The 55,432-nt window shown below is 73.3% G+C and carries 53 protein-coding genes (1 of these 53 only partly in view); 36 read left to right on the top strand and 17 right to left on the bottom strand.

Annotated elements, in window-relative coordinates:
• Nucleotides 1-174 precede the first annotated feature (174 nt).
• A complete protein-coding gene (locus IF20_RS14080; RefSeq protein ID WP_052865466.1) occupies nt 175-735 on the top strand; it encodes a C40 family peptidase in 561 nt (186 codons plus the stop codon).
• Nucleotides 736-1,389: 654 nt separating this feature from the next.
• On the opposite strand, the gene IF20_RS14075 is transcribed toward IF20_RS14080, so the two are convergent.
• Nucleotides 1,390-1,854, bottom strand: a complete 465-nt coding sequence (locus IF20_RS14075; RefSeq protein ID WP_052865465.1) for an ATP-binding protein — start codon at nt 1,852-1,854, stop codon at nt 1,390-1,392.
• 256 nt (nt 1,855-2,110) lie between these two features.
• Here IF20_RS14075 and IF20_RS14070 point away from each other — a divergent pair, with 256 nt between their 5' ends.
• Entirely contained in the window at nt 2,111-2,983 is an 873-nt protein-coding gene (locus tag IF20_RS14070) for a helix-turn-helix domain-containing protein (protein ID WP_052865464.1), read from the top strand.
• Between the two features lie 35 nt (nt 2,984-3,018).
• Nucleotides 3,019-3,255 (top strand): DUF397 domain-containing protein, encoded by a 237-nt coding sequence (locus tag IF20_RS14065; RefSeq protein WP_052865463.1) that lies wholly within the window; start codon nt 3,019-3,021, stop codon nt 3,253-3,255.
• 63 nt (nt 3,256-3,318) lie between these two features.
• Here IF20_RS14065 and IF20_RS14060 read toward each other — a convergent pair whose 3' ends face one another.
• On the bottom strand, nt 3,319-4,506 hold the full coding sequence (locus tag IF20_RS14060) for an 8-amino-7-oxononanoate synthase (protein ID WP_052865462.1): 1,188 nt from the start codon (nt 4,504-4,506) through the stop codon (nt 3,319-3,321).
• 144 nt (nt 4,507-4,650) lie between these two features.
• On the opposite strand from IF20_RS14060, the gene bioB reads away from it, so the two are divergent.
• The 3 genes from bioB to bioD are packed head-to-tail and all read left to right on the top strand — an operon-like array spanning nt 4,651 to nt 7,931.
• Entirely contained in the window at nt 4,651-5,919 is a 1,269-nt protein-coding gene (bioB, locus tag IF20_RS14055; protein WP_052865461.1) for a biotin synthase BioB, read from the top strand.
• Nucleotides 5,912-7,222: an adenosylmethionine--8-amino-7-oxononanoate transaminase gene (locus IF20_RS14050; RefSeq protein ID WP_052865460.1), complete on the top strand. Its 1,311-nt coding sequence runs from the start codon at nt 5,912-5,914 to the stop codon at nt 7,220-7,222. The genes bioB and IF20_RS14050 overlap by 8 nt, the downstream gene beginning before the upstream one ends.
• 16 nt (nt 7,223-7,238) lie before the next feature.
• On the top strand, nt 7,239-7,931 hold the full coding sequence (gene bioD, locus IF20_RS14045; protein WP_052865459.1) for a dethiobiotin synthase: 693 nt from the start codon (nt 7,239-7,241) through the stop codon (nt 7,929-7,931).
• Nucleotides 7,932-8,015: 84 nt separating this feature from the next.
• Here the strand turns inward: bioD and IF20_RS14040 are convergent, their stop codons facing one another.
• Nucleotides 8,016-9,254: an MFS transporter gene (locus tag IF20_RS14040; RefSeq protein ID WP_052865458.1), complete on the bottom strand. Its 1,239-nt coding sequence runs from the start codon at nt 9,252-9,254 to the stop codon at nt 8,016-8,018.
• Nucleotides 9,255-10,434: 1,180 nt separating this feature from the next.
• Complete coding sequence (locus IF20_RS14035) at nt 10,435-10,896, bottom strand: LysR substrate-binding domain-containing protein (protein WP_052865457.1); 462 nt, start codon at nt 10,894-10,896, stop codon at nt 10,435-10,437.
• A 132-nt stretch (nt 10,897-11,028) separates the two neighbouring features.
• On the opposite strand from IF20_RS14035, the gene IF20_RS14030 reads away from it, so the two are divergent.
• Nucleotides 11,029-11,937: a LysR family transcriptional regulator gene (locus tag IF20_RS14030; RefSeq protein WP_052865456.1), complete on the top strand. Its 909-nt coding sequence runs from the start codon at nt 11,029-11,031 to the stop codon at nt 11,935-11,937.
• A 226-nt stretch (nt 11,938-12,163) separates the two neighbouring features.
• Entirely contained in the window at nt 12,164-12,790 is a 627-nt protein-coding gene (locus tag IF20_RS39165) for a flavin reductase family protein (protein ID WP_052865455.1), read from the top strand.
• On the opposite strand, the gene IF20_RS14020 is transcribed toward IF20_RS39165, so the two are convergent.
• Nucleotides 12,787-14,010, bottom strand: a complete 1,224-nt coding sequence (locus tag IF20_RS14020) for a patatin-like phospholipase family protein (RefSeq protein ID WP_199896594.1) — start codon at nt 14,008-14,010, stop codon at nt 12,787-12,789. The two genes, IF20_RS39165 and IF20_RS14020, sit on opposite strands and share 4 nt — an antisense overlap.
• 202 nt (nt 14,011-14,212) lie before the next feature.
• Here IF20_RS14020 and IF20_RS37715 point away from each other — a divergent pair, with 202 nt between their 5' ends.
• The 4 genes from IF20_RS37715 (at nt 14,213) to IF20_RS14005 (ending at nt 17,260) form a co-directional block, all read left to right on the top strand.
• Nucleotides 14,213-14,632: an alkaline phosphatase family protein gene (locus tag IF20_RS37715; RefSeq protein WP_234426648.1), complete on the top strand. Its 420-nt coding sequence runs from the start codon at nt 14,213-14,215 to the stop codon at nt 14,630-14,632.
• Entirely contained in the window at nt 14,610-15,020 is a 411-nt protein-coding gene (locus IF20_RS14015) for an FAD-dependent oxidoreductase (RefSeq protein ID WP_234426647.1), read from the top strand. The genes IF20_RS37715 and IF20_RS14015 overlap by 23 nt, the downstream gene beginning before the upstream one ends.
• 333 nt (nt 15,021-15,353) lie before the next feature.
• A complete protein-coding gene (locus IF20_RS14010; RefSeq protein WP_052865453.1) occupies nt 15,354-16,115 on the top strand; it encodes a GNAT family N-acetyltransferase in 762 nt (253 codons plus the stop codon).
• A gap of 254 nt (nt 16,116-16,369) precedes the next feature.
• A complete protein-coding gene (locus IF20_RS14005; protein ID WP_052865452.1) occupies nt 16,370-17,260 on the top strand; it encodes an LLM class F420-dependent oxidoreductase in 891 nt (296 codons plus the stop codon).
• 6 nt (nt 17,261-17,266) lie between these two features.
• Here IF20_RS14005 and IF20_RS39160 read toward each other — a convergent pair whose 3' ends face one another.
• On the bottom strand, nt 17,267-17,443 hold the full coding sequence (locus tag IF20_RS39160; RefSeq protein WP_199896598.1) for a hypothetical protein: 177 nt from the start codon (nt 17,441-17,443) through the stop codon (nt 17,267-17,269).
• 116 nt (nt 17,444-17,559) lie between these two features.
• Between IF20_RS39160 and IF20_RS14000 the strand changes: the two genes are divergently transcribed.
• The 9 genes from IF20_RS14000 (at nt 17,560) to mug (ending at nt 26,520) form a co-directional block, all read left to right on the top strand.
• Nucleotides 17,560-18,039, top strand: a complete 480-nt coding sequence (locus IF20_RS14000) for a GNAT family N-acetyltransferase (protein ID WP_052865451.1) — start codon at nt 17,560-17,562, stop codon at nt 18,037-18,039.
• A gap of 69 nt (nt 18,040-18,108) precedes the next feature.
• On the top strand, nt 18,109-19,017 hold the full coding sequence (locus tag IF20_RS13995) for a phenylalanine 4-monooxygenase (RefSeq protein ID WP_052865540.1): 909 nt from the start codon (nt 18,109-18,111) through the stop codon (nt 19,015-19,017).
• Nucleotides 19,018-19,243: 226 nt separating this feature from the next.
• The gene (locus IF20_RS13990) at nt 19,244-20,593 is read left to right on the top strand and encodes a hemolysin family protein (RefSeq protein ID WP_052865450.1); all 1,350 of its coding nucleotides are present in this window, start codon (nt 19,244-19,246) and stop codon (nt 20,591-20,593) included.
• Entirely contained in the window at nt 20,590-21,612 is a 1,023-nt protein-coding gene (locus tag IF20_RS13985) for a hemolysin family protein (protein ID WP_052865449.1), read from the top strand. Before IF20_RS13990 ends, IF20_RS13985 begins: the two co-directional genes overlap by 4 nt.
• A gap of 73 nt (nt 21,613-21,685) precedes the next feature.
• The gene (locus IF20_RS13980) at nt 21,686-22,474 is read left to right on the top strand and encodes an SGNH/GDSL hydrolase family protein (protein WP_052865448.1); all 789 of its coding nucleotides are present in this window, start codon (nt 21,686-21,688) and stop codon (nt 22,472-22,474) included.
• Nucleotides 22,475-22,549: 75 nt separating this feature from the next.
• Complete coding sequence (locus IF20_RS13975) at nt 22,550-23,623, top strand: NAD(P)-dependent alcohol dehydrogenase (RefSeq protein ID WP_052865447.1); 1,074 nt, start codon at nt 22,550-22,552, stop codon at nt 23,621-23,623.
• Nucleotides 23,624-23,655: 32 nt separating this feature from the next.
• On the top strand, nt 23,656-24,453 hold the full coding sequence (locus tag IF20_RS13970) for a DeoR/GlpR family DNA-binding transcription regulator (protein ID WP_052865446.1): 798 nt from the start codon (nt 23,656-23,658) through the stop codon (nt 24,451-24,453).
• A 59-nt stretch (nt 24,454-24,512) separates the two neighbouring features.
• Entirely contained in the window at nt 24,513-25,946 is a 1,434-nt protein-coding gene (purB, locus tag IF20_RS13965; RefSeq protein ID WP_052865445.1) for an adenylosuccinate lyase, read from the top strand.
• A gap of 22 nt (nt 25,947-25,968) precedes the next feature.
• The gene (gene mug / locus IF20_RS13960; protein WP_052865444.1) at nt 25,969-26,520 is read left to right on the top strand and encodes a G/U mismatch-specific DNA glycosylase; all 552 of its coding nucleotides are present in this window, start codon (nt 25,969-25,971) and stop codon (nt 26,518-26,520) included.
• Here mug and IF20_RS13955 read toward each other — a convergent pair.
• The gene (locus IF20_RS13955; RefSeq protein WP_052865443.1) at nt 26,451-26,963 is read right to left on the bottom strand and encodes a hypothetical protein; all 513 of its coding nucleotides are present in this window, start codon (nt 26,961-26,963) and stop codon (nt 26,451-26,453) included. The genes mug and IF20_RS13955 overlap by 70 nt on opposite strands.
• A 127-nt stretch (nt 26,964-27,090) precedes the next feature.
• On the opposite strand from IF20_RS13955, the gene IF20_RS13950 reads away from it, so the two are divergent.
• A complete protein-coding gene (locus IF20_RS13950) occupies nt 27,091-28,248 on the top strand; it encodes an ROK family transcriptional regulator (protein WP_052865442.1) in 1,158 nt (385 codons plus the stop codon).
• Nucleotides 28,249-28,317: 69 nt separating this feature from the next.
• Here IF20_RS13950 and IF20_RS13945 read toward each other — a convergent pair whose 3' ends face one another.
• Complete coding sequence (locus tag IF20_RS13945) at nt 28,318-29,073, bottom strand: GntR family transcriptional regulator (protein ID WP_052865441.1); 756 nt, start codon at nt 29,071-29,073, stop codon at nt 28,318-28,320.
• Between the two features lie 249 nt (nt 29,074-29,322).
• Between IF20_RS13945 and IF20_RS13940 the strand changes: the two genes are divergently transcribed.
• Nucleotides 29,323-30,033, top strand: a complete 711-nt coding sequence (locus IF20_RS13940; protein WP_052865440.1) for a hypothetical protein — start codon at nt 29,323-29,325, stop codon at nt 30,031-30,033.
• Between the two features lie 12 nt (nt 30,034-30,045).
• On the opposite strand, the gene sigJ is transcribed toward IF20_RS13940, so the two are convergent.
• Nucleotides 30,046-30,942: an RNA polymerase sigma factor SigJ gene (sigJ, locus tag IF20_RS13935; RefSeq protein ID WP_052865439.1), complete on the bottom strand. Its 897-nt coding sequence runs from the start codon at nt 30,940-30,942 to the stop codon at nt 30,046-30,048.
• Nucleotides 30,943-31,146: 204 nt separating this feature from the next.
• Between sigJ and IF20_RS13930 the strand changes: the two genes are divergently transcribed.
• The 3 genes from IF20_RS13930 to IF20_RS13920 all read left to right on the top strand — a co-directional run bounded on the left by IF20_RS13930 (nt 31,147) and on the right by IF20_RS13920 (nt 35,132).
• Nucleotides 31,147-31,998, top strand: coding sequence for an alpha/beta fold hydrolase (locus tag IF20_RS13930; protein WP_110944147.1), 852 nt, complete (start codon nt 31,147-31,149; stop codon nt 31,996-31,998).
• A 169-nt stretch (nt 31,999-32,167) separates the two neighbouring features.
• Complete coding sequence (locus IF20_RS13925; protein WP_052865438.1) at nt 32,168-33,748, top strand: alkaline phosphatase D family protein; 1,581 nt, start codon at nt 32,168-32,170, stop codon at nt 33,746-33,748.
• 142 nt (nt 33,749-33,890) lie between these two features.
• Nucleotides 33,891-35,132, top strand: coding sequence for a GNAT family N-acetyltransferase (locus IF20_RS13920; RefSeq protein WP_407702493.1), 1,242 nt, complete (start codon nt 33,891-33,893; stop codon nt 35,130-35,132).
• On the opposite strand, the gene IF20_RS13915 is transcribed toward IF20_RS13920, so the two are convergent.
• Nucleotides 35,059-36,300, bottom strand: coding sequence for a trans-sulfuration enzyme family protein (locus tag IF20_RS13915; RefSeq protein ID WP_052865436.1), 1,242 nt, complete (start codon nt 36,298-36,300; stop codon nt 35,059-35,061). The two genes, IF20_RS13920 and IF20_RS13915, sit on opposite strands and share 74 nt — an antisense overlap.
• A gap of 59 nt (nt 36,301-36,359) precedes the next feature.
• Here IF20_RS13915 and IF20_RS13910 point away from each other — a divergent pair, with 59 nt between their 5' ends.
• Nucleotides 36,360-36,857, top strand: a complete 498-nt coding sequence (locus tag IF20_RS13910) for an Lrp/AsnC family transcriptional regulator (RefSeq protein ID WP_052865435.1) — start codon at nt 36,360-36,362, stop codon at nt 36,855-36,857.
• Nucleotides 36,858-36,880: 23 nt separating this feature from the next.
• Here the strand turns inward: IF20_RS13910 and IF20_RS13905 are convergent, their stop codons facing one another.
• On the bottom strand, nt 36,881-37,243 hold the full coding sequence (locus tag IF20_RS13905) for an STAS domain-containing protein (RefSeq protein WP_052865434.1): 363 nt from the start codon (nt 37,241-37,243) through the stop codon (nt 36,881-36,883).
• Between the two features lie 200 nt (nt 37,244-37,443).
• The gene (locus IF20_RS13900) at nt 37,444-37,824 is read right to left on the bottom strand and encodes a hypothetical protein (protein WP_052865433.1); all 381 of its coding nucleotides are present in this window, start codon (nt 37,822-37,824) and stop codon (nt 37,444-37,446) included.
• 210 nt (nt 37,825-38,034) lie between these two features.
• Between IF20_RS13900 and IF20_RS13895 the strand changes: the two genes are divergently transcribed.
• Nucleotides 38,035-38,883, top strand: coding sequence for a DeoR/GlpR family DNA-binding transcription regulator (locus IF20_RS13895; protein ID WP_052865432.1), 849 nt, complete (start codon nt 38,035-38,037; stop codon nt 38,881-38,883).
• Nucleotides 38,884-38,923: 40 nt separating this feature from the next.
• Nucleotides 38,924-39,922 carry a zinc-dependent alcohol dehydrogenase family protein gene (locus IF20_RS13890; protein ID WP_052865431.1) on the top strand — a complete coding sequence of 333 codons (999 nt, stop codon included), beginning with the start codon at nt 38,924-38,926 and terminating at the stop codon, nt 39,920-39,922.
• A gap of 23 nt (nt 39,923-39,945) precedes the next feature.
• Here the strand turns inward: IF20_RS13890 and otr(A) are convergent, their stop codons facing one another.
• Nucleotides 39,946-41,895: a tetracycline resistance ribosomal protection protein Otr(A) gene (gene otr(A), locus IF20_RS13885; protein WP_052865430.1), complete on the bottom strand. Its 1,950-nt coding sequence runs from the start codon at nt 41,893-41,895 to the stop codon at nt 39,946-39,948.
• A gap of 277 nt (nt 41,896-42,172) precedes the next feature.
• Here otr(A) and IF20_RS13880 point away from each other — a divergent pair, with 277 nt between their 5' ends.
• Together IF20_RS13880 and IF20_RS13875 are read left to right on the top strand one after the other, a co-directional pair.
• Nucleotides 42,173-44,194, top strand: a complete 2,022-nt coding sequence (locus IF20_RS13880; protein WP_052865429.1) for an NADPH-dependent 2,4-dienoyl-CoA reductase — start codon at nt 42,173-42,175, stop codon at nt 44,192-44,194.
• An 87-nt stretch (nt 44,195-44,281) separates the two neighbouring features.
• Nucleotides 44,282-44,836 carry a PadR family transcriptional regulator gene (locus IF20_RS13875; RefSeq protein WP_052865538.1) on the top strand — a complete coding sequence of 185 codons (555 nt, stop codon included), beginning with the start codon at nt 44,282-44,284 and terminating at the stop codon, nt 44,834-44,836.
• Here the strand turns inward: IF20_RS13875 and IF20_RS13870 are convergent, their stop codons facing one another.
• From IF20_RS13870 to IF20_RS13860, 3 genes are read right to left on the bottom strand one after another with little or no spacing between them, the layout of a single operon-like run.
• Entirely contained in the window at nt 44,837-46,000 is a 1,164-nt protein-coding gene (locus tag IF20_RS13870) for an acyl-CoA dehydrogenase family protein (protein WP_052865428.1), read from the bottom strand.
• A 31-nt stretch (nt 46,001-46,031) separates the two neighbouring features.
• Entirely contained in the window at nt 46,032-47,219 is a 1,188-nt protein-coding gene (locus tag IF20_RS13865; protein ID WP_052865427.1) for a CaiB/BaiF CoA transferase family protein, read from the bottom strand.
• Nucleotides 47,219-48,436 (bottom strand): MmgE/PrpD family protein, encoded by a 1,218-nt coding sequence (locus IF20_RS13860; protein ID WP_052865426.1) that lies wholly within the window; start codon nt 48,434-48,436, stop codon nt 47,219-47,221. Before IF20_RS13860 ends, IF20_RS13865 begins: the two co-directional genes overlap by 1 nt.
• A gap of 256 nt (nt 48,437-48,692) precedes the next feature.
• Between IF20_RS13860 and IF20_RS13855 the strand changes: the two genes are divergently transcribed.
• The 4 genes from IF20_RS13855 (at nt 48,693) to IF20_RS13840 (ending at nt 52,789) form a co-directional block, all read left to right on the top strand.
• Nucleotides 48,693-50,087, top strand: a complete 1,395-nt coding sequence (locus tag IF20_RS13855) for an MFS transporter (RefSeq protein WP_052865425.1) — start codon at nt 48,693-48,695, stop codon at nt 50,085-50,087.
• Nucleotides 50,088-50,140: 53 nt separating this feature from the next.
• Nucleotides 50,141-51,064, top strand: coding sequence for an FAS1-like dehydratase domain-containing protein (locus IF20_RS13850; RefSeq protein ID WP_052865424.1), 924 nt, complete (start codon nt 50,141-50,143; stop codon nt 51,062-51,064).
• Nucleotides 51,061-51,891: an HpcH/HpaI aldolase/citrate lyase family protein gene (locus tag IF20_RS13845; protein ID WP_052865423.1), complete on the top strand. Its 831-nt coding sequence runs from the start codon at nt 51,061-51,063 to the stop codon at nt 51,889-51,891. Before IF20_RS13850 ends, IF20_RS13845 begins: the two co-directional genes overlap by 4 nt.
• A 157-nt stretch (nt 51,892-52,048) precedes the next feature.
• Nucleotides 52,049-52,789: a GntR family transcriptional regulator gene (locus IF20_RS13840; protein WP_052865422.1), complete on the top strand. Its 741-nt coding sequence runs from the start codon at nt 52,049-52,051 to the stop codon at nt 52,787-52,789.
• Here IF20_RS13840 and IF20_RS13835 read toward each other — a convergent pair.
• On the bottom strand, nt 52,737-54,341 hold the full coding sequence (locus IF20_RS13835) for a serine hydrolase domain-containing protein (protein ID WP_110944145.1): 1,605 nt from the start codon (nt 54,339-54,341) through the stop codon (nt 52,737-52,739). The two genes, IF20_RS13840 and IF20_RS13835, sit on opposite strands and share 53 nt — an antisense overlap.
• A gap of 111 nt (nt 54,342-54,452) precedes the next feature.
• On the opposite strand from IF20_RS13835, the gene IF20_RS13830 reads away from it, so the two are divergent.
• A protein-coding gene (locus IF20_RS13830) for a sensor histidine kinase (protein ID WP_052865421.1) crosses the window boundary here: on the top strand, nt 54,453-55,432 show its 5' portion. 229 nt of this gene lie beyond the right edge of the window; the window shows 980 of its 1,209 coding nt (coding positions 1-980); it begins with the start codon at nt 54,453-54,455; its stop codon lies off the right edge, out of view.

The raw sequence follows: 55,432 nt of genomic DNA, 5'->3' as shown, positions 1-55,432 counted from the left end.
CGGCAGGAGCGGAGGACCCGAGCACGACGGGGCCACCGGCCGGCTGCGGAAGCGGCCGGCGGTCCCTTGGGGTGAAGCCGGTGCCACCTTGCGGTGGCGTACGTCCGGCCGGGCATCTTCGCCTGCCCGAACCCGACAGGTCTTCCTTCGCAGGCGGCTGACGAAGGAGTGCGCATGTCTGCGCGCGATCATCATCCTGCTTCTGGTGTGCCCGCCCTGGTGTCCCGTGCCGCGGCGGTTTCGGTGCTCACGCTGGCACTGGTGGGAGGTGGGGGCCTGATCCCCGGCAGCACGGAGGGCGCCACGGCGGCAGCCGCCCCGGTCTCCGTGACGGCGTCCACGACGACCACGACGACCGCCATGACAGCGGTGTCGGCGGTCTCGTCGGGCTCCGGCCACAGGGCGCTGCGCATCGCGGCGTCGAAGAAGGGCTCCCCGTACCGTTGGGGAGCCACGGGCCCACGCAGCTTCGACTGCTCGGGGCTGACGCAGTACGCGTTCAAGCGCGCCGGCAAGCGGCTGCCGCGTACCGCGGATTCCCAGTACCGCCACGTCCGGCACATCAGCGCCTCCGCACGGAAGCGGGGTGACCTGGTCTTCTTCCACGCCGGCGGCACGGTGTACCACGTCGGCATCTACGCCGGGAAGGGCCGCATCTGGCACGCCCCCAAGCCCGGCGCCTCGGTCCGCAAGGAACGCATCTGGACCCGAAGCGTCTGGTACGGCCGCGCGTAACCGCTCCTGAGGAGCCCCGGGGAGCCGACCGCGACGCCTCCTCGGGGCTTCCACCCTGAGGCTTCCACCCTGAGGCGAGTACGAACTCACCGCTCCGGGCCGGACCTTGCCGGCCCCCCTCAGCACGCACGTCGGTCGCCTGATGCGCATTTTCCGGGGGCAGGGTCACGGAAGGCGGCGGAAGGGCCGGGGCGCTTGTTTCGCCGGTCCGTCGGGCGGCGGCTGCGACGGTGTCGGACGAGAATTATGCGTTTTACCGCAGCCTCTCCGTTCAGGTACTGCCGGTGGCCGCGGTGGTGTTCATCGTCTGGTTCCACCGCACCAGGATCAACGGGGACATCTGGAAAGCCAGCAGTGCGCCCGGGAGTCGGGTTTCGAGTGCTGTGGTGAATGGACCGCGGCGACCGCGTCCAGTACATCGGAAAGGAACAGGGGCCGCACCGCCGTCCGCAGTTCTCCGAACTCCTCGGCCCGGCGGCCCGCACGACGGTCCCGCAAGGCGTATGAGCCCGCCGCCTGCCTGCGCGTGGGCACGAGGGTGCGGACCTCCGCGATCAGGGGCGCCCACGCCGGCCCACCATACGGAGCGTCGGCCGGTCCGCCGGCCCACGGCGGGCCGCGGCGAATGATCTCGGCCGCATTGGCGGTGGTCACTCAGGCCTTCGCTTCGCGGGGAGCGGCCCGAGGGGCGGGGGTCGGCCAGGGGAGGGCGACCCAGACCGTCTTGCCGCCGACGTCGGACGGTTCGACGGTGATCTTCCCGCCGGATTCCGCGACGAGGGTGCGGATGATGACCAGGCCGCGGCCGTTGTCCTGCTGGACGGCGGCCGGGAGCCGGCGCGGCATACGGGGATGGCTGTCCGTGACGCCGATGTGCAGGGATTCGTGCCGGTCCAGGTGGAGGACGACGGTGAAGGCCGGGGACCGGCCGAGGGTGTGGACCACGGCGTTCGTGGTCAGCTCGGAGACGATGAGCAGTACGGCGTCCAGGAGACCGGCGCGCTCCGCGCCACCCGCTTCGTCCCACTCGTTGAGGACTTCAGTAACGTATCTGCGCGCCGTTGGTACGGACTCCGGCGCGCTCGGCAGGGTCAGTGATGCTTCCTGGTGATCTGCCATCGCCGCGCCCGTCCCTTTCCCACCCGTGGCCGTCTTACCGCTGGGCAGCGGCATGATCAGGTCCGAAAATCGGCCCCGCGTCGCTGCTTTGCGCCAGACTGCCACTCATGCTGCCCCTGTCGTGAGCCATCCACCAAGATATGCATATATCTGTCGCTCGAAGCGGTGAACTCTGCTACGCGAGACCGTATTTGGGCGGCACACTGACGCATCGGTGTCAGTTATGACGAGTCGCGGTTATCCGTGAGGAGGGTTCATGCACCACGGTCCCGCAGTGCGCCGTCGCAAGCTCGGTGCTGAGTTGAGGCGCCGTCGGAATCTGGCCGGGCTCACCAGTGGCGAGGCCGCCCGTCTTGTGGGGTGGCATCAGTCGAAGGTGAGCCGGATAGAGACCGGCCGGAGCGGAGTGCGTCCGGCCGACGTGGAACGGCTGCTGGACGCGTACGACGTGCGCGACGAGGAGTCCCGTACGTTGCTGGCCGCGCTGTGCGGCCAGGACGCGGGCGTCGGGGGCGGAGGGGACGCGGGACGGGGCTGGTGGCACACCTACCGCGATCTGCTGCCGCCGGCGTACCGCGACTTCATCAGCCTGGAGGCCGGCGCCTCGCATGCGCGGACGCTGGAGACGACGGTGGTACCGGGTCTGCTGCAGACCGCGGACTACGCGCGTGCGGTCACCCGGGCTGCGCTGGCCGACCTGCCGCAGAGCAGGATCGATGCGCTGGTCGATGTCCGCATGGAGCGTCAGAACGTGCTGCACGGGGATGCTCCACTGAACATTTCAGCCGTGTTGGACGAGGCCGTCCTACGCCGTCCGGCGGGTGGTCCGGAGGTGATGAAGGCCCAATTGCGGCATCTGCTGGAGGTCATGGAACTGCCGCACGTGCGGCTGCAGGTGATGACGTTTGCGGCCGGTGTCCACATCGGCATCACCGGCCCTTTCGTTATCTTCTCCTTTCCGCTCATTGCTGACTTGGATGTGGTGGTTCTCGACCATTTGACGAGTAGCCTCTACCTCGAACGCAAAGAGGACCTCAGGGCGTACAGCGATGCATTCGACACGCTGCGGGGGCACGCCCTCTCATGCGAGGAATCATCGGCTTTGATTGCCCAGATCGCAGACGGCTGAGTGGCCTGGTCTGGGCGCGTTGAGGAGGCTCCATCATGACGGCATCGCCGCGGTACGTACCCGCCAGCACCGCCCTTACGGGCGTGTGCTGGGTGCGCAGCACGCGCAGTACGGGAATGAACAACTGCGTCGAGACCGCCCGGGTCAACGGTGAAACTCTCGCCGTGCGCGACTCGAAGGACATTTCGGGGCCCGCGTTGCTCTTCGCGGCCCCCGTGTGGCGGGCTTTTGTCGACGCCCTGCACACCGGTGAGCCCACAAAGGCGGGTTGATCCGGACACCTTCGGAAAACCGGTTCAAGAATAAAATTCGGCGACCGGTTCCGGGAAAATAGTTCAAGCGGTCGGCGCGGTCGAAAGAATCGCGCCGACCGCTTCGTCCATCTGCTGCTCGGTCAGATCCCCGCGGGCGGTCAGCCGCAGCCGCGAAATGCCGTCGGGAACGGACGGCGGGCGGAAACACCCCACGGCCAGACCCGCGGCGCGGCAGTCCGCCGCCCACCGCACGGCCTGTTCGGGCGAGGGCGCGCGTACGGACACGACGGCGGCGTCCGGGAGGGCCGCGGCGAGCCCCGCGGCCGTCAGCCGCCGGTGCAGCGTACGGGCCACGGCCCGGGCCCGGCCCGCGCGCTCGGGCTCCCGACGCAGCAGTTGGAGCGCGGCGAGCGCGCCCCCGGCGGCCGCCGGCGCCAGCCCCGTGTCGAAGATGAACGTACGGGCCGTGTTGACCAGGTGCTCGATGACCTTCGCCGGGCCGAGCACGGCACCGCCCTGACTGCCCAGGGACTTGGAGAGCGTCATGGTGGCGACCACGTCCCGGTCCCCCGCCAGGCCCGCGTCCCACAACGCACCGCGCCCGCCCGCCCCCAGGACGCCCAGCCCGTGCGCGTCGTCCACCAGCAGCGCGGCACCGTGCGCGCGGCAGGCGGTGGCGTACGCGGCCAGCGGCGCGGCGTCCCCGTCCACGGAGAAGACGGAGTCCGAGACGACCACGGCGCGGCCCTCGTGGTCCGGTTCGGCCCGCGCGGCATCGAGGGTCTTGCGTACCGCCTCGGGGTCGCTGTGCGGGACCACGGCCGTACGGGCGCGGGAGAGCCGGCAGCCGTCGATGAGCGAGGCGTGGTTCCCGGCGTCGGAGACGACGAGCGAGCCGCGCCCGGTGAGCGCGGTGACGGCCGCGAGGTTGGCCGCGTACCCCGAAGACAGCACGAGAGCGGCTTCGAAACCACAGTATTCGGCCAGTTCCGCTTCGAGCCCGGCGTGCAGTTCCGTGGTACCGGTGACCAGCCGGGAGCCGGTCGCGCCGGCGCCCCAGCAGTGCGCGGCGGCCGCGGCGGCGCGGGTGACCTCGGGATGCCGGGCGAGCCCGAGGTAGTCGTTGCTCGCCAGGTCCAGCAGGGGGGAATCGGCCGGGCGGGGGGTCAGGGTCCGTACGAGCCCCGCCCTGCGGCGCTTCTCGCGCGCCTCGTCGATCCACTCGAAGGGGTCGTCACCGGACGGAACGGCGGCGGGCTCGGCAGACATCGGCATCCTCGGGTTTGTCGGCTGTCGATAGACGTTAGCGGTCGTTACGCCTGTCTACGGTGTGGCAATACACACACCCCCAACCTGCGGCGTTGTCGGAATCCTCCTTGGCCGCGGCCGGTGCCGTAGGCCAGGATCTTCGCCATGGACCTGCTGAACGCTCTGGTGGAGAAGGGCCTGCGACGCGAGTCGCCGACCCGCGAAGAGGCACTCGCCGTACTGGCGACATCCGATGACGAGCTGCTCGACGTCGTGGCGGCGGCGGGCAAGGTCCGCCGCCAGTGGTTCGGGCGGCGGGTGAAGCTGAACTATCTGGTCAACCTGAAGTCGGGCCTGTGCCCCGAGGACTGCTCGTACTGCTCCCAGCGGCTGGGCTCCAAGGCCGAGATCCTCAAGTACACCTGGCTCAAGCCCGACGAGGCCTCCAAGGCGGCCGCCGCCGGCGTCGCGGGCGGCGCCAAGCGCGTCTGCCTCGTCGCGAGCGGCCGCGGGCCGACGGACAAGGACGTGGACCGGGTCTCGCAGACGATCTCGGCCATCAAGGAGCAGAACGAGGGCGTGGAGGTCTGCGCCTGCCTGGGTCTGCTCTCCGACGGCCAGGCGTCGCGGCTGCGGGAAGCGGGCGCCGACGCGTACAACCACAACCTCAACACGTCCGAGGCGCAGTACGGACAGATCACGACGACTCATACGTACGCGGACCGGGTCTCGACCGTGCAGCAGGCCCAGGCGGCGGGCATGTCGGCGTGTTCCGGCCTGATCGCGGGCATGGGCGAGACCGACGAGGACCTCGTCGACGTGGTCTTCTCGCTGCGCGACCTGGACCCGGACTCGGTGCCGGTCAACTTCCTGATCCCCTTCGAGGGCACCCCGCTGGCCAAGGAGTGGCACCTCACCCCCCAGCGCGCCCTGCGCATCCTGGCCATGGTCCGCTTCGTCTGCCCGGACGTCGAGGTACGCCTCGCCGGCGGGCGCGAGGTGCATCTGCGCACCCTCCAGCCGCTCGCGCTGCACCTGGCCAACTCCATCTTCCTGGGCGACTACCTCACCAGTGAGGGCCAGGCCGGCAAGGACGACCTGGCGATGATCGCGGACGCCGGGTTCGAGGTCGAGGGCACGGACACCACCACGCTGCCCGCGCACCGCGCCGACGCGCTCGCCGCGGCCGGCTGCGGCGGGCACGCCGAAGAGGCCGCGGGCGGCGGCTGCGGGGGGCACGCCAAGGAGGCCGCGGGCGGTGGCTGCGGGCCGTGCGGTGACGGCGGTGCCGAGCCGGAACCGGTGACCGCCGCCGAACCCGAGCCGGTGCCCGCCGGTGCGGTGGCGGAGGCGCGGGACGCCGACGGTGTCCGTACGGACCTGGTCGCGGTACGCCGCCGGGGCGCCGGCACCGACCTGCCGCCCAATGCCTGAGCCGGAAACCATGGACACGCACGACCTGCTGGCCCTGGACCGGCAGCACGTATGGCACCCGTACGGCCCGATGCCCGGCACGGACGATCCGCTGGTGATCGAGTCCGCCGCCGGGGTCCGGCTGCGCACCGCCGAACCGGTGCAGGGCCACACCGAGCTGGTCGACGGCATGTCGTCCTGGTGGTCCGCGATCCACGGCTACAACCACCCGGTGCTCAACGAGGCCGCGCGCGGCCAGCTGGACCGGATGAGCCATGTGATGTTCGGCGGGCTCACGCACGAGCCCGCCGTCCGGCTCGCGAAGCGGCTCGCGGACCTCGCGCCGGGCGACCTGGAGCACGTCTTCCTGTGCGACTCCGGGTCCGTCTCGGTCGAGGTCGCCGCCAAGATGTGCCTGCAGTACTGGCGTTCGCTCGGCCGCCCGGCCAAGCAGCGGCTGCTGACCTGGCGCGGCGGCTACCACGGCGACACCTGGCAGCCGATGTCGGTGTGCGACCCGGACGGCGGGATGCACGACCTGTGGTCCGGGGTACTGCCCCGGCAGGTGTTCGCCGACGAGCCGCCCGCCGGCTTCGACGCGCCGCTGGACGAGGCGTACGCCGACCACCTGCGGGAGCTGATCGGCCGCCACGCCGAGGAGCTGGCCGCGGTGATCGTCGAGCCGGTCGTGCAGGGCGCGGGCGGCATGCGCTTCCACTCCCCCGCGTACCTGAAGGTGCTGCGGGAGGCGTGCGACGCGCACGACGTCCTGCTCGTCCTCGACGAAATCGCCACCGGCTTCGGCCGGACCGGCGAACTCTTCGCGGCCGGGCACGCGGGCGTCGTACCGGACGTCATGTGCGTCGGGAAGGCGCTGACCGGCGGCTACCTGACCATGGCGGCGACGCTGTGCACGCCGCGGGTGGCCGACGGGATCTCCCGCGGCGAGGTGCCGGTGCTCGCACACGGGCCGACGTTCATGGCCAACCCGCTGGCCGCCGCGGTCGCGGGCGCCTCCCTGGACGTCCTCCTCCAGCAGGACTGGCGCCAGGAGATCAAGCGGATCGAGGCCGGGCTGCGGGACGGCCTGAAACGGGCCAGGACGATCCCGGGCGTTCGGGACGTACGGGTACTGGGCGCCATCGGCGTCGTCCAGCTCGACCATCCGATCAACATGACGGCCGCGACCCGGGCCGCCGTCGGCGAGGGCGTCTGGCTGCGCCCGTTCCGCGACCTCATCTACACCATGCCGCCGTACATCACCGGCGACGAGGACATCGCCCGTATCTGTGCCGCGGTGTGTGCCGCCGCGCGCGAGGGCTGAGAGGAACACGTTTCACATGTCGGTGCTGTTCATCACGGGCACGGGCACGGAGATCGGCAAGACGGTCACCACCGCCGCCATCGCCGCCGCCGAACTGGCCCGCGGCCGCTCGGTCGCCGTGCTCAAAGCCGCCCAGACCGGCGTCGCTCCGGGCGAACCGGGCGATGCGGCCGAGGTGGCGCGGCTGGCCGGCGACGCGGTGACCACCGCCGAGATCGCCCGGTTCCCCGAGCCGCTGGCACCCGCGACGGCCGCCCGCCGGGCCGGGCTGCCGCCGGTGCGTACGGAGCAGATCGCCGAGGCGGCGGAGAAGCTGGCCACCGAGCACGACGTGGTGCTGGTGGAGGGCGCCGGCGGGCTGCTGGTCCGGTTCGACGAGACCGGCGCGACCCTCGCCGACGCGGCGAAGGCGCTCGGCGCACCGGTGCTGATGGTCGCGCAGGCCGGGCTCGGCACGCTCAACGCCACGGCGCTGACGGCGCTCGCGCTGCGGACGGCGGGCATCGAGACGCCCGGTGTCGTCATCGGCAGCTGGCCCGCCGAGCCGGATCTTGCCTCGCGCTGCAACGTGGAGGATCTGCCGGAGGTGGCGGGGGCGCCGTTGCTCGGCCTTGTGCCGGCCGGGTCCGGAGCCTTGCCGCCGGCCCGTTTCCGGGCCGAGGCGGCACGGTGGCTGGCGCCTCGGCTGGGAGGTACGTGGGGCGGGTGACGGCCGCGCCGGGGTGTTCCGGGGGCTCTGCCCCGGAACACCCCGGGCCCTCAATCGCCGGAGGGCTTGCTTTACGCAAGCCCCTCAGTCCAGCTCCGCGCCCTTCCGCTCCGGGATCAGCAGCATCGCTGCCATGTCCAGGACGTAGATGACGGCGAGCAGGCCGATGGCCTTCTGGAAGCCGTAGGTGTGGGCGACGAGGGCGACCACCAGCGGGGCCAGTCCGCCGATGCCGCGGCCGACGTTGAAGAGGACGTTCTGCGCGGTGGCGCGGGCATGCGTCGGGTACAGCTCGGCGATGAGCGCGCCGTAGCCGCCGGTCATGCCGTTGACGAACGCGCCCATGACCGCGCCGCCGATGAGGAGCGCGGTGGGCGTGGACAGCGTGGCGTACGCGAGGACCGTGACGACCGAGCCGGCCTGGAAGATCCAGAACGTGGGGCGGCGGCCGATGCGGTCGGCGAGGTGCCCGAAGGCGAGGATGCCGCAGGCCATGCCGACGACGGTGCCGGCGGTCCAGGCGCCGGACTTGGTGAGGCTGTAGCCGAACTGCTGGGAGAGGTAGCTCGGCAGCCAGGTCATGATGCCGTAGTAGCCGAAGTTCTGTACCGAGGTCAGGACGAGGACGCCGAGGGTGGCGCGGCGCGCGGTGGGGGTGGCGACCAGGGAGCGCAGCGGCGCGGTGGCCGGGCGCTCGGCGGTCTTCGCCGCGGTGAAGGCGGCGGGCTCGTGCATGGTGCGGCGGAAGAGGAAAGCCGCGACGGCGGGCAGCACACCGAGGGCGAAGAGGGCGCGCCAGCCCCAGGCTTCGATGACGGGCGCGGAGACCAGGGCGGCAGCGAGGACGCCGGTCTGCCAGCCGAGGCCGACGTACGAAGTGCCGCGGGCGCGCTTGCGGCTGGGGAACGCCTCGGCGGCGAGCGCCATGCCGATGCCGAACTCGCCGCCGATGCCCATGCCGGCGACGAAGCGGGCGATGGCCAGCTGGGTGAAGTCCTGGGCGGCCGCGGTGAGCCCGGTGAAGACGGCGAAGAGGATGATCGACCAGGTCAGGACGCGGATGCGGCCGAGGCGGTCGGAGAGCACACCGAAGAGGAGACCGCCGACGACGCAGCCGATCAGGGTGATGGTGGTGAGCGAGCCGGCCTGGGTGGGGTCCAGGTGCAGCCCGGTGGTGATCGCGGAGAGCGCGAAGCTGAGGATGAGGAGGTCGAAGCCCTCCAGGCCGTACCCGACGGCGGAGGCGAGTACCGCCTTGCGGGCGTAGGCGTCGGGTGGGGTGGCGGTCGGTTCCGTGGCCACGTCCGCGGGTGGGTTCGGCATGCGTCCTGGTCCTGCTCTTCCGTCCGTACGGTTCGGTGCTGGGCGTACGTCGGGAGAGGGCAGGCGTGCGACAGGGGGACTCGGCCGCGGGCCCGCGCCGACGCGGCCGAGAGGCCATTCTAGGACGGGGCCCGCGGCGCCGGATCACGCGGTGTCCGCACCCGCGACGGGCAGCCCGCTCGGCGGCGCGTACGGGGGTCGCGCGGGCCGAGGTGCCGGTGGACGCGGTGCCGATGGACGCGGTGCCGGCGGTGCCGGGCACGGCGCGGCGCCCGGAGACGGGGGTGCATCGGTCGTCTCCGGACGCCGGCCGCGTCCGCGGATCGGTCAGCGGGCCTCACCGGCCGTGCCGACGCGTCGTGCGGTGGTGGTACGTACGGTCGTGCACGGCGCCTGCGGCCGCGAGGACCGGGTGCCGCGCTGTACCGCGAGTGCGTCGGCGGCGCGGACGCGCGCTGCCGAACCCCGCTGGAAGACCAGCACCACGGCCGGTCCTCCCCCTGCCCGCACATCCGCTCTAACGGACTGGACTTGCCGCCAACGGCCCTGAATGAGGACCAGGTCGCCCTGCCTCACCTGCAGCGCCCTCACCGCACCATCACAGCCCACACTTCTTTTCCCACCCCATCCGTGTGCGGCAGTCCGTTCGGCGCGCCCCCTCCCGGAGGGCGTCCTTCGGTCCTGCCTGATTCGGTCCGGTTACTGTGGCGGCTCGTTCGCTTTCGCGCATACTCCGATCCAGTCACATTGCCGACCGGGAGATATAAGCGCGTTGCACGGGGGCGGGGGTTTGCTGATGCGGTCCGGGTGGCCAGGTCGGCGGGGTACGGGTGGCACTGGGTGCCACAAGTCGCTTGAGCAGGGCGCACGTTCGCCCCTGCCAGGCAAAAGTGCAATATTGCATCCTCCGATACGGGTGCATGGATGCACTTCCGCGCGGGCGCACACCGCTTCGATGGCAGTGCGTGCCACCCCGATCACGCGCCGCTACGGGCCGGTCACCGCCCCACCGACCTTGTTTGCGGGAAGGGTTCGGCGGAATCGCCCCGAACCGCACTCCGCACCGCACTTGGGCTGATCACGGGCCTGTCCGGACGCAACCGGCCGTCCGGGCGGAAGGCACGGGGTGACGGCCGGATAAGTGCGGTACGTGGCGCACGCCACTGCCTCCGAAAGGCCGTTACCCGTCCGTACCGGCGGTTTCGGGAGCCGGCAACTCCCCAGGCCAGTGACGCAGTTCACGCGGCAGCGCGAGGAAGGCGCGTTCCGCCGGGGACAGCAGGCGGTCCCTGCGGTGCACCAGGCTGACCGGCCGGGGGCGCGGCGCGGGTTCGACGGGCAGTACGGCCAGCCGCCCGGCCCGTACGTCCTCCCGCACCGCGTGTTCGGAGATCAGGGCGAGGCCCGTGCCACCGCCGAGCAACTGCTCCTGCACGGCCTCGCCGTTGCCGACGAAGATGTCGCACTCGATGGCGGGGTGCCGTTCCCGGTACCGGGCCAGCAGCGCGGGCAACAGGTACGTGCCGACGGTGGTGGAGCCGCCGACCGGCAGCCGTCCGGTGGCCAGCCCGCTGACCTGCTGCACGGCGGCGACCGCTTCCTCCGCGAGCAGGAAGACCCGCTTGCCGTACTCGGCGAGCACCTCACCCTCGGCGGTCGGCCGAGCCCGGGCCCCCGTCGGGAGTTCTGACAACGCCCGCTGACCCGGTCGAGCAGAGAAATCCGGGCTCCGCCATCTGATGAATTGATGCAGCCGGGGTGCAAGGATCACGCCATGCCCAAGGACGCCAACTTCACCCTCGTACAGCTCCGCTACTTCCTCGCCGCCGCGGAGCTCGGCAGCATGACCGCAGCGGCCCAGCGGATCAGTGTGTCGCAGTCGGCGATCTCGACCGCGGTGACGCATCTGGAGCGGGAGCTGGGCGTGCAGCTGCTGATCCGGCACCACGCCAAGGGCCTGTCGCTGACCCGGGCCGGCGAGCGTTTCCTGCACGAGCTGCGCGGCTTTCTCACCCACGCCGAGGACCTGACGGAGACGGCCCGCAGCCTGGGGACGGAGCTGGTGGGCGAGTTGGCGGTGGGCTGTTTCCAGACGCTGGCGCCGTTCTGTCTGCCGCGGCTGCTGCGGGAGTTCGGGGATGCGCACCCCGCGGTGCGGGTGCAGGTCACCGAGGGCGACATCCGGGCGGTGCAGCAAGACCTGCGCGGCGGCAGATGCGAGCTGGCGCTCCTGTACGACCTGGGCCTGGACCCGGACATCGAGCGGGAGGTACTGGCGGTGGCGCCGCCGTACGCGCTGGTGCCGCCGGACCATCCGCTGGCGGGCGCGGGTGCGGTGCGGCTGTCGGAGCTGGCGGCCGAGCCGATGATCCTGCTCGATCTGCCGCTGAGCCGGGACTACTTCCGCTCGCTGTTCCTGAAGACGGGCAGGGAGCCGAAGGTGCGGCACCGCAGTACGAGTTACGAAACGGTGCGTGCGATGGTGGCAGCCGGGCACGGCTTCGCGCTGCTCAACCAGCGTCCGGTGCACGACATGACGTACGACGGCGGGCGGGCTGTCGCGCTGCGGCTGACCGATCCGCTGCCGGCGCTGCCGGTGGTCCTCGCGCAGCTGTCGGGGGTGCGGCCGACCGCCCGCGCCCAGGCGTTCGCGGCGGTGTGCCGGACGGTGCTGGGCGCCTGAACCTCCCCTTCCGGGGCTCCTGATGGGGCAGCTGACCAGCCCGGCGGATCGGCGGAGACCGAGCTCATCGCGCTGACCGTCTGCGCGAAGCGGCCCGCGGGGCCGTCGGTGGCGACCACCGTGACGCCGGTGGCGGCGTTGCCCATGGCCGCGACGAAGTCCGCGCGGCGGGCCCGCGGATCCACCGCGTCGTCCAGAGTGAGGGTCATCATCAGCCTCCCGAGGCGTGCGGGGTCTGCTGATCCATGACTATGGGTCGCTGCTGGTGTGCGTCAACCGGCGCAGCCCGCTCGCGGACGCCGCGGTGCGCAACGGTGTCTTCACGGCCAATGTCCTGACGGTGCGTCAGGCGCACGTCTCGGACGTGTTCGCCGGCCGCCCGTCCGGTGGCGACACCCCGTACCGCCCTACGACTTCGGCTGCGCGGACTGGTTCCCGCTGCACACCGGAGCGCCCGCGCTGGCCGGCGCCGCCGCGGTCTTCGACTGCCGGCTGGCCACCGGCCACGAGCACGGCACGCACCGCATCGACGCTGCTGCTGTCGTACCTCGCGATGGTGCCGGCCCTGATCCGGCTGCGGCTGCGGCACGCGGAGGTGCCCCGCCCGTACGAGGTGCCGTTCGGCACGCGCGGCTTCGTGGTGTGCGCGTCGCTCGTGTACGCGTGGATCGTGCTGGGCTGCTGGGTGGCGCTGTTCCCCGGCACCCTGAAGCACCTCGTCGGCCTGCGGTACGACTTCGCCGACACCTGGGACGTCTCCCGGGCCACCTTCGAGACCTTCACCCTGGGCACGGTCGCCCTCCTGCTGGCCGTCGGTGCTCTCGGGCTGCGGGGCCGCCGGCGCACGGGCTAACAGGCGTCGTTGCGCCACAGTTTGTTCGGGTCGTCGCCCACGGTGTCGAGAATGAGCTGCGCGTCGCGCTGCCCCAGCCGGATCGCCTCGTCGATGAACTCCGGTTGGAAAAGGAGGTAGCTGAGCAGTTCGCCGCGGCTGTGCCCCGGTCCCAGCAGGAAGGACAGCACGGCCAGGTCGAGGTCGGACAGCCGGCGGATACCGCGGAAGTACGTGTCGAGGACGTAGGCAGCGCGCTCGCCGAGCCGGTCGCCCTGTCCGGGCGGCGGGCCGCCGAAGAGGTACTCGATGACCTCGTACGGCCGCCCGCCGGGGCTGCGGCCCCGGCCTCCGGACCTCAGCAGCTCGTCGACCTTGCCGAGCGTCCGGGTGTCCTCGATCATCCGGTCGGCCAGCACGCCGTTCAGGACCTGCGCGACCACGTCCGCCACCGCGGGCGCGGGCCCGCCCGGGCCGTGGGCGCGGGGCAGGTACCGCAGCGGGGTGGTGGCGACGATCACGACGCGGCGGGCACCGAGCGAAATCACCGGCTTGATGGGCGCGTTGAGCCGTACGCCGCCGTCCATGTACCAGCCGTCGGCCTCCGCGAGGTACACGGGCGGGAACGCCACCGGGATGGCGGCGGACGCCAGGACGTGCTCCTCGGTGAGCACCGTACGGGAGTAGTCCACCGCCCGGTCGACGTCGCTCTCGGGCAGGTCGGCGGCGCGTGGTCCTTCCACGAAGATCTCCGTGCGGCCACTGGAGCAGGACGTGGTGGCCACCGCGACGGCTTGCACCGTGCCGCTCAGCATGTTGGCGTGCAGCTGGCGCCAGTCCAGCTTCGTGCGCAAGGTCTCCCGCAGCGGGCGGGTGTCGAGGAGGCCGGACACCGGTGGCCGGCCCGGGTCGAACAGCGCGGCGAGGTACTGCCGCAGCAGCGCCGGCACGGCGGGCAGGAAGGGCGCGAGTACCTGGTCCTTCGTCAGCCGCCGCCAGGCCCGCAGCGCTTCGTCGGCGGCCTGCTGCGCGGGCAGGTGGGCCAGTGAGGCGAAGAGCACCGCGTTGAGCGCTCCGGCGCTGGTGCCGACGAACGCCTCGGGCCGCTGCCGGAACTCCGCGAGCGTGGGCAGCAGCGTCGCCAGCATGCCGGCCTCGTACGCGCCCCGGGCGCCGCCGCCCGCCAGGACGACGCCCACCGTGGCGTCGTCCGGCGGGTCTCCCGGCTCCTGGTCGGTCATCACCACTCCCCCTCGTGCGGACGGCCGGCAGGTCGATCGCACACCGGCGCGGGGCGCCGCGCAACGGGGATACCGGCCATGCGTCCCGGGCTATGGGCGGTACAGGAATTCCGGTGGTTCTGCCCCGGGGCGCGGCGGTGTTCCCTGGTGGGCAGGGCGGCACGACCGGCCGCCGACGTCGTCCTCAGAGGTGGAACCGCACATGAAGGAAGCTGGTGCCGAGCGGCAGAGCGGGCCGCGGACCGAGCGGCTGACCGTCAACGGCCGCGGCTACGCCCGGCCCGCCCGGCCCGTGGTCGTGGTGTGCATCGACGGCAGCGAGGCCGCCTGTCACGAGCGGGCCATCGCCGACGGCCGGATGCCGTTCCTGGAGCGGATGCTGCGGGACGGCAGCGAGCTGCGCGCGGACTGCACGATGCCGTCCTTCACCAACCCCAACAACCTCTCGATCGCGACCGGGGTGCCGCCGGCGGTGCACGGCATCTGCGGAGGTGTTCGCGACCAGCGGGCCGGTCCGCTGCAAGCTGCAGATGCTGCGCACGGGCGTGCAGCCGGGCGGCCGGCAGCTGGGGCCGATGCTGTGCGGCGGGCTGACGCTGTTGCACTACGCGGCGTTCGATGACCTGGCGACGCGCGCGGCGCTGGACACCCGGATGCGGGCCGAGCTGCCCTTCCATCGCGACAACGGCATCCACGTCCTGCTGTCGCAGACGGCGGACGGGCGGCTGACGATCGGCGACAGCCATGCGTACGCGACGACGCACGACCCGTTCGAGAGCTTCGAGAGCGAGGAGATCAACGCGGCGATCAGGGACTACCTGGCCGGCTTCGCGCGGCTCCCGGACACCACCGTCACCGAGCGCTGGTCGGGCTTCCACCCCTCGCTGCGGGACGGCCGTACGGAGCCGGTGGTCGATCCGGAGCCCGGTGTGACGGTGGTCAACGGGGTCGGCGGGGCGGACATGACGCTGTCCTTCGGGCTGGCGGAGGAGGTCGTGGCGGGGCGCTGAGCGGTTCGGAGGGGGTGACGCTCGGCGCGTCCCCTCTTGTGAGGCAGCTCACCTCTTTGCGGTGGAATGCCTGACCCGCCCCGTTTGCTGACATCTGTGCGGCTGCTGGTGGGACAGTGTCCCCGGGCCTCACCCATCGCCCGTGGGGAAGATCGTTCGGCTGAAGCCCCACGGAGCCTTTCGCCGAGAGGCGACCGCCACCAGCAGCCCCCTTCGACGGCCCCGACCGGCCTCCCCCGACCGGTCGGGGCTCTTCTCGTGATGGGATCGGTCACCATGGACCCGACGCACCCGACGAGCACTCCCCCGGCACTCGATCTGCCGGCCAGGACGATGGACAACCTCGCCGAACACGCGTGCCACCTGCACCGGCGGCTGCCCGGCGCGACCGTCACCGAGACCGAGGACCTGCTGATCGCCGACAGCGGCCTGCCCGACGACACCTTCAACATCGTCGCCGCCGCCCGCTTCCGGCCCGGCACGGCGCCGGCGCGGATCGCCGCGACGGTACGGACGCTGGCCGCCACCGGCCGCCCGTTCTCCTGGTGGGTGGGTCCGGACTCGGCGCCGGAGGACCTGGGCACACAGCTGTCGGCCGCCGGGCTGCCGGCGGCCGAGCACGAGACGGCCATGTGGGCCGAGCTGCGCGACGAGCCACCGCGGCCGCACGCGGACGGCCTGGACATCCGTACGGTGACCACGCCCGCGGAACTCGCCGACTTCGCCGCGGTCCTCGCCGCGAACTGGGACCCGCCCGCCGCCACCGTCCGCCGCTTCTTCGACCGGGCGGCCCCGCAGGCGCTGGCCGCCGACTGCCCGGCCCGCTACCTCGTCGGGTACGCGGCGGGCCGCCCGGTCTGCGCGGCCGAGGTGTTCCACCACGCGGGAGTGGCCGGGATCTACAACATCGCCACCCTGGCCACCCACCGCCGCCGCGGATACGGCGGCGCGATCACCCTCGCGGCCCTCCACGCGGCCCGCGCCCGGGGCCACCGCACCGCGGTCCTGCAGGCGTCGGCGGAGGGCGAGCCGGTCTACCGGCGGCTGGGCTTCCGCCCCTGCGGCCGGTTCACCGAGTACGCCCTCGCCCCGTGACCTCGCGCCGCCGACGCGGCACGCCTCGCGTCCCTTCGCTGGTCTCGGCGGACGCTGCGCGATCCGGTGCGGCCGGCAGCTGTGGCCAGCTGTCCCGATGAACGGGGCGACACCATCCGGGAATTGTGAATGGTGCCGATGGCGCTGTCCTATCTGGCACTGTGACGGCGGGCACGCGCGGCCCTCGGCCCGGTGCGCGTACGCGGCCCGCCGACGACAGAACACCGCGACAACAGAAGACACCAGGAGGCCTGATGTCCCGACCGTTCCGCTTCGGCGTCAACACCCTCGCGATCGCCTCCGCCGACGAGTGGCGGAAGCGGTGCCGACAGGCCGAGTCGATCGGCTACGACGTCCTGCTCGTCCCCGACCACCTGGGCATGCCCGCGCCGTTCCCCGCGCTGGTGGCGGCGGCCGAGGCCACCGAGCGGCCGCGGGTGGGCACCTTCGTACTGAACACCGGTTTCTGGAACCCGGCGCTGCTGGCCCGCGAGGTGGCCACCACCGACGCGCTCACCGGCGGCCGACTCGAACTGGGCCTGGGCACCGGGTACGTACAGGCCGAGCACGAGTCCGCCGGTCTCCCCTGGGGCAGCCCCGGGCAGCGCGTCGACCACCTGGCCCGCACGATCGGGGAGCTGGACCGGCTGCTGGCCGATCCGGAGCACGTGCCGCACGCCGTGCAGACGCCCCGGCCGCCGTTGCTGATCGGCGGCAACGGCCGGCGGATGATGCGGCTGACGGCGCAGCACGCGGAGATCGCGGCGTTCCAGGGCGGCCGGCAGGCGCCGGGTAAGCCGGCGGGCACGCTGGAGCTGGCCTCCGCCGAGGACCTGGACGCGACGGTCGCCACGTACCGGGAGGCGGCGGCGGGCCGTACGGCACCGGCCGAGCTGAACATGCTGGTCCAGCAGGTGGTGCTCACCAATGACCGGCGGGCGACGGCCCGCGGGTTCGCCGCGCGCTTCGACAACCTGGACGAGGAGCAGCTGCTGGACGTCCCGACCCTGCTGTTCGGCACGGTCCGGCAGCTGGCCGACCAGCTCCGCGAGCGCCGGGAGCGGTACGGCTTCTCCTACATCACCGTCCTGGACGCGGCCATGGAGACGTTCGCGCCGGTCATCGAGGAGCTGCGAGGCACCTGAGGCCGGTCAGCGGCCTCGTTCGGGGACGCCGGCCGGGGCTTCGTGGCGCGGCCGGCCGGGCCACCACACCGCGGGGCCGATGTGCCGTACGAGCGCCGGCACGGGGACGGAGCGGACGACGGTGTCGAGGAGCACGCCGAGCAGCTCGCGACCTGCACCGCCATTCTGCAGGCCCTCAACCACGAGTTCGTGCAGGAGCGTTGGCGGGTGGGCGCGCCGGCAGGACCGGTGCGCGGGCGGCCGTCCCGCCTGGTGGAACCGGGTGGCCCGGGGGCGTCGACCGATGGTGGGATGCAGACATGAGTGATCTTCGTATCCGTGCCGCCCTGCCCGCAGAGCTCGACGGCGTCCTCGCCTTCTGGAAGCGGGCCGCCGAGGGCACCAGCATCAGCGACGACCGGGACGGCGTGGCCCGGCTCGTCGACCGCGACCCCGAGGCGCTGCTGCTCGCCGAGCGGGACGGCGAACTGGTCGGCACGGTGATCGCGGGGTTCGACGGCTGGCGCTGCCATCTGTACCGGTTGGCGGTGCACCCGGAGCGGCGGCGGCAGGGCATCGCGCGTGCCCTGCTGGCGGCGGCCGAGGAGCGGTTCGCGGCGTTGGGCGGGCGGCGCGCCGACGCGATGGTCCTCGACCGCAACGCCCTCGCGCACCACGCGTGGCAGGCGTCCGGGTACGCGCCGGAGCCGCAGTGGAGCCGCTGGGTGCGGCACCTGGAGGGCCCGCGGGCGAGCGCCGGCACGCCGGACTCCGCAGTGCGGGACGGGGTCGAGGCGTAGGGCGGACGGTCCGGGGAGCGCGGCGCGTCGCCCGGTGCGGAACCGCCGTTCCGGCCGACGATGCTGTGCATGACCGATGTGATGGCGCAGACGCCGGTGACCCCCGACGGCCGGCTGGGCAGGGCGGAGGAGCACCCGGGGCACGCCGACCGCGCGTACGTCCGGCGGCGGGACCGCATCGCGGCCCTCGCGACGGGACACCGGGTCGGCGCGCCCTCCCCGCTCGTGGAGTACACCGAGGAGGAGCACGCGACCTGGCGCACCGTGCTCGCCGCGCTGGCCGACGCGCAGCGGGGGCGGGTGTGCGAGGCGGTGGCCGAGGCCCGGAAGCGGACGCCCGTGCCGGAGGGGCACGTCCCCCAGCACGCGGAGGTCGGCGACCGGCTGCACGAGCTGACGGGCTTCCGGTTCACCTTGGCCGGGGGCATCGTGCCCAACGCCCGGTTCCTCGGTTCGATGGCCGACGGCTACTTCCACGCCGTGCAGTACGTACGGCATCCGGCGATGCCGCTCTACACCTTCGAGCCCGACGTCCTCCACGACATGCTCGGGCACGGCACGCATCTGTGCGATCCATGGTTCGCCGAGCTGTACCGCACGGTGGGCCGGGCCGCGGCCCGTGTCACGTCCGACGACGCGCTCGACCTGATCAGCCGGGTGTACTGGTACACACTGGAGTACGGCGTCGCCCACGAGGGCGGGCGGCCGAAGGCGTACGGCGCCGCGCTGCTGTCGTCGTACGGGGAACTACGACGCTTCGACCGGGCCGACATCCGGGCCTGGGACCTCGCCGACATCGCGTCCCGCCCGTACCAGGTCGCCGGGTACCAGCCGGTCCTGTACGCCGTCGAGTCGCTGGACCGTCTCGCCGAGACGCTGCACGGCTTCCTCGACGACTTCGACGAGTCCACCCGCGACCGCCTGGGGCTGCCGCCCCTGGAGCGCCGGGGGTTCATGGGGCGGCCCGCACCCCGGTAGCACCCCGCCCGCGCGGTCCCGTCGAAGAGATGACCGGCCGACCTTTTTTGCCGACCCTTTACTATGGATAGTCCCTCGGCTGCTGGATACACGGAATCCGCAGCCACTCCCCCGAAGAAAGGTGTGAGCGTCCGGCCATGGGCGACCCCCCTAGTCGCAGTCGCAGTCGTAGTCGACACCGCGCGACCCTCCCGGCCCTGCCCGACCATGGGACGGAGGTGATCCGATGACCGAGCTGCTTCTGCTGGCCGTGGCGCTCCTGCTGACCCTGGCCTGCGGCGTCTTCGTCGCGGCCGAGTTCTCGCTGACGACCGTCGAGCGCAGCGACCTGGAACGGGCCGCCGAGCGCGGCGAGCGCGGCGCGGACAGCGCCCTGAAGGCCGTACGCGGCCTGACCTTCCAGCTCTCCGGTGCCCAGCTGGGCATCACGGTCACCGGCCTGATCATCGGCATGCTGGCCAAGTCCTCCATCGCCGCGCTGCTCGCCGGCCCCCTGGAGGCCATGGGGCTGTCGCGCTCGGCGGGCGAGAGCATCGCGCTGGTCCTCGGTACGGCCGTCTCCACGATCGTGCTGATGGTCATCGGCGAGCTGGTGCCGAAGAACTGGGCGATCTCCAGCCCGCTGCCCATCGCCAAGCGGGTGGCCACCCTCCAGCGCGGCTTCAGTCACGCCTTCAAGCCGCTGATCGGCCACCTCAACAACACCGCCAACCGCGTGGTGCGCCGGATGGGCCTGGAGCCGGCCGAGGAGCTGGCGTCCGCGCGCGGGCCGCAGGAGCTGATGGCGCTCGCGCGGCACTCCGCCAAGGAGGGCGCGCTGGAGCCGGACACGGCCGAGCTGTTCGTCCGCACGCTCAACCTCGCCGACCTGACGGCGGAGAACGTCATGACCCCGCGGGTGCAGGTCACGGCGCTGGACGTGCAGTGCACGGCCGAGGACGTGGCCAACGCCACCCGCGCCACCGGCCTGTCCCGCTTCCCCGTCTACCGCTCCAGCCTGGACAGCATCGTCGGCGTCGCACACATCAAGGACGTGCTCGCGATACCGGCCGCGCGCCGGCCCCGGCACCCCATCGCCGACATGCTCCGCGAACCGCTGCTGGTACCGGAGACGCTGCCGGTCAACGAGCTGCTGGACCGGCTGTCCGGCAAGCGGACGATGGCCGTGGTGATCGACGAGTACGGCGGCACCGCCGGCGTCGCGACGCTGGAGGACATCGTCGAGGAGGTCGTCGGCGAGGTCGTCGACGAGCACGACCCCCAGGAGACCCCCGACCTGGCACCGGCCGGCGTGGACGAGGACGGCCGCACGCTGTACGACGCGGACGGCGCGGCCCGCGCCGACCAGCTGGAGCGGATCGGCCTGCGGATGCCGGAGGGCCCGTACGAGACGCTGGCGGGGCTGATCGCCACGGAGCTGGGCCGGATCCCGGAGCAGGGCGACGGGCTGACCGTCGCCGGGTGGCGGATGGAGGTCGTCGACGCGTCGGGCCACCGCGCGGCGCGCGTGCTGCTGCACGCCCCCGCCGCCGGTGACGAGGACGACGCGCGCACGCACGAGGAGGCCGCCCGATGACCGCGTTGCAGCTCTTCATCGGCCTGCTCACGCTGGTCGTCAACGCCTTCTTCGTGGGCGCCGAGTTCGCGCTGATCTCGGTGCGCCGCAGCCAGATCGAGCCGTACGCCGAACAGGGCGACCGCCGGGCGCGCAGCGTCATATGGGGTCTGCAGCACGTCTCCGCGCTGATGGCGGCGGCGCAGCTGGGCATCACGCTGTGCACGCTGGTGCTGGGCGCGGTCGCCGAGCCGGCCATCGCCCACCTGCTGGAGCCGCTGTTCCACGTCACGGGCGTGCCCGAGGCGCTGGTCCACCCGGTCTCCTTCGTGATCGCACTGGCCCTGGCGACGTATCTGCACATGCTCTTCGGCGAGATGGTGCCGAAGAACGTGGCGCTGGCGGAGCCGGTGCGCAGCGCGCTGCTGCTGGGGCCGCCGCTGGTGGCGATGGCGCGGGCGCTGCGCCCGGTGATCTTCACGGTCAACTCGTTCGCGAACGGGCTGCTGAAGCTGTTGCGGGTGGAGGCCAAGGACGAGGTCGCCGCGACCTTCTCCGACGCCCAGCTGGCCAAGATGGTGGAGGACTCCTCCGACGCCGGGCTGCTGGACGACCGGGGTGCCGAGCGGCTTCGGGACGCGCTGGAGCTGGGCCGCCGCCCGGTCCGCGACGTGGTCCTGCCGCTGGAGAAGGTGGTCTACGCCCGGCTGGGCGTCACGCCCGAGAGCCTGGAGGACCTGGCCGCGCGGTCGGGCTTCTCCCGCTTCCCCGTCGTCGACGACTCCCGCCGCATCCTGGGCTACCTGCACGTGAAGGACGCGCTGGACGCGATGCCGCGGGACCTGCCGTTCCAGGTGTCCTCGATGCGGCCGATCGCCCGGGTGCGGGCTGCGACGCCGCTGGACGACGTGCTGACCGCGATGCGCGGCTCGCGCACCCACCTCGCCGCCGTGATCGGCGACGACGGGCGGCTGGCGGGGCTGGTCACGATGGAGGACGTGCTGCGGGAGCTGGTGCTCCAGCGGCGGCCGGCGGCCTGACGGCGTCGCCCGGAGGCCGGCCGGCACCTCCCGGCGCGGGCGGTCCTGTACTGCGTATAGGATCGCTCGCGCCATGGAGATGAGTGCTCAGTACACCAGTTTTGTCGCGATCGGCGACTCCTTCACCGAGGGCATGTCGGACGCGCTGCCGGACGGCTCGTACCGCGGCTGGGCCGACCTGCTCGCCGCCCGCCTCGCCGCCGGGACGCCCGGCTTCCGGTACGCGAACCTCGCCGTGCGCGGCAAGCTGATCGGGCAGATCGCCCAGGAGCAGGCGCCCGCGGCCGCCGCCATGGGCGCCGACCTGGTCACGCTGGTGGGCGGCCTGAACGACGTACTGCGCCCGAAGTGCGACGTGGCGCGGGTGTGCGCGCTCCTGGAGGAGGCCGCGGCGCGACTGGCGCCGCACTGCAAGCAGCTCGTACTGATGCGCAGCCCCGGCCGACAGGGGCCGGTGCTGGAACGCTTCCGGCCGCGCATGGAAGCGCTCTTCGACCACATCGACGACGTCGCGCGGCGGCACGGCGCGCTCGTCGTGGACCTCTACGGCTCGGCGTCGCTCGGCGACCAGCGGCTGTGGGCCGACGACCGGCTGCACCTGACCGCCGAGGGCCACGAGCGGGTGGCCGAGGCGGTGTGGCAGGCGCTCGGGCTCCCACCGGAGGCGGAGTGGGACGCGCCGCTGCCGCCGCCGGTACCGCCGGGCTGGGTGGCCCGGCGCGCCTCGGACGCCCGCTTCGCCCGCACCCACCTGCTGCCGTGGATAGGCCGCCGGCTCACGGGCCGGTCGAGCGGCGACGGCCGCCCGCCGAAGCGCCCCGAGCTCCTTCCGTACGAGCCGGACGGTCCGACCGGCCCCTAGCAGCCACCGTGAAGTTATCGCAAAATGCGTTAACAACTCTGCTTTCCCGCTGCATTCCTCTGCTAGAAAAGCCGCATGCCCACCACCGCTCAGTACGCCGTCCCGGAGACGATGCGCGCCGCCGTGCTCGTCGCGCCCAAGCAGCTGGAGATCCAGGAGCGCCCCGTGCCCCGGCCGGGCCCCGGGCAGGTGCTCGTCCGCGTCGAGGCGGTCGGCGTGTGCGGCTCCGACGTGCACTACTACGAGCACGGGCGGATCGGCGACTTCGTCGTCCGCGCCCCCATGGTCCTCGGGCACGAGCCGGGCGGCACCGTCGTCGCACTCGGGCCCGGCGCCGACCGGCACACCGTCGGCCGGCCGGTGTCCATCGAGCCCGGCGTGCCCTGCGGCCGCTGCGCCCAGTGCCGGCACGGCCGGTACAACCTCTGCCCCGACGTGTCCTTCTACGCCACGCCGCCGGTGGACGGGGCGCTGTGCGAGTACGTGGCCGTCGACGAGGACTTCGCGCACCCGGTGCCGGAGTCGCTCGGCGCGGAGGGCGCGGCGCTGCTCGAACCGCTCTCCGTCGGCGTCTGGGCCTCCCGCAAGGGGCGGGTCGGGCCCGGCTCGCGGGTGCTGGTGACGGGCGCCGGACCGATCGGGCTGGTCGCGCTGCAGACCGCGCGGGCCTTCGGGGCGAGCGAGGTCGTGGTCACCGACGTCGCGCCGGAGCGGCTCGCCGTCGCCCGCGAGCTGGGCGCCACGACCACCGTGGACGCGCGCACGACCCGGCTCGCCGACACCGGCTACGAGCCGGACGTGCTGCTGGAGTGCTCGGGCGCGCCGGCCGCCGCCGAGGAAGGGTTGCGGGCGCTCGGCCGGGCCGGGCGCGCGGTGCTGGTCGGGATGGGCGGGGACACGATCCCGCTGCCGTTGGCACACGTGCAGAACTTCGAGATCGAGGTCACCGGCACCTTCCGGTACGCCAACACCTGGCCGACCGCCGTCGCGCTGGCCGCCGCCGGCGAGGTCGACCTGGCCCGGCTGGTCACCCACCGGTACGGCCTGGAGGACAGCGTGGCGGCACTCACCGCGGGCGCCGCCGACCCGACGGCGATCAAGGCCGTGGTGTGCCCGCAGCCCGGTGCGCGGCCGCGCACCGGCGCCTGACGGCACGCCGCCCCACGAGGAAGGAGGCCCGGGTGTCCGCCAGGCCACGGCTGTCGCAGGCGGCCGTCGAGGACCGCCGGCAGGACGTCCTGCGGTACGTCGCCGAGCGGGGCGAGATCCGCATCGACGCCCTCGCGGCGCACTTCGACCTCAGCCTGATGACCATGCACCGCGACCTGGACGACCTCGCGGTACGCGGCCTGCTGCGCAAGGAGCGAGGGCGCGCGGTCGCCTTCCCGGCGCTGACCATGGAGACCGCCACCCGCTTCCGGGTGGACGCAAACCGCGAGGTCAAGGAGGCGCTGTGCGCCGCCGCCGCGGAACGCGTCCGGCCCGGCAGCACCGTGCTGATCGACGACTCCACCACGCTGTACCCGCTGGCCGACGCGCTGACGGGGGCCGAGGGCGTGCGGGTCGTCACCAATTCGGTGGGGCTGGCGCAGCGGCTGTCGTCGGCCGGCGCCGCGGACGTCACGCTGCTCGGCGGGCAGTACCGGGGCGACTTCCACTCCTGCACCGGGCCCGAGGTGACGCGGGCGCTGTCCCGGATTCGCGCGGACCTGGCGCTGATGTCCGCGACGGCGGTGCACGACGGCCGGCTCTACCACCCACTGCCGGAGTTCGTCGAGGTCAAGGAGGCGATGCTGGCGGCCGCCGCGAGCAGCCTGCTGCTCGCCGACCACACCAAGTTCGGCAGGACCGCGACGTACTGCTACGGGGACGCCGCCTCGTACGAGGCGGTGCTCACCGACACCGGCACGGACGAGGCGGAGACCGCGGCCGTGCGGGAGCTGGGCGTGCCGGTCACGGCCGTCCCGGTGCGGTTGTAGCAAGCCACAATGCGGACCGTGGCACTGGCCTGCGCAAACGAACAGTAGAATCGGCTCACGTGACTGCAAAGCCCCGCATCCCCAATGTCCTGGCCGGCCGCTACGCCTCCACGGAGCTGGCCGTCCTGTGGTCCCCCGAGTACAAGGTCAAGCTGGAGCGGAAGCTGTGGCTCGCCGTGCTCCGCGCACAGAAGGACCTCGGCGTTGAGGTGCCCGAGCAGGCCCTCGCCGACTACGAGCGAGTCCTGGACAACGTCGACCTGGCCTCCATCGCCGAGCGCGAGAAGGTCACCCGGCACGACGTGAAGGCCCGGATCGAGGAGTTCAACGCCCTCGCCGGTCACGAGCAGGTCCACAAGGGCATGACCTCCCGCGACCTGACCGAGAACGTCGAGCAGCTCCAGGTCCGCCTCTCCCTCGAACTGATGCGGGACCGCACCGTCGCCGTCCTCGCCCGGCTCGGCAAGCTGGCCGGCGAGCACGCCGAGCTGGTCATGGCCGGCCGCTCGCACAACGTCGCCGCGCAGGCCACCACCCTCGGCAAGCGCTTCGCCACCGCCGCCGACGAGCTGCTCGTCGCCTACGGCCGGCTGGAGGACCTCCTCTCCCGTTACCCGCTGCGCGGCATCAAGGGCCCGGTGGGCACCGCGCAGGACATGCTCGACCTGCTCGGCGGCGACGCCGGCAAGCTCGCCGAGCTGGAGCAGCGCATCGCCTCCCACCTCGGCTTCGCGCAGAACTTCACCTCCGTCGGCCAGGTATACCCCCGCTCGCTCGACTACGACGTGGTCACCTCCCTGGTGCAGCTGGCCGCCGCGCCGTCCTCGCTCGCCAAGACCATCCGCCTGATGGCCGGCATCGAGCTGGTCACCGAGGGCTTCAAGCCCGGCCAGGTCGGCTCCTCGGCGATGCCGCACAAGATGAACACCCGCTCCTGCGAGCGCGTCAACGGCCTGATGGTCATCCTGCGGGGCTACGCCTCGATGGCCGGCGAGCTCTCCGGCGACCAGTGGAACGAGGGCGACGTGTCCTGCTCCGTGGTCCGCCGGGTCGCGCTGCCGGACGCGTTCTTCGCGCTGGACGGCCTGCTGGAGACCTTCCTGACCGTCCTGGACGAGTTCGGCGCCTTCCCCGCCGTCATCGCCCGCGAGCTGGACCGCTACCTCCCCTTCCTCGCCACGACGAAGGTGCTCATGGGTGCCGTACGCGCCGGTGTGGGCCGCGAGGTCGCGCACGAGGCGATCAAGGAGAACGCCGTGGCCGCCGCGCTCGCCATGCGCGAGCAGGGCGCCGAGCGCAACGAGCTGCTGGACAAGCTGGCCGCCGACGAGCGGATCCCGCTGGACCGCGACCAGCTGGCCGCGGCGATGGCCGACAAGCTGTCCTTCACCGGCGCCGCCGCCGACCAGGTGGCGGCCGTGGTCGCACGCATCGAGAAGATCGCCAAGGCGCACCCCGAGGCCGCGGCCTACACGCCCGGTTCCATCCTCTGACCCTCCCGTAGAACGGAGCGCCGTGCCGCGATTCACCCCCGAAGAACTGGAAGCCGCTCGTGGCCGCCTCGTCCCGGACGTGGCAGCGACCGGGCTCCGGGTCCTCTTCTGCGGTATCAACCCGGGCTTGATGTCGGCCGTGACCGGCCACCATTTCGCCCGGCCCGGCAACCGCTTCTGGCCCACGCTGCACGCCGCCGGATTCACCCCCCGGCGGCTGCGGCCGGACGAGGAGCAGGAGCTGCTGCGGTACGGCGTCGGCATCACCAACGTCGTCCAGCGGGCCACGGCCCGCGCGGACGAACTGGCGCCGGAGGAGTTCGAGGAGGGCGGCCGCCAGCTGGAGGAGAAGGTGCGCCGGCTGCGGCCGGCCTGGCTGGCGGTCGCCGGCGTCACCGCCTACCGCGCGGCCTTCGGCGACAAGCACGCCAAGGTCGGGCCGCAGGAGCGGACCATCGGCGGCGCCCGGATATGGGTGCTGCCCAACCCCAGCGGCCTGAACGCTCATTGGAACCCCACCACGCTGGCGGAGGAGTACGGCCGGCTGCGCGCGGCAGCGTTCGCCGAGGAGTGACCGCCCTGGCGGGGCAGCGGCGGGCCCGCCTCGCTGTCCGGCCACACCGCCGCGACCAGCTCGTACGGCAGGTACTCGGCGGCCCGTCCCACGCCGGTCGCCACCCGGCACTCCCCGACCGTCCACACATGCGCCGCCGGAGTCAGCGCGGACAGGTCGGCCAGCGGTGGCCGCACCGGTAAGCCCATCGCCGACCGCTCCAGATGGGGCGTCAGGTCCAGCACCCCGGGCGGCCCCCAGCGCGAGGACAGCATCCCGTCCAGCGCCGACCGCTCCGCCTCGAACTCCTCGGCGGCGGCCCGCTCGTCCGCCGGGTCCGGGTCCCAGAACTCCGCGCTTCTGCGGAGCGTCAGCAGCCGGCCGGCGTCGCCGGGCGCGGCGAGAGCGGCATCGATCGCGGACAGGTGAGCGGACAGGTGACCGGAAATCTGTTGCCTCGTCATGTCACCAGTAGAAACCCTGCCTCTGACAATCGGTCGTCACAGGCCGTGACCAGCGCAGTTGTGGGCTCGCCGCCGGCCGTCCGACCGGTTACGATCCCGCAAACACCCGAGGCGAGGGAGACGGACGTTGGGGCGGCTCACCGGCGGGGACCCCTCTCTGCTGCGACGGATCAACTCCGCCGTGGTGCTGCACGCGCTGCGTGGCGCCGACTCCGCGACCCTGACCCAACTGGTGGAGCTCACCGGCCTGTCCCGGCCGACCGTCGAAGGGGTCGTCGAGGGCCTGATCGAGTCGGGGCTGGTCGTCGAGGCGCCGGCGGACGAGGGCGCGGCGCGGCGGCAGGGCCGGCCCGCGCGCCGCTTCCGCTTCCGTGCCGAGGCCGGGCACCTGCTGGGCATCGAGATCGGCCCGCACCGGGTCTCGGCCCTGCTCTCCGATCTGTGCGGGCGGGTGCTGGGCTCGGTCCAGCACGACGTGGACGAGGCGATGCCGGCCGACCGGCGGCTGGCGTGCGTCCGGGACACCGCCGCCGATCTGCTGCTGCAGGCCGGCGTGGCCCGCGATTCGCTGCGCGCGGTGGGCGTCGCGGGCCCCGGCATCGTGGAGGCGGACGGCCGGGTACGGCTGGGTACCGCACTGCCGGGGTGGACGGGGCTGCCGCTGGGCGAACGGCTGCGCAAGTGGTTCCGCTGCCCGGTACTGGTGGAGAACGACGCCAACGCGGCGGCGGTCGCCGAACATTGGAAGGGCGCGGCGGCGGGCTCGGACGACGTGGTGTTCGTGCTGGCGGGGCTGAGTCCGGGCGCGGGGTCGCTGATCGGCGGGCGGCTGCACCGCGGGTTCGGCGGGGCGGCCGGCGAGATCGGCGCGCTGCACCTGCTGGGGCGGGAGGCGACGCCCGAGACGCTGCTGTCGACGACCGGCGAACCGCTGCACCCGCTGGACGAGGCGCAGGTCGCGCAGGTCTTCACGCTCGCGCGCGAGGGCGACGCACAGGCCCGGGACGCGGTGCAGCGCTTCCTCCAACGCCTGGTCCACGACGTCGCGGCGCTGGTCCTCGCGCTCGATCCGGAGATCGTCGTCATCGGCGGCTGGGCGGCCGGACTGGACGGCGTGCTCGGCCCGCTCCGTGAGGAACTGGCCCGCTACTGCCTCCGGCCACCCCACGTCGCCCTGTCCGTCCTCGGCGAGGCCGTGGTGGCGACGGGCGCGCTGCGCCTGGCCCTCGACCACGTGGAGGAACAGCTCTTCGCGGTGGAGGGTACGGTCACGGCCCGGCGGTGACCGGGTGCCGGCCGCGCGGAACCGCCGAGCGGTCCGGCGGCCGGCCGGGCAGGGACGGCTGACGAACGGTCAGCCGGGCAGTACGTCCAGGGTGTCGTGGTCGCCGAAGGTGAGGCGGCAGGTGTCGGCACGGTACGTGGAGACCGCGACGGCGGTGGTGCGGCCACCGGTCACGTACCGCGTGGTGACGACCAGGACGGGGGCGCCGGGCAGCCGGTCCAGCTGCTTGGCGTCCTCGGCGCGGGCGGAGCCGAGCTCCACGGCGCGCTCCTCGCCGTCCAGTGCGAGCCGCTGCAACTCGTGCAGGACGGCACGGGCGCGGGCGACCGGACCGGTGGTGGCGTCCGCCACGAGCCCGGGGACGGATCCGGCCGGTACGTAGAGCAGTTCGGCCGCGACCGGCTGACCGTGGTCGACCCGGGTGCGCCGTACGACGTGCAGGGTGTCCCCCGCGCCCGTGCCCAGCGCCTCGGCGACGGCCGCCGGGACCGCACCGCCGTCCACCGCGACCGCGTCGACCGGCTGCCAGGCGTCGCCGGGCGCGCCGGGCCAGCTGTGGCCGGACCGGTCCGCCACCGGCACGCCCATACGGGGCGGGGCGACCGTGGTGCCCACACCGCGGCGGCGCTGCAGTCGGCCTTCGAGTTCGAGCTGTTCGAGCGCCTGCCGGAGCGTGGCCCGCGCGACTCCGAAGCGCGCCGCGAGGTCCCGTTCGTTCGGCAGGATCTCGCCGACCGCGAACTCCGAGTCGAGCGCGTCACTGAGCACGGTCTTGAGGTGCCAGTACTTCGGTTCCTGCACCGTGTCGAGCTGCGTGGTCCCCACCCTGTCCTCCGCAATCGCCGGTTCCCCGGTCCGTCTCCGGGGGTGTCCCCGAGTGACCTCGGGTTTTGAGCGGTTCTTTATTAAAGGTTGTTGAAGTATCCCTGCGACGATATGGGCGGCCCCACCCTTGGTCAAGACCAATCGGCGATCCGATGCCGTAGCGTGACCGACTCAACACGGTCAGGGACGGTGGCCGGGCGTGGCACACCAGGGGGGCATTGGTTCGTTTCCGGCGGGTACGGTGCCGGCATGCTTGCCGTCCTCCACACCTCACCGGCCCACGTCCCCGTCTTCGATGCGCTGCGCGACGAGGAGGCGCCCGCGCTGAAGCTCCGTCACCTCGTCCATCCCGAGCTGCTCGACCGGGCGCGCGAGGCCGGTCCCGAAGCGGTCGCCGACGACGTGCGCGGTGCCCTCGCGGCGGCCGTGGCCGAGGGTGCGACGGCCGCCTTGTGCACGTGTTCCACGATCGGCGGCGTCGCCGAGGCGGCCGGGGCGGAGCTCGGCGTACCGGTGCTGCGCGCGGACCGGCCGATGGCCGCGGCCGCGGTGGCGGGCGGCGAGCGGATCACCGTCCTCGCGACGGTGGCGAGCACCCTGGAACCGACGGTCGCGCTCATCGAGGAGGAGGCGGAGCGCGCCGGCCGGCGGGTGGTGGTCCGTACGCATCTGGTGCCGGACGCGTTCGCGCTCTTCGAGGCGGACGACCACGAGGGCCATCTCGCCGCGGTGACCGAGGCCGTGCGGGCGGCGGACACCGACGGCAGCGCGGTCACCGTGGACGAGGCGGTGGAGGGCGCGGAGGACACCGGGGCGCCCAGGAGCGCGCACGTCATCGTGCTCGCGCAGGCGTCGATGGCGCCGGCGGCGGAGCGCGCCGACGTCCGTACTGAGGTGCTGACCAGCCCGCGCACCGGTCTGCGTGCCGCGGCACGGGCGGCGGGCGTCGTACCGCGGTAGGCGAAGGGGGCGTCAGGCCGCGGTGGGCTCCTCCCCCAGCGCGGCCAGCTTGTCGGGGTTGCGGACGACGTAGATCGTCTGGATGCGGCCGTCCACCACGTCGACCTGGAAGAGCGTGTCGACCCGGTCGCCGACCCGTCCGACGAGCGCGAACCCGCCGTTGAGCGCGGCGAGGTCCCACCGCATCTCCGCCGGCTGGTTCTTCGCGACGGACACCAGGAAGCGGCCGACCTTGTCGGAGTTCTCGATGACGCGCAGCGGCGCCTTGGCCTTGCCGCCGCTGTCGCCGACCAGCCGGACGTCCTCGGCGAGCAGGCCGATCAGCCCCTGGAGGTCCTCGCCGGCCGCGGCGGCGAGGAACCGTTCGGTCAGGTCGCGCTGGCGCTCGGGGTTCACCTCGAAGCGCGGCTTGCGCTCCGCCACGTGGCGCCGGGCACGCCCCGCCAGTTGGCGCACGGCGGGCTCGCCGCGCTCCAGTACCGCGGCGATCTCGGCGTACGAGTAGCCGAACGCCTCGCGCAGCACGAAGACGGCCCGCTCCAGCGGCGAGAGGGATTCCAGGACGACGAGGACGGCGAGCGTGACGGACTCGGTGAAGACGGCACGGTCCGCGCCGTCCGGGACGGCGCCCCCGAAGTCGGTCGCGACGGGCTCGGGCAGCCACGGCCCCACGTACGTCTCGCGCCGGGCCTGTACCTGGCGCAGCCGGTCGATGGCGAGCCGGGTGGTGACGCGCACCAGGTAGGCACGCGGCTCGCGCACCGTTTCGTGGTCGGCGGCCGACCAGCGCAGCCACGCCTCCTGGACGACGTCCTCGGAGTCGGCCACCCGGCCGAGCATGCGGTAGGCGACGCCCTGCAGGAAGGGGCGGTGTTCTTCGAAGACATCGGTCGCGGCATCCGTGAGCACGCCCTCATCCCACCGGCACGGCCGCGCGTTGTCCAGCCTACGGCGTACGGCCGCGCGCCCGGCGGCCGTCCCGCGGACGGTGCGCTCCGCGGAATCGGGGTCCGCCTGCTACCGCCGGGTAATGATTGCTGACATGGTGTCTCTCAGGCCGTCCCCACGAACGGCCCCTCCCCCGACGGCTTCCCCTCCCCTCGAAGGAGCCCCATGACGACCGTTACGGCTTCCGCCCTGCACGTCTCCCCCGACGGCCGTCCGCCGTTCACGGTCGCGTACGAGCGCAAGGGCTCCGGCGAGCCGGTCGTGCTGCTGCACGGCATCGGCCACCACTACCAGGCCTGGGAACCGGTGTTCAGCGTCCTGGCCGCCTCGCACGACGTGATCGCGCTCGACCTGCCGGGCTTCGGCGCGTCGCCCGCGCTCCCCGACGGCGTGCCGTACGGCATGACGTCGGTCGTCCCGCTGCTGACGGACACCTTCGCGGCGCTGGGCATCGAGCGGCCGCACGTGGTGGGCAACTCGCTCGGCGGGCTGCTCGCGCTGGAGCTGGGCCTGACCGGGGCGGCGCGGTCGGTGACGGCGCTGTCCCCGGCCGGCTTCTGGACGGAGGCCGAACGGCGGTACGCCTTCGGAGTGCTGATGGGCATGCGGGCCGGGGCGAAGGCGCTGCCGCAGCCGGTGGTCGAGGCGCTGGCCCGTTCGGCGGCCGGCCGCGCGGCGCTGACCAGCTCCATCTACGCACGACCCGGGCGCCGTTCGCCGGCCGCCGTGGCCGCCGAGACGCGGGCCCTGCGGGAGGCGCCCGGCTTCACCGCCACGCTCGCGGCGGGGCGCGGCCCCGGCGTGCTCTTCCAGCACGACATCCCGGACATCCCGGTGACCATCGGCTGGGGCAGCCGCGACCGGCTGCTGCTGCCCCGCCAAGGGCTGCGCGCCAAGCGCGTGATCCCCGGCGCCCGCCTCGTACGCCTTCCCGGCTGCGGCCACGTCCCCATGAACGACGACCCGGCTCTCGTGGCCCGCGTCATCCTGGACACGGTGGCGCCGACCGGGAGCTGACGCCCCGCGCCGGCCTCCTGGCCATCCTCCCCGCCACTTGCGACCATGGGCCGGTTCGGCGTTCCGTGGTGCCGTCACCCCGTTGTTCACCAGGGGTTCGGCCGCGGGGCACCGGAGGCCGGTACGAACGGGACGTCGGCGAAGGCGATCGGACCACGGGAGGACGCACATGGCGCAGGGAGCAGCGGACGGCAGAGCCCTCGGGCGGCGGACGGTGCTGCAGGGGGCGGCGGCCGCGTCCGCGGCGTTCGCGCTGCCGGCGATCGGCTGCGCGGCGCCTGCCCAGGCGCGCGGCGGCCGGCCGAGCGCCGAGTGGGGCGTGCAGGTGGGTGACGTGACGACCGGCTCCGGGCTGGTGTGGGTGCGCTCGGACCGGCCCGCGCGGATGACCGTGCAGACGGCGGCGACCGAGTCGTTCCGCAACGCGCGGACCTGGCACGGCCCGGTCGTCGGCGCGGGGACCGACTTCACCGGGGTCACGTCGCTGCGCGGCCTGCCGCCCGGCGAGCAGATCCACTACCGGGTCACGCTCGCCGACCCCGACGACCCCCGGCGCGCGGGCGAGCCGGTGACCGGCACGTTCCGCACCGCGCCGGTGAAGCGCGGCGAACGGGTGCGGTTCCTGTGGTCCGGGGACCTCGCGGGGCAGGGCTGGGGCATCAACCCGGACCGCGGCGGCTACCGGATCTACGAGGAGATGCGGCGCCGGGACCCGGACTTCTTCCTGTGCAGCGGCGACAACATCTACGCCGACTCCCCCATCGAGGCGAGCGTGCAGCTGCCCGACGGGCGCACCTGGCGCAACGTCACCACCGAGGAGAAGGCGAAGGTCGCCGAGACGCTGGCGGAGTTCCGCGGCGCCTTCCGGTACAACCTGCTGGACGAGAACCTGCGGCGGTTCAACGCGCAGGTGCCCACGATCACCCAGTGGGACGACCACGAGGTGCACAACAACTGGTATCCGGGGCAGGTCCTGGACGACGACCGGTACACGGTGAAGGACGTGGACGTGCTGTCCGCGCGCTCGCTGCGGGCGTTCAGCGAGTACTTCCCGATCCGTACGCTGCGCCCGGACGGGCACGGGCGGGTGTACCGGGTGGTCCACCACGGGCCGCTGCTGGACGTGTTCGTGCTGGACATGCGGACGTACCGGAACGCCAACTCCGGGAACGAGCAGGCCGAGGACGCGCAGGGCATCCTGGGCGCCGAGCAGCTGCGCTGGCTGAAGCGGGAGCTGTCGCGGTCCCGGGCCGTGTGGAAGGTGATCGCCTCGGACATGCCGCTGGGGCTGGTCGTGCCGGACGGCAAGACCCGCTTCGAGGCGGTGGCGCAGGGCGACCCGGGGCAGCCGCTGGGGCGGGAGCTGCAGCTCGCGGAGTTGCTGCGGCACATCAAGCACCGGCGGATCACGGGCACGCTGTGGCTGACGACGGACGTGCACTACACCTCGGCGCAGCGCTACGACCCCGCACGGGCGGCGTTCAAGGACTTCGAGCCGTTCTGGGAGTTCGTCTCCGGGCCGCTGAACGCGGGCGGGTTCCAGGCGCTGAAGCTGGACGGTACGTTCGGGCCCGAGCAGCGGTTCCTCAAGGCGCCGAACCGGGCGAACACCTCGCCGGCCGAGACGCCGCAGTACTTCGGCGAGATCGACATCGACGGCGGGAGCGGGGAACTGACGGTGCGGCTGCGGCAGGACAACGGTGAGGTGTTGTTCAGCCAGATCCTGCAACCGGGGCGAGTCGGACAGTAGTGGCGATTGCCGCCGAAGGCGGCGGTAAGGGCAATTGCGTCCTTTACCTGGCGGTCACACGTCGTTTGTGATCATGCAACACCGGTCGGTGATGCTGGGGTGCATGACTGAGAAAACCGAGCACTGCACCGCCCGCCGTTCGATGTGGCGGCGGGCCGCCGACCGCCTCGCCACCGGCCTGCCCCGCGGGTGGTCAGGACGCCAGGAACCGGCGCCGCCGCCGGGCGATACCGGCGCCACGGCGTCGCCCGCGCCCGCCCTCACCGAGGGCGCGGCGCTTCCCGACACGACGCTGTGGCGCATGCGCACGACCGTACGGGACGAGCCGGGCAGCCTGGCCGCGCTGTGCCAGGCACTGGCCGCGCACCGGGTGGACATCCTGAGCCTGCAGACCCACCCGCTGTCGGACGGCACGGTGGACGAGTTCCTGCTGCGCGTGCCGGGCGCGCCGGACCGGACCGTGCTGACCGGAGCGGTGGCCGCGGCGGGCGGCCGGGACACCTGGCTGGAACGCGCCGATGCGCATGATCTCGTCGACGCGCCGGCCCGTATGCTGTCCCTGGCCACCCGTACGGCCCTGGACTCCGCGGAACTCCCCCTGTCGCTGCGGCAGTTGCTGGGCCGCTGCACCATCCACTCGGTACCCGCGCGCACGCTGAAGGGCGAGCCGTTGGCCGAACGGGTGCCGGACGAAGGCGTTCTCGAGGACCACATCATGAAGTTCCGCGACCCGTCCGGAGGGTCGATCACCATCGAGCGGCCGCAGCTGCCGTTCACCCCGACCGAGTTCGCCCGGGTGCGGGCTCTGGTGGAGCTGGACGCCCGGCTCGGCCAGCGGGTGCCGGAGCGCCGGGACACCCTCACCCTCTCCGAGGGTGCCCCGCTCACGGTGCGCCGGGCCGACACCTCCGACCTGGCAGCGGCCCGCGAGATGCACGACCGCTGCTCGGACCGGACGCTGTCGCTGCGCTACAACGGGCCGGTGCAGGACTCCGTCCGCTACCTCGACCACCTGCTGAGCCCGCGGCACGGCCGCACGCTCGCCGTGGAGACCGCGTCCGGGCGGCTGGTGGCCCTGGGCCACCTGCTGTGGGACGGCGACGAGACCGAGGTGGCGCTGCTGGTGGAGGACGCCTGGCAGCACCGCGGCATCGGCGCAGAGCTGCTGGAGCGGCTGGTCGCGATGGCCGCCGAGACGGGCTCGGAGAGCGTGTACGCGATCACGCAGGCGTCCAACACCGGGATGGTGGCGGCCATGCGCGGCCTCGGGCTGCCGCTGGACTACCAGATCGAAGAGGGCACGCTGGTGATCACGGCCCGGCCGGCGGGGCTGCGGCGCCGGCCGCAGCCGGTTCCCGGTACGCGGGAGACGGCCGGCCGCTGAGCGCCGCGTCGAGGTCCCGCCACAGGTCCTCGACGTCCTCCAGGCCCACCGACATCCGCAGCAGCTTCTCGGAGATGCCGCCGGTCGCGCGGTCGGCGGCGTCGACGATGCGGTGGCTGATCGACGCCGGGTGCTGGAGGAGCGTGTCGACGCTGCCGAGGCTGACCGCCGGGGTGATCAGACGCACCCCGGCGGTCACCTCGTGCGGGTCCCCGCACACCTCGAACGCCACCATCGCACCGCCGAGCCGCGGGTAGTGCACCCGCGCCACCGCGGGGTGCGCGGCGAGCCGCCGGGTCAGCTCGGCCGCGGTGGCGGACGCGGCCCGCACCCGTACGGGGAGGGTGGCCAGCCCGCGCAGCAGCAGGTAGCCGGCGAGCGGGTGCAGCACGCCGCCCGTGGCGAAGCGCACCTGCCGCAGCCGCCGCGCGAACTCCTCGTCGCAGGCCACCACGCCGCCCAGCACGTCGCCGTGGCCGCCCAGGTACTTCGTCGCGCTGTGCAGGACCAGCCGGGCACCGGCCTCGGCGGGGCGCTGCAGGACGGGGGTGGCGAAGGTGTTGTCGGCCAGCAGCGGTACGGATCCGCAGGCGTGCGCGACGGCCGCGAGGTCGGTCTCGGCGAGCGTGGGGTTGGCCGGGCTCTCGACCATGACCAGGCCGGTGTCGGGTCGGATCGCGGCGGCGATCCCGGCCGGGTCGGTCCAGGTGACGTCCGTGCCGAGCAGCCCGCCGGTCAGCAGGTGGTCGCTACAGCCGTACAGCGGGCGGACGGCGACGACGTGGCGCAGGCCTTCGGCGTGCCGGGCGAGGAGGCAGGCGGTGAGGGCCGCCATGCCGCTGGCGAAGGCGACGGCGGACTCGGTGCCTTCGAGGCGCGCGAGCGCGGCTTCGAAGCGGGCGACGGTGGGGTTGCCGAGCCGGCCGTAGACGGGTGGCCCCTCGAACTCGGCTCCGGTGGCGGCGAACGCGTCGAGGCGGGCGGCCTCGGCCCGGCTGTCCGCCGAGGGATAGGTGGTGGACAGGTCCAGCGGGGCGGCGTGCAGCCCTTGGGCGGCGAGATCCTCGCGGCCGGCGTGCACGGCTTCGGTGGCCAGGGCGGCGCGGGGTGCGGTGACGGTGAGGGGAGTGAGGGGGGCGCGGTCCGGGCGCGCGGGTGAACGGGTCATGCCACGATGCTGGTCAGGCGGGCTGACCGGATGGTCAACTTCCGTGTTACGTTCGGGACATGGCCGACTCTGTACGTCTCGATCCGGTGGACCTGGAGATTTTACGCCTGCTGCAGAACGACGCCCGGACCACGTACCGCGAGCTGGCCGCGTCGGTCGGCGTCGCGCCGTCGACCTGTCTGGACCGGGTGACCCGACTGCGCCGCAGTGGCGTGATCCTCGGGCACGAACTACGCCTGGACCCCGCGAAACTGGGTCGCGGGCTCCAGGCGCTGCTGTCGGTGCAGGTGCGACCGCACCGCCGGGAGCTGGTCGGCCCGTTCGTGGAACGGATCCGCTCGCTGCCCGAAGCGCTCTCCCTCTTCCATCTGACCGGCCCCGAGGACTACCTCGTCCATGTCGCCGTCCGGGACGCGGCCGACCTCCAGCGGCTGGTCCTGGACGAGTTCACCGCGCGCCGCGAGGTGGCCCGGGTCGAGACGCGGCTGGTCTTCCAGCGCTGGACGTGCGGCCCGCTGCTGCCGCCGGCGGAAGCGGCCGGCGAGAAGACGCGCTGAACGCCTGAGGCGCGCCGGGCTCGCTACATCACCGAGCCGGGCGGCGCGATGACCAGCCTGAGGTGCAGGCCGGCGGCGCGCAGGCCCCGGTGGACGGGGAGGCTGGGGCGGATCAGGACCAGGCTGCCGCGCAGGGAGCGCAGCGCGCTCTGCACCCCGAGGAGGGTGTAGAGGCCGGCGTTGTCGCAGGAGGTGACCCCGGACAGGTCCAGCCGGAGGTGCCGGGCGCCGCTCGCCATGACCGCCGCGGTGGCGTCGCACAGCTCGCTGACGCTGTCGCCGTCCAGGACACCCACCACGGCCAGCTTGGCCAGTGTGGGTGAGCCGGCGGGGACCGGCCACCGTTCGATCCGTACGCGCCTGTCGGTCCGGGTCTTCACATGCATCCCGGCCGCCTCCCTTCTGCCGACCGCTCACGGCCTCGCCGGTTCGGGCCCATAGTGACGCGGAACAGGGCCTCGCACGACCCCGCGATCGAAACCGATCGAAGAATTCCGTCACAGACCGTGACCGTGGCACGGGCATGTGCCGCGGCCACGGTCACACGGCGTACGCACGAGGCGCGGCACGCCGACCGCCGCTCCGGCTACGCGCGCGGCTCCTCCTCCAGCGCGTCGCGGGTGGTCTCGATGAGCAGCCGGGCCTCCTCCTCGCGTGCGTCGTAACGGCCCGGGTGCGCCGACACCTGGACGCTCTGGGCCAGTTGACCGGCCGTGAGCTCCGGGGCGCCCGCGTCCTCCTCGATGGCCCGCGCGAAGAACCGGTGCGCGGCGTGGTTGACGTTCATGCACTCCTCGGCCGTGCCCCAGTCCATGCTGGGGCGCTGCTGGAACACGCCGACCGAGTCGAGGTCGCCGTGGTCGAGGTTCTCCATGCCCGATTCGACGAGCGCGGCCTCGAAGGCGGCGAGCACGGCCTTGTCCGAGGCGTCCAACTCCTGCCCGACCAGGTAGACGACTTCGGCCACTTCCGGGTCGGGGCGTCCTCTCGCGGGGCCGGGTGGCGGTCCTTGCGGCGCCGGTTGCGGCACGTTGCCCTCCTGCCGTTGCTCCGGTGGCGTCCGTTTCAGCCTCGGGCACGCGGCGACGCCGGGGCAAGACCGCCCCCTCTTGCCAAAACATCACAGGAAGTGTGTGATGTTGCGCGGCGAGCGAGCACGCGTCGAGGAAGGCACACCGTGGTACGGCAGAGTCGTGGGTCCGAGGCCGAGGTCGAGCAGCGGCGCCGCCGGGTGCTGCAGCAGGTCATCGACGAGGGCTCCGTACGGATCGCCGTACTGGCCGAAACCCTGCAGGTCAGCGCCATGACCGTGCACCGCGACCTGGCCAACCTGGAGTCCCGGCGGCTGCTGGAGAAGCGCCGCGGCCGGGCCGTCGCGCTGCCCACCGTCACGGTGGAGACCGCGACCCGGTTCCGCGAGGACCAGCAGGCCGAGGCGAAGGAGGCGTTCGCCGACCTGCTGGTGCGGGAGGTCCGTCCCGGGGACACGGTGCTGATGGACTGCGGTTCCACCCTCTTCCCGCTCGCCCGCCGGCTCGGCCGCATCGAGCGGCTGACCGTGCTCACCAACTCCCTGCGCGTCGCGTCGCTGATCGGCGCCGCGGGCGCGCCCGGTACGGAGGTCGTCGTGCTCGGTGGCCGCTACCGTCCCGACTTCGAGGCCTGTGCCGGCCCGGAGACGCTGCGCCACCTCGCCCGGGTCCGGGCCACCGTCGCCTTCTCCTCCCCCACCGCCGTCGACCGCGCCCGGCTCTTCCATCCGGTCCAGGAGTGGGCCGAGCTGAAGGCGGCGCTGCGGGCGGCGGCCGAGCGCAGCGTACTGGCGGTGGACCACACCAAGTTCGGCCGGACCGCCACCCACGGGTACGGCGATGCGTCCGGGTACGACCTGGTGGTCACCGACGCCGCGACGCCCGCGGACCAGGTCGCCGCCATCGAGCGGCTGGGCGTACGGGTCCGCACGGTCCCGCCGCACGACCCCGCCACCGCCGGAACCGACCCCGGCAGGGACCCCGACACCGACTGAGCGTCAGCAGCAACGCCCCCTTCCCGAAAGGCAGTTCACCATGCGTGCCGTCGTCATCCAGACCCCCGGCTCCCACTCCGTCGAGACCGTCGCCGACCCCACTCCGGGCCCTGGCGAGGTCGTCGTCGAGGTCGCCGCCGTCGGCATCTGCGGGACCGATCTGCACATCGTGCAGGGGGAGTTCGCGCCGACGCCGTACCCGATCATCCCCGGGCACGAGTTCACGGGGACGGTGGTGGCACTCGGCGCGGAGGCGGGCGGGGTGCGCGAGGGCGACCGGGTCGCGGTCGACCCGTCGCTGTTCTGCGGGGCCTGCCACTTCTGCAGCATCGGCCGGGGCAACCTCTGCGAGCGGTGGGGTGCGATCGGCGACACGGTGGACGGCGCGATGGCGCAGTACGTCAAGGTGCCGGCGGCCAACTGCTACCGGCTGCCGGAGAGCGTGGACCTCGCGCAGGGCACCCTGATCGAGCCGCTGTCCTGCGCCGTGCACGGCTTCGACGTGCTGCCGCGGGACCTGGGCGCGCACTACCTGATCTACGGCGCGGGCACGATGGGCCTGATGATGCTGCAGCTCGCGCGGCGGGCCGGGGCCGCTTCGGTGTCGGTGGTCGACATCAACACCGAGCGGCTGAAGGTCGCCGAGCAGCTGGGTGCGGACGCGGTGGCGACCGGCGCCGACGCGCTGGACCGGCCGCAGGGCTGGGAGATCGTCATCGACTGCACGGGCGTGGTGGCGGTGATCGAGGACGCGCTCACGCGGGTGCGCAGGGGCGGGACGTTCCAGCAGTTCGGCGTGGCGCCCTCGGACGCCATGGCGAAGATCTCGCCGTTCCGTATCTACAACGACGAGATCACCGTGGTCGGTTCGATGGCCGTGGTGCACAGCTTCGGGCGGGCCGTGGAGCTGATGGGCAAGGGCGCGCTGGACGCCGACACGATGATCACGCACGCGTACGGGCTGGCGGAGTTCGGCACGGCGCTGGAGACCTTCCGGCAGGGCACCGGCCGGAAGATCCAGCTCCGTCCGGCGTCCTGAGGGCGGGTGCGAGCAAGCCGCCGTTACGCGCCGCCCTTCACCGGCCGGTCTCCGCAGGGCCGGGACCACCAGGTGCCCTCGCCGTGCGAGAGGCCCGGCAGCCGCCGTTCGACGGTGTGCAGGTGCCGGGCCGGAAGGGTGCCCTTGATCAGCCAGGCGGCGGCCGCGTCGGCGGTCGTCTCCGCGATGTCCGCGCCGAGCGCCGTCAGGCAGGCGGTGACGGCGGGCAGCGCGTCGGCCGGCACGTCGGCCTCGAAGGCGTGGTAGGGCTCGTACACCCGGGTGCCGGCCCGGTCCAGCGCGCGGGCCAGCACCAGCGGGGTCAGGCCGCGGAAGTCGGCGGCCGTGCTGACCGGGCCGACGAAACCGGAGCGGATGAGGGTGACGGTGCAGTCGGTGACGGACCAACCGTGCGGCCCACGGCGCAGTGCCGCGTGCACGGTCTCCTCGATGGCGGCGTGGAACGCGCGGGGCAGCGCGCCGAGTTCGGTCTCGTAGCGGAAGGCGGCGCCGGTGCCGTGCGCTGCCGGGTCGACGCGGAGCCCGATGGTGGCCCAGTGGCCGCTGGGGGCCGGGGCGCGGTGGCCCAGCTCCTCGACGGCCTCGCCGGTGCCGGCGGGCCGCTCGCGGCACACCACCCGACTCGGGGTGAAGGTGGCGTCGATGCCGTACTCGTCCGCGAGCGCGGCCGCGATGATCTCCTTCTGCATCTCGCCGTGCAGCAGGACGGAGGTGGTGCCGTCCGGTTCGGCGCAGGCGTGGATGAGCGGGTCCTCCTCGGCCAGCCGCCGCAGCGCCGCGTGGAGCCGGGCCGCGGCGCCGGGGCCCGGCTCGCGGGGCCGGACGACCGTGCGGAGGGTCGGGGCCGGGAAGTGCGGCCGGTGTGCCTCGTCGTCCGGGGCGCCGAGCCGGTCGCCGACCCGGATGCCGGTCACTCCCCTGATCCGCGCGATGTTGCCGGGCGTGAGCCGGTGGCCGGTCCCGTCGGCCGCGCCGACGACCTCCAGTGCGGTGATCCGGCCGCTGTACGTGTACGGGGTGCCGTCCGGTTCGCGGCGGTGCAGGGTGGCCCGCTGCCGGGCCGCCAGTTCGCCGGAGTACAGCCGTACGTAGGCGCTCCGCGCCCCGGAGGCGGTGTGTTCGACGGCGAATACCGTGCCCCGCGGCTGCGGTGCCGGCTCCGGTTCCGGGACGGCGGCGGGCGGCAGCAGCCCGGTGATGCCGTCGAGGAGCGGGGCGACGCCCTCGCCGCTGAGCGCCGAGCCGAAGTACACGGGGTGCGCGAGTCCGCGCGCGGTGCGGTCGGCGAGCGCGGTGCGCAGCTCGGCGGCGGTGGGGTACGGCCCGTCCACGACGCGGGCCAGCAGGGCGTCGTCGGTCTCGGCGAGCGTCTCGGCCACCCGGGTGCGGAAGTCCGCCTCGTCGAGGGAGTGCGGAACGGTGCGGGCGGCACGCGTCCCGAGACCCCGCACCGCGGTCATGGGGACGAGGTGCGGCGTGAGCTTCCGCCGGACGTCGGCGAGCAGGCCGTCATGGCAGGCGCCGGCGCGGTCGATCTTGTTGACGAAGAGCAGCGTGGGCAGCCGCATCTCGTGCAGGGTGCGCATCAGGAGACGGCTGTGCGCCTGGACGCCTTCGACGGCGGAGAGCACCAGGACGGCACCGTCGAGCACCCCGAGGGCGCGTTCCACCTCGGCCACGAAGTCGGCGTGGCCGGGGGTGTCGATGATGTTGACCCGGGTGGTGCCGACGGTGAAGGAGACGACGGCGGAGCGGACGGTGATGCCGCGCTGCCGCTCGACGGTGCCGGTGTCGGTGTGCGTGGTGCCGGCGTCGACGCTGCCGAGCCGGTCGATGGCTCCGGTGTCGTGCAGCAGCCGCTCGGTGAGGCTGGTCTTACCGGCGTCGACGTGCGCGAGGATGCCGATGTTCAGGGTGCGCCGGATGGCGCTCGGGGTGTGCTGAGTACGCATGGGTGCCGATGTCCTCGATGACCGTCCGATAGGGGCGCTGGGTCGTGTCGAGGAATCGGCGCATTGCGTGCTCCTGTCCGTGGGTGGCCGGGCCGCTCGGCGAACGGCGGCCTCATCATGCCGGTACCGGGGCGCGCGGCCGCAACCGATTTATTCGCGCCACGCTCCCGCCGCCCGGCCGGAGTGACCCACACCTCGTTATGCAACATGTTGCAAAACCTGCTTCGCTCGTCTACAAACGAAGCTCGTCGGCACTGTGCGCGCGAGGAGACTTCGGATGAGCCCGTACCCCCACCTGCTGAGCCCGCTGGACCTGGGGTTCACCACCCTGCCCAACCGAGTCCTGATGGGCTCGATGCACGTCGGGCTGGAGGAGGCGCCGGGCGGGTTCGCGCGGATGGCCGCCTTCTACGCCGAGCGGGCCCGTGGCGGCGTCGGCCTCATCGTCACCGGCGGCGTCTCCCCCAACGAGGCGGGCCGCACCATGGACGGCGGCGCCAAGCTCACCACCGAGGCGGAGGCCGCCGAGCACGCGCAGGTGACCGAGGCGGTGCACCGCGAGGGCGGGAAGATCGCCATGCAGATCCTGCACACCGGGCGGTACGCCTTCAGCGAGGACCTGGTGGCGCCCAGCGCGCTCCAGGCCCCCATCAACCCCTTCACCCCGCGCGCCCTCACCGACGACGAGGTCGAGCAGACCATCGAGGACTACGTGCGGGCCGCCGAGCTCGCGCGGCAGGCCGGGTACGACGGCGTGGAGATCATGGGCTCGGAGGGCTACCTCATCAACGAGTTCATCGCCGCGCCCACCAATCAGCGCACCGACCGCTGGGGCGGCTCCTACGAGAACCGCATCCGCTTCCCCGTCGAGATCGTGCGGCGCACCCGCGAGCGGGTCGGCCCGGACTTCATCCTGATCTACCGGCTGTCCATGCTCGACCTGGTGCCCGGCGGCTCCACGTACGACGAGGTCGTGCAGCTCGCCAAGGAGGTCGAGGCGGCCGGCGCGACGATCATCAACACCGGCATCGGCTGGCACGAGGCCCGCATCCCCACCATCGCCACGTCCGTGCCGCGCGGCGCCTTCTCCTGGGTGACGCAGAAGGTCATGGGCGCGGTGTCGATCCCGCTGGTCACCACCAACCGCATCAACACCCCCGAGGTCGCGGAACGGCTGCTCGCCGAGGGCCGGGCCGACATGGTGTCCATGGCCCGCCCGTTCCTCGCCGACCCCGACTTCGTCGCCAAGGCCGCCGACGGCCGCGCGGACGCGATCAACACCTGCATCGGCTGCAACCAGGCCTGCCTGGACCACATCTTCTCCGGGCAGATCACCTCCTGCCTGGTGAACCCGCGCGCCTGCCACGAGACCGAGCTCAGCCTCTCCCCCACCCGCCGCCGCAAGGAGCTGGCCGTGGTCGGCGCGGGCCCGGCGGGCCTGGCCTTCGCGGTGTCGGCGGCCGAGCGCGGGCACGGCGTGACGCTCTTCGACGCCGCCGACGAGATCGGCGGGCAGCTGAACGTCGCCCGCCGCATCCCGGGCAAGGAGGAGTTCAACGAGACGCTGCGGTACTTCCGTACGCGCCTGGAGGAGCTGAAGGTCGACGTGCGGCTGGGCACCGCCGTGACCGCCGAGGACCTGGGCGCCGGCGGGTACGACGAGATCGTGGTCGCGGCCGGCGTCACGCCGCGCACCCCGGACATCCCCGGCATCGACCACCCCAGCGTGGTCAGCTACCTCGACGTGCTCACCGGCCGGGTCGAGGCCGGGAAGACCGTGGCGGTGGTCGGCGCCGGCGGCATCGGCTTCGACGTGGCGGAGTTCCTGACCGACGGCGGCGAGCAGGCGAGCCTGGACCCGGCCGTGTTCTTCGGCCAGTGGGGCGTGGACACCGCGTACGGCGAGCGCGGCGGGCTCAAGGCCCCGGTGCGGGCGGCCGCCCCCCGCGCCGTCCATCTGCTCCAGCGCAAGACCAGCAAGGTCGGCAAGGGGCTGGGCAAGACCACCGGCTGGATCCACCGCACGGAGCTGCGTCACCGCGGCGTCACGATGACGGCGGGCGCCGCCTACGACCGCATCGACGACGAGGGGCTGCACCTGACCGTCGACGGCGAGAAGCGCGTCCTCGCGGCCGACACGATCGTGCTCTGCGCCGGCCAGGAGCCGCGCCGCGAACTGTACGACGCGCTGGTGGCGGCCGGGCACACCGCGCACGTCATCGGCGGCGCCGACGTGGCGGCGGAGCTGGACGCCAAGCGCGCCATCCTGCAGGGCACGCGGCTGGCCGCCGACATCTGAGCGCGCCCTAGGATGCGGGTACCGGCGGTGGTGACGCCGCCGGTACCCGCATCCGCGCCACGCACCACCGCACTCCGGAAGGCCGCCATGTCCCTCCCGCACGCGATCCTCACGGCCCTGCTGGAAAAGCCGTCGTCGGGGCTGGAGCTGACGCGGCGGTTCGACCGGTCCATCCGCTACTTCTGGTCCGCCACCCACCAGCAGATCTACCGCGAGCTGCGGAAGCTGGAGGAGGGCGGGCTGATCCACGCCCTGCCGCAGGCGCAGCCCTCCCGCGGCCAGAAGCGGGAGTACGAGGTGCTGCCGGCCGGCCGCGAGGCGCTCACCGCGTGGGTGGCCGAGCGGCAGGAACCGCGGGCCATGCGCGACCCCCTGCTGCTGCGGCTACGGGCCGCCGCGGTCGTCGGCACGGGCGGTCTGGCCGACGAGTTCGCGCGCCATCTCGACCTGCATCAGCGGCAGTTGGCGGAGTACCAGGAGATCGAGGCGCGCGACTTCCCGCCGGCGAAGACGGCGGAGGCGGACCGGCTGCAGCATCTCGTGCTGCGCGCCGGCATCGCCCAGGAGACCTTCTGGGTGCAGTGGCTCACCGAGTCGCTGGAGGAGCTGCGGGCGTTGGGGAGCCGGCGCGAAGAGCCCTGATCAGTCCAGTCCGCCGCGCTTGACGAGCTGTGCGGCGATGACGTTCCGCTGGATCTCGTTGGTGCCCTCGCCGACGATCATCAGTGGTGCGTCACGGAAGTACCGCTCGACGTCGTACTCGGTGGAGTAGCCGTAACCGCCATGAATGCGGACGGCGTTGAGGGCGATCTCCATGGCGGTCTCGGAGGCGAAGAGCTTGGCCATGCCGGCTTCCATGTCGACCCGGCGGTCCGCGTCGGCCTCGCGCGCGGCGTGCAGGGTCAGCTGGCGGGCCGCGGTCAGCTTGGTGGCCATGTCGGCAAGGTGGTTGCCCACCGACTGGTGCTGCCAGATCGGCTTGCCGAAGGACTCCCGCTCCTGGGCGTACACGAGGGAGTCCTCCAGGGCGGCCCGTCCGACGCCCAGCGCCCGCGCGGCGACCTGGAGGCGGCCGGTCTCCAGGCCCTTCATCATCTGCGCGAAGCCCTTGCCCTCGGTGCCGCCGAGGACGGCGTCGGGCGCGGCGCGGTAGTTGTCGAAGGAGAGCTCGCAGCTCTCCACGCCCTTGTAGCCGAGCTTGGGCAGGTCGCGGGAGACGGTGAGGCCGGGGCCGTGCTCGACGAGGAGGATGGAGATCCCCTTGTGGGCGGGGGTGGCGTCGGGGTCGGTCTTGCAGAGCAGGGCGATCAGGCCGGAGCGGCGGGCGTTGGTGATCCAGGTCTTGCTGCCGTTGATGACATAACCCTGCTCGTCCTTGCGGGCGTTGGTGAGCATGGCCTGGAGGTCCGAGCCGCCGCCCGGCTCGGTGAGCGCCATCGTGGCGCGGATCTCGCCGGTGGCCATCTTCGGCAGGTAGCGGCGCTTCTGCTCCTCGGTGCCGAAGTGCAGCAGCAGCTTGGCCACCACGGTGTGCCCGCCCATCGCGCCGGCCAGGCTCATCCAGCCGCGCGCCAGCTCCTCGGTGACCAGCACGTAGCAGGGCGTGGAGACCGGCGTGCCGCCGTACTCCTCGGGCACGGCCAGCCCGTAGATGCCCAGCTCCTTCATCTTCTCGATCTGGGCCTCGGGGTAGGTGTCGGCGTGCTCCAGCTCCTGCACGACCGGCTTGACGTCCTTGTTCACGAAGTCGTGCACGGTCTCGACCACGAATCGCTCGTCGTCGGTGAGGGTGTCCAGGGTGCTCATGCGGGGTCCTTCGGTGAGTACGGGGCGGGCGTCAGACGACCGTGTCGGCGCGGAGCGCGGCGAGCTCGTCGGGGGTGCGGCCGAGTGCGGTGAGGATCGCTTCGGTGTGTTCGCCGACGGCCGGTACGGGGTCCATGCGGGCGGTGAGCCCGGCGAGGTCGGCGGGCGGCAGGAGGGCCTGCACGGTGGCGCCGGGCACGGCGACCTCGCGCCAGCGGTTCCGGCCTTCGAGGACGGGGTGTTCGAGGAATTCGGCGACCGAGTTCACCCCTGCGTTGGCGATCCCGAGCGCGTCCAGGTCTTTCCGGACGTCCGTCGCGTCGGAGCGGGTGAAGCGTTCGGCCACGATGGCGTCCAGTTCGTCGCGGTGGGCGACGCGGGCCGAGCCGGTGGCGAACCGCGGGTCGTCGGTCAGCTCGGGCCGGCCCAGGAAGCCGTCGCACAGCGCGGCCCATTCGCGTTCGTTCTGGATGGAGAAGAGCACGTCCTTGCCGTCGGCGGCGGTGAAGGCACCGTACGGGGCGATGGTGGCGTGCCGGGTGCCGACGCGCGGCGGCTGGCTGCCGCTGTGCCGGGTGTAGTACGCGGGCTGGCTCATCCACTCCGAGAGCGCCTCGAAGAGGGAGACCTCCACGGCGCGGGCGACGCCGGTGGTGGCGCGGGCGAAGAGGGCGGCGAGGATGCCGCTGTAGGCGTACATGCCGGCGGAGATGTCGGCGACGGAGACCCCGACGCGGGCGGCCTCCTCGGCGGTGCCGGTGAGCGAGACCAGGCCGGTCTGGCACTGCACGAGCAGGTCGTAGGCCTTGCGGTCGGCCCACGGGCCGGTGGTGCCGTAGCCGGAGACGGTGCAGGGGATCAGCTTCGGGTAGCGGGCGGTGAGTTCGTCGGGCCCGAGGCCCAGGCGGGTGGCGGCGCCCGGCGCGAGGTTCTGCACGAACACGTCGGCCTCGGCGAGGAGTTCGTGCAGGATCTCCCGGCCGCGCGCGTCCTTGAGGTCGAGGGTGAGGGATTCCTTGGAGCGGTTGAGCCACACGAAATAGCTGGAGTGGCCGTGCACGGTGGTGTCGTAGCGGCGGGCGAAGTCGCCGTCGCCGGGGCGCTCGATCTTGATGACGCGGGCGCCGAGGTCGGCGAGCTGGCGGGTGGCGAAGGGGGCCGCCACCGCCTGCTCGATGCTGACGACGGTGATGCCTTCGAGGGGGCGCTGCTGCTCCATCAGGACTCCTGCACGGGGGAATCGGTGGCGGCCGGGAACGCCGTACGCATCAGGTCCGCCGCGCGCTCCCAGGTGAGGCCGGCGAGCAGGTCCGGTACGCCGGGGCCGCAGGCGGCGAACTTCTCGCGCAGTTCGCCGGCGGTGGGCGGGCGCTGCGGGGAGCCGGGCGGCAGGGCCAGCTCGGCGTGGACGGCCGTGCCGTCGGTGAAGTCCAGCCGGAGGGCGACCTCGCCGTCGAGCAGGGTGGTGGTCTCACCGGGCCGCCGGTCGACGGTGACCTGCGCCATGAGCTTCTGCGCCGCGGGGCGACCCACGGCCTCGTCGGTGAAGCTGTCGAAGCCGGGATAGTCGTCGAGGAGCGCGGTGGCGACCGCGTACGGCATGGAGAACTTGCCCTCCAGGCCGGTCGTGGGCCGGTCGTGGATCAGCGGGTGGACGGTGCCGGCGGGGGTGGTGACGGTGACGCCGGTGAGGTCGCCGTGCACCCGGTCGCGGACCTCGCGCAGCGCGGCGATCGGCCGCTGCATGGCGTAGCAGCAGGGGTACATCTTGATCGCCAGGCCGCCGGGGACGGCGGGCGCTGCGGGGAACTCGGTGGTGGGAGTACCGCCGACGCGCTCCAGCCAGGCATCCAGGGCGCGCGGGTCGGCGGTGGCGCCCGCCTGCGCGAGGCGTGCCGCGCGGACGCCCGCGTCCGCGGCGAAGCCCACCTGAAGGGACTTGCTGTGGGTGCCGAAGGCCTCCTGGACGCCGCCGGCCGCGGGGACGGCGAGCGCCATGGCGGTGGCGAGCCGGTCGGGGTCCAGGTCGAGGGCGACGCCGGCCGCGACGGCGGCGGCCGGGGCGCCCGCGGTGCAGGTCGCGTGCCAGCCGGCCGCGTAGTGGCCCCAGCCGAGCATCGCGCCGAGCCGGGCCAGGACGCCGGCGCCCGCGAGGTAGGCGCGCGCGTCGCCGCCGGCGGCGAGTACGGCGGGGACGGTGACGACGGAGATGTGCGTGGTGGTCCCGATGTGCAGGTCGTCGAAGTCCAGCACGTGCGCCATGGCCGCCCAGCGGGCCGCGTCCGGGAGCGGTGCGGCGACGGGGCGCAGTGGGTGGTCGCGGGCGGCCAGGGCGACGGCGACGGTGTCGGCCAGCGCCCGGTCGGCGAGCGCGCGGTCGTCGGGATCGGCCCGGTGGTCGTAGGCCCACCGGGCGAGGGCTCGGGCGGCGGTCATGCGGTCCCCTCCGTGGTGCGGCGGCCACCGGCCTCGCGGTCGGTGGCTCCTCTGCCGAGGATTTGTACGGCCAAATGATCGCGGTGTCAATGGCGCCTACCTCGCCATCCGATCCGGCATTCCCCGGGCCTTGACGCCAGCGTGAGCCGGACCACAGAATGCCGACGCCATGCGTGGAGCCACTTTGTACGTAGCAATGCCGTACATGGCCGCGCTGAATGGCCGCCCGTTTCCGGGACCCCTTGGAGGTAGGTCAGTGACGCCCCCGTCCCCCGCCCTCGCCGCTCTCGGCGGAGCACCGATCGGCCGAGTCCACCGCACGGTGCTGCTGGTCGTCAGCGCGATGTTCCTGTTCGACCTCGCCGACCTGAACACCTTCGCGTTCGCCGCCCCCGCGATCCGCACCACGCACCACTTCACCGTCCAGGACGTGGCTTTGGTGACCGCGCTGAGCTTCGCCGGGATGGCGCTCGGCGCCGTCACCGGCGGCCGGGCCGCCGACCTGCTCGGCCGCCGGCTCGGCATGTCGGCCGCGGTCGCCGTCTTCTCCGCCGCCTCGCTGCTCAACGCCCTCGTCTCCACGCCGGGCCCGATGGCCGCCACCCGCGCGCTCACCGGCTTCGGCCTCGGCGCGATGACCGCCATCGCGATCTCGTACCTCTCCGAGGTCACCCCCACCACCCACCGCGGCCGCTTCCAGGCCGTCGCGCTCGGCGTCGGCCTCGTCGGCATCCCGCTGACCGCCTTCACCGCCCGCTTCATCACCGTGTCCCACCCGGCGTCCTGGCGCTGGCTGTTCGTCGCCGGCGCGCTCGGCTTCCTGCTGCTCCCGCTGGTCCTGCGGCTGCCCGAGTCGCCGCGCTGGCTGCTCTCCCGGGGCCGGGTCGCGGAGGCCGAGGAGACGGTGCGCCGCTTCGTACCGGACTTCCGCGGTGACGGGCAGGAGCAGCCGGCCTCAGCGCACCCCGCGGCGCGGCCCAAGGCCCGCTTCCGCGACCTCTTCGCGCCGGGGCAGCGCCGCAACTCCCTCGTCATGATGGTGGTGTGGGCGTTCGCGCTGACCGGTTTCTACGGCTTCCAGTCCTGGGTGCCGACCCTGCTGGCCGACCGCGGCCAGGACTTCGCGACGTCGATGACCATGTCGGCGATCACCACCATCGGCGCGGTGCCCGGCGCCTTCCTCGCCACCCCGTTCATCGACCGGTTCTCGCGCAAGCACCTCTCCGTGGCGCTCGGCCTCATCGTCGCCGCCGTCGGCATCGGCTACGGGCTGAGCACCGACACGGTGGCCGTCATGGTCTTCGGCGTGCTGGTCGCCGCGCTCAGCCAGTCCTACATCGCCGTCCTGTACTCCTACACGCCCGAGCACTTCCCGACCGCGCTGCGCACCGCGGGCTCGGGGCTCGGCAACGGTGCGGGCCGGGCAGCCAACATCGTCGCCCCGCTGGTCATCGCGGCCGTCTACACCGCCCCGCGGTTCGGCTACGTGGGCGTGTTCGTCCTCGTCGCCGGCGCCTGGCTGATCGCCACCCTCACCGTCGCGTTCTTCGGCATCGACACCCGCGACAGGCCGCTGGAGGACCTGCACGGCCGGGCCGCGCACGATGGGCGGGTACCCGAAGACGCCCCGCGCCCCGCCGCCACCCGCTGACACGCCCGCCCGTCCGCTCGCACGACAGCACACCCCGCACGACAGGAGCCCCCATGACCGGCGCCCCCGCCGACACCTCGACCGCCGACACTCCGTCCGCCGACTTCCGCGTCCTCGAAGAGACCGCCCGCACCTGGCACCCGGCCGACACCCGCGCCACCGACCCGCTCGACCCCGCGCCGGTCGCCGCGCTCTCCGCCGTATTGGACCTTCCCGACCCGGTGGCGGCGGCCGGGCAGCCGCTGCCGCCGCTCTGGCACTGGCTGCACTTCCTCCACTGGCCCCGGCAGAGCGAGCTGGGCCCGGACGGCCACCTGCGCGACGGCCACTTCCTGCCGCCGCTGCCGCAGCGCCGCCGGATGTTCGCCGGCGGCCGGCTGGAGGTCCGTACCCCGCTCACCGTCGGGCAGCCGGCCGAGCAGACCAGCAGCGTGGTCAAGGTGCAGGCCAAGCAGGGCCGCACCGGCGGGCTGCTGTTCGTCACCGCGCGCACCGAGTTCCGCCAGGACGGCGAGGTGCGGGTGGTCGAGGAGCAGGACATCGTCTACCGCAGCGGCGGCGGCGCGCCCGTACCGGACCGGATCACCCTCGACCCGGCCGCCGCACCGCACAGCGACGCGCCGTGGCAGCTGCCGTGGACCACCGACCCGGCCGTCCTCTTCCGCGTCAGCGCGCTGACCGCCAACGCGCACCGCATCCACTACGACCAGCCCTACGTCACCGGCGTCGAGGGCTACCCCGGGCTGGTCGTGCACGGTCCGCTGCTGGTCCTGCAGATGCTGGAACTGGTCCGCCGGCACGCGCCCGACCGCACCGTCCACACCCTCTCCTACCGGCTGCGGCAACCGTCCTTCTGCGGCGAGCGGCTGCTGTCCTGCGGCGCGCCGTACGAGGCGGACGGCGCGGCGGGCGTGCGGCTGTCGGTCGCCGGACCGCGCGCCGCCGAACACGCCACGGCGGAGGTGACGTTCGCATGACCGCCGCCGACGCCATCCCGTACGCGGCAGCACTCGCCGCGGCGCGCAGCCTGCTCTTCGTCCCCGGTGACCGCGCCGACCGCTACGCCAAGGCGGCCGCGGCCGGCGCCGACGGGGTGATCGTGGACCTGGAGGACGCGGTCGCGCCGGAGGGCAAGGACGCCGCGCGGGACGCCGTGGCCGGGTGGCTGGCGGGCGGCGCGCGGGCCGTGGTGCGGATCAACCCGCCCGGCACCGAGTGGCACGCGGCCGACCTGGCGATGGCGGCCGCGCACGGCGCGCCCGTCATGCTGCCCAAGGCCGAGGACCCGGCCGACCTGGCCGCGGTCGCCGACCGGACCGGCGGCCGGCTGCCGGTGCTGGCGCTGGTGGAGACGGCGGCCGGGGTGGAGAACGCCGCCGCGCTGTGCCGCGCCCCCAACGTCGTACGTGCCGCCTTCGGCAACATCGACCTCGCGGCGCAGCTCGGTGTGGACCCCGACGACCATCAGGCGCTGGCGTACGCGCGCTCGCGGCTGGTCTGCGCCTCGGCCGCTGCCGGGCTCGCGCCGCCGCTCGACGGTGTCACGGCCGGGCTGGCGGCCGACGGCCCGCTGCCGGCGGACGTGGCGCACGCCCGGCGGCTGGGCTTCGGCGGCAAGCTGTGCATCCATCCGCGTCAACTCGACGCCGTACACGAAGGGTTCACTCCGTCCGCGGACGAACGGGAGTGGGCGCGACGGGTGCTCGCGGCGGAGGGCCCGGTCACCGTGGTGGACGGGCAGATGGTGGACCGCCCCGTACTGGAGCGGGCCCGCCGCGTCCTGGCCGCGGCCGGGCGCGGCTGACCGCCGGTCAGGCTCGCGGGCGGCCGGACATACCGGGCCCGCGAGCCGGGGGTCTGCCGCCCGCGGGCGGCCGCCGTGCCGTCCCCGCAGGTGACCGGCGCGTTCCCCGGCCGATAAGCTGGCCATCCCTTCCCACCCGAACGGCGACGAGGATGTGATGGCCAACAAGCCGACCCGTGGACGGACCGCGTACCAGCAGCTCGCGGACGACCTGCGCACGGATCTGGCGGTCGACCGGTACCCCAAGGGGGTGCGGCTGCCGACCGAGGCGGAGCTGGCCGAGAAGTACCGGGTCAGCCGGCAGACGGTGCGCCGTGCCTTCCATGACCTGGTCGCCGAGGGCCTGGTGTACCGGGTGCCCGGGCGCGGCACGTTCGCCGCGCCGCGCGACGGCCGCTACCTCCGCAGGTTCGGCTCGGTCGACGACCTGATGGGCCTGTCGCTGGACACGACCATGCAGCTGACCGGGCCGCTGCGGCGGCGGGTGGACATCGACGCGGCCGGGCGGCTGCGGCTGGACAGCGACGTGGTGCACACCCTCGCCTTCCGCCGGCTCCACGACGACGTGCCGTTCTGCCATACGACGGTGTGGCTGCCGCCGGACGTCGGGGAGACGCTGGCGGACGTGGCGCAGCTCGCCGAGGCCGGCGCGCGCTCCACCTTCACCATCATCGGCCTGCTGGACGACCGGCTGGACTCGCCCATCACGGAGGCCGAGCAGTCCATCACGGTCGCGCCGGCCCCGGCGGCCGTCGCGGCGGAGCTGGCGTGCGAGCCGGGCCACCCGCTGCTGCGCATCGACCGGCTCTACACCACGTCCGAGGGCCGCCGCGTGGAGCTGGCGATCAGCTACTTCCTGCCGGAGCAGTACTCCTACCGGGTCCGGCTGCGCCGCTGACCCCCGTGTCCCTGCTCTTGTCCGTGCGCCCGCCGGCCGCGCGGCGGGCCGCCACCGTCCTGACGATGCGTACGAGGACGACGGTCGCGGCGGCCAGTGCGCTCGCGACGACCCAGACCGTCAGGGCCGGCCAGGCGTACGCCACCTGCCAGAAGGGCCCGGCCCTGCGCATCGACCAGCCGACCAGGTCGCTGAGGAAGAGGCAGAGGGCGAGGGGCGCGGCGTACGGCAGCAGCCGCAGGGCCGGGCGCCACCAGGGGCGCGCTGCGGCGCGCCGGGCCCAGCGCCGGGAGCGGACCACGCCGAGTGTGCCGAGCCCGAGGACGAGCAGGGTCAGCGCGCCGAGGACGAGGTCGGCGGTCATGGTGAAGGGTTCCTCGTCCGTGGGCTGCCGGCCCTGCGCCAGGTCGGAGAGGCCGCGGGCGATGATCCCGCTGTCCTCGCCGGAGAGGAACCCGGTGTTGCCGGCCACGGCGATGCCGTAGCCGCTGCCGGGCAGCAGGGTCTGGATCGCGGTCCGGGTGAACAGCTGGCCGTTGTGCTGGATCTCGGTGGCCCGTCCCGGCTCCTTCCGCAGCCACCAGCCCATGCCGTAGTCGGTGTGCTCGGTGGCCTTGCCCGGCGTGTGCATCGTCGCGACGGCGCGGGCCGAGACGATGCGCCGGCCGTCCGCCGCCAGCCCGCCGCTGTTCTGCATCATCAGCCAGCGTGCGAGGTCGTCGGCGGTGGTGACGACGCCGAAGCTGCCGGCCACGAAGAGCCGCGGGTGCGGGAGCGCGACCGTCGTGCCGTACGCGCGGACGTGGCCGCGGGCGCGTTCGGGCATGTCGGTGGTGCTGTCGACGGTACGGGTGTGCCGCATGCCGAGCGGGCGGAACACGTGGTCGGTGAGGTAGTCGGCGAACGGCTGACCGCTCACCACCTCCACCAGCCGCGCGGCGACGACGTAGTTGGAGTTGTGGTAGCGCATGCGGGTGCCGGGTGCGGTGGCCAGCCCGGAGTGGCGCATGGCGGCGACGGCGCCGCGCAGGGTGTGCGGCTGGTCGACGGCCATGTCGGGGTAGGTGCTGTCCTCCATGCCGGAGGTCTGGTTGAGCAGCTGCCGGGTGGTGATCCGCCGGGCCCGCTCGTCGTCGAGCCGGAACTCCGGCAGGTAGCGCCGGACGGGCGCGTCCAGATCCACGCGGCCGGCGTCGGCGAGCTGGAGGACGGCGAGGGCGGTGAAGGACTTGGAGACGGAGGCGACCGGGACGCGGCTGCGGGCGGTGAGCCGCGCGCCGCCCGCGGTGTGCCCGTACCCGGCGGTGCGGATGATCCGGTTCCCCTTGGTGACCGCGACCACCGCGCCGGGCAGGCCGGTACGGGCCATGTAGTCGCGTACGTAACGGTCCACGGCGGCCGGGGTGACGGCGGCGGGCGGCGCTGCGGGCGCCGCCGCGGCGGACGGAGCCACGCCCAGCAGCGTCAAGAGGGCCAGGAACAGCGCGGCCGCCCGTCGCCGTACCGCCCATTGCGTCGGATGCTTCGCCGCGACCGGAGAGTTCTTTTCCATGCCCGGTATCCCAGCCGGTCCGGCGTGCTCCGCGCATTGGCGCTGGAGGGAGGGGCGAAGGTAGTGCCCGCACTACCGTCACATGATCGGCACGGCGGTACCGTATGCCGCGTGCGTCCCGAGACCGCCTGGCAGGCTCTCGCGCAGCGCCCGTTGCGGTTCCTGACCTCGGCGTGGCCCTGGCGCTCGCTGGCCTACCTGCTCACCGGCGTCGCGTTCGGCGCGGCCGCGGGCACGGTGCTGGTGCTGCTGACGGTCGCCGGACTGGTGCTGCTCGCCGTCGGGGTGGGCGTGGCCGTCCTGCTGGGCGTGGCGCTGTCGGGGATCCTCGTGGCGCGCGTCGAGCGGTGGCGGCTGCGGCTGGTGGACTCCGACCCGGCGCCCGATCCGCACCGCCCGCCGCCGCGCCCCGGCCGCCGCGCCTGGCTTTCGACGCGGCTGCACGAGCCGGTCACCTGGCGGGAGTTGGGCTTCACGGCGGTGTCGCTGGCCGCGCTGTGGTGGATGGATCTGCTGGTACTGGGCTTCGCGCTGGTGCTGCCGTTCGTCGTCGGCACCTCGCCCCTGGACGACCCGGGCGCCTGGCCCTTCGCGGTCATCGGCCTGTGCATGCTGCCCGCGGCCCCGTACACGCTCACCGCCTGGGCCGGAGCCCGCGCCGCGCTGACCCGCCTGCTGCTGGCCCCGCGCGACCAGGAGCTGACGCGGGTACGGGCGTCCCGGGCGCGGCTGGTGGACGCCTTCGACGCCGAGCGCCGGCGGATCGAGCGGGACCTGCACGACGGCGCCCAGCAGCGGCTGGTGTCGCTGAACGTGCTGCTGGGCCTCGCCCGCCTGGACGCGGCGCCGGGCTCCCCCGTCGAGCGGCAGCTGGCCGACGCGCAGGAGCAGTTGACGCTCGCCGTGCAGGAGCTGCGGGAGCTGAGCCGCGGCGTGCACCCGAAGGCGCTCACCGACCACGGACTCGCGGCCGCTGTGGACAACCTCGCCACCCGGTCGTCCGTGCCGGTCGAGGTAGACATCCGGCTGCCGCACCGCCTGCCGCCCGGCGTGGAGACCACCGCGTACTTCGTCGTCGCCGAGGCGCTGGC

The organism is Streptomyces niger, from assembly GCF_000718305.1.
In the GTDB taxonomy this organism is placed as follows: domain Bacteria; phylum Actinomycetota; class Actinomycetes; order Streptomycetales; family Streptomycetaceae; genus Streptomyces; species Streptomyces niger.
This window is presented reverse-complemented; position numbering and strand designations above follow the sequence as displayed.

What these genes read in the sequence shown, in the direction of transcription:
- IF20_RS14080 (WP_052865466.1), top strand. Translation starts at nt 175, where the DNA reads ATGTCTGCGCGCGATCATCATCCTGCTTCTGGTGTGCCCGCCCTGGTG.
- IF20_RS14075 (WP_052865465.1), bottom strand. Translation starts at nt 1,854, where the DNA reads ATGGCAGATCACCAGGAAGCATCACTGACCCTGCCGAGCGCGCCGGAG.
- IF20_RS14070 (WP_052865464.1), top strand. Translation starts at nt 2,111, where the DNA reads ATGCACCACGGTCCCGCAGTGCGCCGTCGCAAGCTCGGTGCTGAGTTG.
- IF20_RS14065 (WP_052865463.1), top strand. Translation starts at nt 3,019, where the DNA reads ATGACGGCATCGCCGCGGTACGTACCCGCCAGCACCGCCCTTACGGGC.
- IF20_RS14060 (WP_052865462.1), bottom strand. Translation starts at nt 4,506, where the DNA reads ATGTCTGCCGAGCCCGCCGCCGTTCCGTCCGGTGACGACCCCTTCGAG.
- bioB (WP_052865461.1), top strand. Translation starts at nt 4,651, where the DNA reads ATGGACCTGCTGAACGCTCTGGTGGAGAAGGGCCTGCGACGCGAGTCG.
- IF20_RS14050 (WP_052865460.1), top strand. Translation starts at nt 5,912, where the DNA reads ATGCCTGAGCCGGAAACCATGGACACGCACGACCTGCTGGCCCTGGAC.
- bioD (WP_052865459.1), top strand. Translation starts at nt 7,239, where the DNA reads ATGTCGGTGCTGTTCATCACGGGCACGGGCACGGAGATCGGCAAGACG.
- IF20_RS14040 (WP_052865458.1), bottom strand. Translation starts at nt 9,254, where the DNA reads ATGCCGAACCCACCCGCGGACGTGGCCACGGAACCGACCGCCACCCCA.
- IF20_RS14030 (WP_052865456.1), top strand. Translation starts at nt 11,029, where the DNA reads ATGCCCAAGGACGCCAACTTCACCCTCGTACAGCTCCGCTACTTCCTC.
- IF20_RS14020 (WP_199896594.1), bottom strand. Translation starts at nt 14,010, where the DNA reads ATGACCGACCAGGAGCCGGGAGACCCGCCGGACGACGCCACGGTGGGC.
- IF20_RS37715 (WP_234426648.1), top strand. Translation starts at nt 14,213, where the DNA reads ATGAAGGAAGCTGGTGCCGAGCGGCAGAGCGGGCCGCGGACCGAGCGG.
- IF20_RS14010 (WP_052865453.1), top strand. Translation starts at nt 15,354, where the DNA reads ATGGACAACCTCGCCGAACACGCGTGCCACCTGCACCGGCGGCTGCCC.
- IF20_RS14005 (WP_052865452.1), top strand. Translation starts at nt 16,370, where the DNA reads ATGTCCCGACCGTTCCGCTTCGGCGTCAACACCCTCGCGATCGCCTCC.
- IF20_RS14000 (WP_052865451.1), top strand. Translation starts at nt 17,560, where the DNA reads ATGAGTGATCTTCGTATCCGTGCCGCCCTGCCCGCAGAGCTCGACGGC.
- IF20_RS13995 (WP_052865540.1), top strand. Translation starts at nt 18,109, where the DNA reads ATGACCGATGTGATGGCGCAGACGCCGGTGACCCCCGACGGCCGGCTG.
- IF20_RS13990 (WP_052865450.1), top strand. Translation starts at nt 19,244, where the DNA reads ATGACCGAGCTGCTTCTGCTGGCCGTGGCGCTCCTGCTGACCCTGGCC.
- IF20_RS13985 (WP_052865449.1), top strand. Translation starts at nt 20,590, where the DNA reads ATGACCGCGTTGCAGCTCTTCATCGGCCTGCTCACGCTGGTCGTCAAC.
- IF20_RS13980 (WP_052865448.1), top strand. Translation starts at nt 21,686, where the DNA reads ATGGAGATGAGTGCTCAGTACACCAGTTTTGTCGCGATCGGCGACTCC.
- IF20_RS13975 (WP_052865447.1), top strand. Translation starts at nt 22,550, where the DNA reads ATGCCCACCACCGCTCAGTACGCCGTCCCGGAGACGATGCGCGCCGCC.
- IF20_RS13955 (WP_052865443.1), bottom strand. Translation starts at nt 26,963, where the DNA reads ATGACGAGGCAACAGATTTCCGGTCACCTGTCCGCTCACCTGTCCGCG.
- IF20_RS13940 (WP_052865440.1), top strand. Translation starts at nt 29,323, where the DNA reads ATGCTTGCCGTCCTCCACACCTCACCGGCCCACGTCCCCGTCTTCGAT.
- IF20_RS13930 (WP_110944147.1), top strand. Translation starts at nt 31,147, where the DNA reads ATGACGACCGTTACGGCTTCCGCCCTGCACGTCTCCCCCGACGGCCGT.
- IF20_RS13925 (WP_052865438.1), top strand. Translation starts at nt 32,168, where the DNA reads ATGGCGCAGGGAGCAGCGGACGGCAGAGCCCTCGGGCGGCGGACGGTG.
- IF20_RS13920 (WP_407702493.1), top strand. Translation starts at nt 33,891, where the DNA reads ATGTGGCGGCGGGCCGCCGACCGCCTCGCCACCGGCCTGCCCCGCGGG.
- IF20_RS13915 (WP_052865436.1), bottom strand. Translation starts at nt 36,300, where the DNA reads ATGACCCGTTCACCCGCGCGCCCGGACCGCGCCCCCCTCACTCCCCTC.
- IF20_RS13910 (WP_052865435.1), top strand. Translation starts at nt 36,360, where the DNA reads ATGGCCGACTCTGTACGTCTCGATCCGGTGGACCTGGAGATTTTACGC.
- IF20_RS13905 (WP_052865434.1), bottom strand. Translation starts at nt 37,243, where the DNA reads ATGCATGTGAAGACCCGGACCGACAGGCGCGTACGGATCGAACGGTGG.
- IF20_RS13890 (WP_052865431.1), top strand. Translation starts at nt 38,924, where the DNA reads ATGCGTGCCGTCGTCATCCAGACCCCCGGCTCCCACTCCGTCGAGACC.
- IF20_RS13880 (WP_052865429.1), top strand. Translation starts at nt 42,173, where the DNA reads ATGAGCCCGTACCCCCACCTGCTGAGCCCGCTGGACCTGGGGTTCACC.
- IF20_RS13875 (WP_052865538.1), top strand. Translation starts at nt 44,282, where the DNA reads ATGTCCCTCCCGCACGCGATCCTCACGGCCCTGCTGGAAAAGCCGTCG.
- IF20_RS13870 (WP_052865428.1), bottom strand. Translation starts at nt 46,000, where the DNA reads ATGAGCACCCTGGACACCCTCACCGACGACGAGCGATTCGTGGTCGAG.
- IF20_RS13865 (WP_052865427.1), bottom strand. Translation starts at nt 47,219, where the DNA reads ATGGAGCAGCAGCGCCCCCTCGAAGGCATCACCGTCGTCAGCATCGAG.
- IF20_RS13860 (WP_052865426.1), bottom strand. Translation starts at nt 48,436, where the DNA reads ATGACCGCCGCCCGAGCCCTCGCCCGGTGGGCCTACGACCACCGGGCC.
- IF20_RS13850 (WP_052865424.1), top strand. Translation starts at nt 50,141, where the DNA reads ATGACCGGCGCCCCCGCCGACACCTCGACCGCCGACACTCCGTCCGCC.
- IF20_RS13845 (WP_052865423.1), top strand. Translation starts at nt 51,061, where the DNA reads ATGACCGCCGCCGACGCCATCCCGTACGCGGCAGCACTCGCCGCGGCG.
- IF20_RS13840 (WP_052865422.1), top strand. Translation starts at nt 52,049, where the DNA reads ATGGCCAACAAGCCGACCCGTGGACGGACCGCGTACCAGCAGCTCGCG.
- IF20_RS13835 (WP_110944145.1), bottom strand. Translation starts at nt 54,341, where the DNA reads ATGGAAAAGAACTCTCCGGTCGCGGCGAAGCATCCGACGCAATGGGCG.